We start from the raw sequence: 57,671 nt of genomic DNA, 5'->3' as shown, positions 1-57,671 counted from the left end.
CCGTCGAATTGCGGGCGAAGGCGTAGACAAGATTCTCGGTTCCGCGGTGTGTCATGGTTTCCAGTCTGGCACACAAAACGACCCCGTGCCGGAGCGGTAAAACACCATCCCCCACCCCCGTGGCGCATTCACTGCGCCCGTGGTGTCTTTTCCCGCTTTTCCCCGTGTTCACTTCGGCCGGGCAAAGCTGTCAGCTGCTCCGGAAAGCTGTGAAAAAGCCCTGCACACAGCCGCACCCGGCAGACAGGACTTCTGCCGGGTGCGGGTGGTGGCGGTGTGGAAAAAGTGTCACATGTTTTTGTCGCGGCCCCGGCAGGCCGCCCCCACGGCCGCCGGGGTATGGACTAGCTGTCTTTGTGCTCCTTGTGACCCTTGTGGTCTTTTTTGTGTTTTTTGTCCTTCTTGGTCTTGCTGCGGTGCTTGACCTTGTCGCGTTCGAGTTCGGCGGCAGCATCGGGCACATAGCGGAAATCGCTGCGCGGGGGACGTTCATAATCGCCCACGGAATCGGGGCGGGCCGGGATTTCGGGGACCGGCTTGTCGATTTTCTCGTAGGGCACCGTCGACAGCAGATGGCTGATGACATTGATGCGCGAGCGCTTTTTGTCCTCGCTTTCCACCGTGTACCAGGGGGCGGAGGGAATGTCGGTGTGGATGAACATCTCGTCTTTGGCCCGGGAGTAGTCCTCCCACCGGGTGATCGACTGCAGATCCATCGGCGAAAGTTTCCACCGGCGCAGCGGATCCTCACGCCGCGAGGTGAACCTTCTGACCTGCTCCTCGTCGGAGACGGAGAACCAGTACTTGCGCAGCATGATGCCGTCCTCGACCAGCAGGCGCTCGAAAATGGGGGCCTGGTGGAGGAAACGGCGGTACTCCTGCGAGGTGCAAAAACCCATCACCCGCTCCACCCCGGCCCGGTTGTACCAGGAGCGGTCGAAGATGACGATCTCACCGGCGGTGGGAAGCCGCTCGATGTAGCGCTGGAAATACCACTGCCCCTGTTCCCGGGAGTTCGGGGCGGGAAGAGCCTCGATGCGGCAGGTGCGGGGGTTCATGTACTGGGTGATGCGCTTGATCGCCGACCCCTTGCCGGCCGCGTCCCGGCCTTCCATGACAATGACCAGCCGGGCGCCGGTTTCGACCACCCACTGCTGCATGTCAACCAGCTCGGCCTGCAGGCGTTTGAGCTCTTTCTCGTAAGCCTTCTTGTTCAGCTTCGGCGGCTTGGTGACTTTGGAGTCTTTATTGTCCTTTTTTCCCATGCAAAAAACACTACCCAACCGCCGGGCGGGACAAACCACCTGTGCCTGACGCAGATAGCCGGAAGCGACCCGGCGCGGGCAGACAACAACCCACCCTGTGACGCGTGACACTTAAGTTGCACCCCGAAATAGGGTAGTGAATCCCCGTTTTCTGTGAACACCCTCACACAGATCACGTCCCGGTTCAGGCAGGTGACCACCAAAGTTACCGGCCCGGCCCATGCCCGGACTACACCACCAACCCACAATCAATTCACGTCGAACAGTCATTGCAGCCGCCCCACCTGAAAGCCACCTGCGCCTTCCCGCCGCGGACACCCCCTGGACCACGCCCCAACCGTGCGGCGGATTCACAGCCAAACCCCTCATGCCTCACGTAATTGCCCCCAAGACTTCCGGCGTTTCCTCCTCGTCGCAGACCCGTCACCTTCGACAACGCTCAGCAGGAAACCCCTGCGCAACTGTTATTTAAAGGGCGAAAGCGCTATTGTTTGAGGTGTCGGCACTCCCGTCTGCCGGGGATGTGTCGGCCAGGCCATGGCCGAGTCCGCCGTGCGCGGACATGTGTGGAAGGATTTCAGGCAACCCATTATGAGCAAGCACCGGCTCGTCAGCATGCACAAGCACAGGCGTCCCACCTCGCGTGTCAGAGTCACTCTCGCGAGCATGACCGCTGTGGCGTTGAGCATGTCAGCGGCATCGACCGGCTCCGCCGGGGCCGCCCCGTTGCATACCACCACTGACCACCAGCCCCCGGAGCAGGCCAATCCGCTCCACCCGGGTCTGATCGGCACAGTGGCCGCAGTGGTTGGTTTCGCGGCCATTGTCACGGTGATCGCCGACCACGCCGAGCAGTACCAGGCTGCCGCAGCCGACAATCAGCCGGTGCCCCCGCAGCAGACACTTACCGCCAGTAAAGACACCGACACCAATCCCTACGACTACCTGTCCCGGGATGCCGCGGGCATCGCCGACAACGCCGTTCCGGTGGCGGGATTGGAAGGCCCGTCGGTGGATCGGGCACGCGAAATCATGCTGCGCACCCTCAACACCTACCGCTCAACCCAGAATCTTCCGGAGCTTCAGGTCGACCCCTACCTGCAGCAGTCCGCCGACAGTGGGGCGCAGCGCCTGGGCCGCGCCATTGCCGCCAAGGGCGTCAATGCGGTGCGCCAGGCGAAGCTGAACAAAGAAGCCGACCTGGCCTACGACACCTCGATTCTGCGGGACTGGCTGGATACCGGTGAGATTGAACAGGCCGACTGGTACCAGGGCCGGGGCAAACATGCCGGGGCGGAAAACATCTGGTGGTCCAACAACGCCAATGCGCCCATGGCAGCCAACGAGGCCTGGGTGCGGGATCATTCCGCAGCCGCCAACCTGCTTGATCCGGACATGAAATACGTCGGTATCGGTGTCTACCGTGACACCTCCACCGGCCAGTGGTTCTTCGTCGAGCGTTTCGTCGGCTAACCGGCGGCAGCGGCCGACTTTCGGTTTTTCTTCCCCCACACACTTTTTGCCACCGGCCCGGTGGTTGTCCCGCATCTGTCAGGCGGGACAACCACCGGGCCGGTCGGCTATGCCAGCCGAGAGTTGCCGCCCTCCACCGGCTAGCATGAGCGTTATGGCCAAGAGAAAGAAAACCCGCCTGCCCGCCGCCCTGTGTCTGATCCTGCCGGTTTTCTGGCTGGGACTTCTGGTGGCGATTTCCGGCATTGAAGCGCCCCTGAAATTCCTCGCCCCCGGCATCACCATTCCCCTGGGGCTGGGGATTGGCCGACTGGTGTTTACCGCACTCAATATCGTCGAGTTCGTCGTTGCCGCACTGCTGTTTGTCGCCGCCCGCAATGCCGCCGCCCCGAAGCCTTTCCGCACGGGCCTGTACACGGCCATCGGGCTGCTGGTGTTCAAAGCCATTCTCATCCGGCCATTTCTCAATGCCCGCACCAATGCGGTTATTGCCGGTACCGGGGAGACCGGTTCCATCTGGCACTGGTTCTACATGGGGGCTGACACAGCGCTGGGCCTGGTGCTGATTTTCCTTGTTGTTCGGGCAGCCCAACGCTGGATCGTCCCCTGAGGCAGGGCCTCCCACCGCCACCCACCACGTGGTGCACGCAGTCGACCCGGGCGTGCACCACTTTTTGTTTCCCTCTTCTTCCCCAGTGAACGGTTCCGGTTTTTTAAAAGCCGTGGCCCCTTGACCGCTGGGCCGGCGGGGAGAAAACACTGTTAGGAAAAGAAGGCGGCCACGCCGAACAGTGTCGGCAGCAGTCCCATGGGGAAGATGAACCGGCGATCGAAATTTCAGCGGGCCGTGGTGCCGTGGACTTTTCCGGTTTAGCCGCGGACCCGAGGATCACCAGTATCCCGGACTCCCGGAGTGCGGTGACAAACGGCTGCTGGTTCTTATCCGGCGCATGCGGTGCACATGCCCGCCGGACAGGCCGTATCCGACCACCCCAGCAACAGGTGTGCCGGGGTGGCGGGGGGAAGAAGCAGAAGGGGTTTTAGCCCTCCATTTTTTCGCCCAACTCCATCCACTCCATTTCCAGCTCCCCGCGCTCGTCGGCGATCGCGGCGAGCTGGGTGTTCAAATCGGCCAGTGCACCGGTGTCCATTTTTTCGCTGGCTTCCACCATCTGTTGGTGGATGGTGCGCTCCCTGGTGTCCAGTTTGGCGATTTTTCTTTCCAGCGACGCCATTTCCTTGCTGAGTTTGCGTTTTTCCGCCTGGCTCATGCCGTGGTCGGCGCCGTGGGTTTTCTTCTCGGCCCCGACAGAGGAAAGATCGACGTTTCTGTTGTCGTTGGCGCCGGCCGCCTGCCGTCTTTCCAGGTATTCCTCGATACCGCGCGGCAGGTTGGTCAGTTTTCCGTCGCCGAACAGCGCATAGGTGACGTCACAGATACGTTCGATGAGATACCTGTCGTGGGAGATCACCACCAGGGTGCCGGGCCAGGAGTCGAGCAGCGATTCCAGTTCCTGCAGGGTGTCGATGTCCAAATCGTTTGTCGGCTCATCAAGCAGCAGCAGGTTCGGTTCAGCCATCAGAACCCGGGTCAGCTGCAGCCGGCGTCGCTCCCCACCGGATAAATCCCCCACCGGGGTGCGTTGCCGTTTGGCGGAAAAACCCAGTCGTTCAGCCAGCTGGCTGGCGGAGATTTCTTTCTTCCCCAGCTGCACATAGGTGGCCACCGATTCGACCGCGTCCAGCAGCCGCTGGTCGGGGTCAAGATCGTCGAGTTCCTGTTTCAGCCACCCCAGACGCACGGTGCGCCCTTCAATGCGTTTACCGGTATCCAGGTCTTTTTCCCCGGCGATCGCCCGCAGCAGCGTGGTTTTTCCCGAACCATTGACACCGACCAGGCCGATGCGTTCCCCGGGACCCAACCGCCAGGTCAAATCATCAACCAGGACCCGGCCGTCGGGTGTGGAGATCGTGGCGTCTTCGAGTTCAACAACCACTTTGCCCTGACGTTTTTTCGAAAAAGCCAGCAGCTCGACCGAGTCCCGGGGCGGGGGCACATCACCGATGAGTGCTTCCGCGGCTTCGATGCGGTAGCGGGGTTTACTGGTTCTGGCCGGGGCACCGCGGCGCAGCCAGGCCAGTTCTTTGCGGGCCAGGTTTTGGCGCCGCTGTTCGGCGGCATCGGCCTGGCGGGCACGTTCGGCGCGGGCGAATGTCCAGTCGTTGTAGCCGCCCTCGTACACATCGACTGTGCCGTCGTGGACTTCCCAGGTGTGGGTGGCCACTGTGTCAAGAAACCAGCGGTCGTGGGTGACGACAACCACCGCCAGATTGCGGTTGAGCAGATGGTCGGCCAGCCACCGCACACCTTCCACATCCAGGTGGTTGGTCGGCTCATCAAGAACCACCAGGTCGAGTTCTTTGACCAGGGCGGCGGCCAGGTTGACTCGTCGCCGTTCCCCGCCGGAGAGTTCACCGACCTTTGTTTCCAGCCCCAGATCAACAATGCCCAGCCCGCCGAGAACTTCACGGACTTTCGCATTCGAGGCCCACTGGTAGATTTCCAGATCCAGCGGTCCGATCACCGCATCGGCGACCGTGTCATCCGGGTTCAGTTCCGCCCGCTGGGTGACCACCGCCATGCGCAGCCCACTGTTGAGCGACACCCGGCCGGAATCGGGTGGTTCGATGCCGGTGAGTACTTCCAGCAGCGTTGTTTTGCCGCCGCCGTTCAGCCCCACCACACCGATACGGTCACCGGACTGAACGCCCAGGCTGACCCGGTCGAGCAGGGTTTTCAAACCGAAGCTTTTGCTGACATTTTCCAGGTTGACGAGGTTGGCCACCCCACCATCCTAGAAACCGTGCCCACCGGGCCCCAAGCCCGGCCCCGTGGTTTCGGCAGACGGAAACCACCGGCAGGTGGAAAACCCGCATCACCTGCACCCCCGGTGGATGCCACCACCGGCCGGGGGATGCGGTGGGAGTGGTCAGCGCCCCGGCAGCGGGCTGTTGACGGCAATGACCCCGGGGGCCGGGCCGGTGGCTGTGACAGCGGTCGAGGCTTTACCCGAGTCGATGATTTCTTCGGCGACATCCTCGGCCTGTTGGGCGTTACGGCACAAAAACACGCATGTCGGACCCGATCCGGACACCATGCCCGCCACCGCCCCCGCCCGGGTGCCGGCCGCCAGTGTGGAGTGCAGTTTCGGCATGAGGCTCAGTGCCGCAGCCGAAAGATCATTGCGCAGGACACCCGCCAGCTGCAGGGGATCGCCGCTGGCCAAAGCGCGGGCAACACCCTGCGGGTCGGCCGGTGTGGATGGTCCGCGGCCCTCGGCGACCAGCTGATCGAAACGGGCGAAGACTTCCGGGGTGGATAAACCGGTGCGCTGCAGGGCCACCACCCAGTGGTAGGTGCCCCGGCACAGCATGGGCGTCAATTTCTCCCCGCGGCCGGTTCCCAGCCGGGTTTTACCCAGATAGGAAAAAGGAACGTCGCTGCCAAGTTCCAGACAGATACGCAGCACCGTCGCCTCATCCAGGGGGCCACCGCGATCACGCAGCAGTGCTTCCGCACCGGCGACCGCGGCAGCGGCATCGGCGGAACCACCGGCCATGCCACCGGCGGTGGGTATGCCTTTGACGATCGAGACTTCAAACACCGGAAACGATGTGACCCCACGGCGACGGTATTCCGCGACCACCAGATCAATGGCTTTCCACGCCAGGTTTGTGCTGTCGGTGGGCACATGGCGGGCTCCCAAACCGGTCACCGACAGGCTGTGCACGGCCGTGGCCGGATCAGCCGGTGCGGGATGGTCGCGCGGATCGTGGGCGGTGACCCGGACCCGGTCGGATAAATCCAGGGTCTGGAAAACACTGTTCAGCTCGTGGTAGCCGTCACTGCGGGCTGCGCCCACGCCCAGCAGCAGATTGATTTTCGCGTGGGCATCAAGCTCGACGACACTAAACCGTCCGGCACCGGGAAACATCGACTCGGCCATGAACTGTCACGATCCTTTCGCCCGGTGGTATCGCACCACCCGGGATGCGGTGGGTGGGATGGTTTTTACTGCTCCTGCTGCCGGTCATAGCGGGCCAGCCGGACGAAATCGTCCACTGCCAGTATCTCCCCCCGGGCGGAGGGCGAGATACCGGCACCGACCAAAGCCTCTTCGGCAGCGGCAGCAGAGCCGTAGAACTGTTTCAGGGCCGCCCGAAGGGTTTTGCGGCGCTGCGCGAAAGCAGCATCAACCAGGCGGAAGACATGTTGCCTGGTCGTCTCATCCTGCGGCCACGGGCAGCTGCCGGGGGCGAAACGCTCGATTTTCACCAGTGCCGAATCCACATTGGGAACCGGGTGGAAAACGGTGCGCGGCACCAGACCCACCCGGCTGACAGAGCCGAAAAACGAGGCTTTCACACTGGGAACCCCATAGACTTTCGACCCCGGTGCGGCAGCCAGCCGGTCAGCCACTTCCTTTTGCACCATCACCAGCACCCGGGTGAGGCTGGGGAATTCGGTGAGCATGTGGATGATGATCGGAACCGCCACATTGTAGGGAAGATTGGCCACCAGCGCCCGCGGCAGCGGGCAGCCGGCCGCGGTGAGCCGGTCACGGTCAAAAGTCATCGCATCGGCGTTGAACACGGTCAGTTTCTCTGCCAGTCCCGCCGCGTGGGTGGCAATAGTCGTTTCAAGAAGCGCCAGCATCGACGGGTCAATTTCGACGGCCGTGACGCTGCGGGCGGTATCCAAAAGACCAAGGGTCAGCGACCCCAGACCGGGTCCGACCTCGAGAACATCATCGCTGGCCCCGATCCCGGATGCGGCCACAATTTTTCGCACCGTATTCGGGTCGTGGAGAAAATTCTGCCCGAACTTCTTGGTCGGGGTGGCACCGGTGGCGGCTAAAATCGCCAGGATTTCTTTCGGTCCCAGATACTCCGCTTGAGGCTTGGTCATGACAACTCGGTTGTTCCCGTCGCTGGTTGGGTCGGTGGGGCGCAACAGAAAAAAACACGGCAGCGCCCGCATCCATGGCATACCGGCGGGAAGGTGAAAACAACAGACAACCAACAACCGGACCGGTGCCAGTTCATTCTATAAGGGGCACCGCTGCTGCCGTGGCCCCGGCACCGGTGGGGCGCCCCAGGCTGGCAGGCGCCCGGTCCCCGGTTGGGGTCCGGGCACACCCAACCCCACACTCAGTGGGGTGGATACGGGGCCTTTGTCCGGGTTTGCTCAGCCTCCGGGCGGGTCAGCGCCAGCCGAGTTTGCGGGTGCAGGCGGGCCAGGCACCCCAGCCCTGCCCGGCCAGAACTTTTTCGGCGATTTCGATTTGTTCTTCCCGGGAGGCCTGCCAGGCCTGCGGGGCATATTTCCCGCCGCCGAAAGCCAGCCAGGTGCTGGGGGTGAACTGCAGCCCGCCGGAAAAACCGTTGCCGGTGTTGATCGCCCAGTTCCCGGAGGCTTCGCACTGGGCGAGAATATCCCACCGGCTGCCCCCGGGTACCGGGGCGGCGGCGGGTTTGGTGCCGCGGGTAATGGTGGCGGGAACCGCCGGGGTGATCACCGTGTCCTCGATCACCGCGTCGGAGACCACCGCACCGTTTTCGGTGACGGTCTGCCGCACGGTGGTGCGGGTTCCCGGTCTCGGCGGGACGGTCACCTGTTCAGTGCCTTCGGCCATCTCCGGATCCTCGATGACCACCGGCTCAACCTCGAACACGCTGGTGGAGGTTTCGGTGGACACGGTCCGGCGGGTGATGGTGATGGTCTGCCCGTCGGTGACAGCCTCATCCACGCCCGGTTCAACGATATCTGCATCCCCCAGGCTGATACCCGCATCAGCCAGCACCCCGGCAACGGTGGTGGCCGCGGCCGTGACCTCGATCGGGGTGGTGCCGTCAATGACGGTGACATCTTTCGGGGTGGTGACTTTCAGACTCATTCCGGCCACCGGAAGCTCCGCGTCTTCCGGCTGGGACAACGAGTCGGCGGCATCGGCCAGATTGAGTTTTTTCACCAACTCCCCCACTGTCAGGGCCGTGGTGTCGAGGGTGCGTTGATCCCCGTCAACGGTCACCGACACCTGGCGGATGGAGCGGACGGTGATTGTCTGACCGTCAGTGATCCGGGTATCGGCCGGCGGGCTGACCAGATCGGACACCCCGTGATCGATATCCAGCTTGTCGAGCAGGTCACCGACAGTGCCGTTGAGAGCCGAAGCCTCGATGATCCGGCCGTTGGCGTCGATCTCGACATCTTTTTTCTGGGTCACCCCCAGTCCCCCGCCCACCAGCAGGGTCACCAGCATTCCCGAGGTGGCGATCCTCAAAGGCTTCGAAGTGGTCTGGTTCAACCGGCCGAAACCGGAGCGGCGTGAAGTGGCCATGGAAATAAACTGTCCCGTCCTTGGATGGGTTGTGTCAACACAACGCGACAACGCGGTCACCGGCAGCAGTGCGGGAGAAAAACGAGCGTTCCCCCTTATAAAAAGGGGACTTGTTCTGCTCCGTCATTGGGCTGCGCCGGTACCGCGGGCGGTAGCGTCGTTGGCGTTATCGAATTGAGACTACAGCGGCCGCACCCCGCACGTCGATACGACACTGCATCACAGCAATCACACACGACACACCAACACCGGCAGGAAGCACGGGTTCATTTTTTTCACCCCATCCGGAGGTGATCTTTCGGCCTGTTTCCTGCCGCCGCGGCAGTTCGGGCACGACCGGACAGGATTCGCCGACCCTACGGGTGCACAGATCCTCCCCCGGCAGGTGGCGGGGTCAAAACGCAACCGATACCGCATGCCGAGCCGGGGGCGGGAGCAGATGACGGAAAGAAAAACCCGGTTGACCACCCGGGGGTTTGCCCGAAATTTCAACAACCACCACAACCCTGGGAGAGGGCTGTGATGGTTGCCGAAACCGTGTGAAGGTCTTTTTTATCTGATCCGGAAAAAAGAATCCGTCTTTGTTCGCGGAAACGCCTTTATCCCGGCTACCTGCCGCAGCGGGCGTTGTATTCGGCCATGGCCTGCTGTGCCTGCTGCTGGGCCTGCTGCTGGGCATTCCCGCCCGCCCCCGGCAGTGTCAGGGCGAAGGCGAAAGCCGGTCCGCGGTGACAGTCAGCCGGAACAGCAACCGGGGCCGGAGCAGGAGCCGGTGCCGGTGCAGGCGCAGGTGCCGGAGCTGGCGCGGGTGCAGGTGCCTGGCGGACCGGTTCCTGCCTTGCCGCCGGCGCTGGGGCGGGAACCTGCTCGGTCACCGACACCACCTTGGTGACAGTGGTCGATTTCTCAATCACCGGGACAGGAGCGGGTGCGGGAGCCGGCGCAGGAGCGGGGGCCGGTGCCGGTGCCGGTGCCGGTGCAGATGGTTCCGCGCGGGCCGGTTCCGGGGCTTGCGACACGCTCGACTGTTCACTCGAGTGTTGCGTGGAGGTGGCGGTGGTATCCGCCGGAGTGGAAAAAACAGTGGTGGGAACGTGGGTGACAACTTCCTGGGTCACCGTGGTCACCGACGAAGAGCTGGCGGATGCAGCCATGCTGGCTGATGCTTCGGTGGCACTGTGGGTACCCCAGTACATTCCACCGGCAACCAACACGGCTGCTGCGGCGGCCCCCAGGCCCGCTTTCAACGGAACCGGCATAGATTTTTTGATGCGGCCATTTCGGCCCATCCTGTGTCGTCCCACGGGTTTCTCCTTACACGCTGTCTGTCCGCTGCGGCCGGTTGGCCCTGCGCATTACATCCGATCGACCCGCCTGTGCGGGGGTTGAAAAATCGGGTGTGGCATTGGCATTGGCACGGCACTCAGGGACAGCTGCCGTCCAGCTCCCCCCAACGGACCGGGGAGACCGTGGGGAATACATCCGCCACGCCACCCACATGATCCGTGCGTCATCGATCATTTTTTCGTACCGGCAGAGATATCCGTGGTCCGCCCTTCGACGTGAAACCACGGACCCTTGCCCGGCCCGACGCCCCCACCGCGCACACGGAGGGTAGCACTGTTGTCCGGCTTATCCGCTAGGCCAACCCGGTGCAGCTCCCACAGCACCAGTGAACAAGAACACACGTCCCTGGTGCACGGTATGAGGCGTCAGATCCAACAACTGAAATACTAAGGGACCGGACCCGCAGTGTCGAAGGTTTTGGGTGCAAAAAGGCAGGTGAAAGGTTGTTTCTCCACCCAAAGCGATCCCCATACCCCCTTATAGGAAGCACTTTTCGCCCACCACGGCACCTATTGCAGGCGGTCAGGATCCCCACCCCCGCCCCACCCCCACCGGCGGGCGCGCCCACCGCCCGGCGCAACGGGAATATTTTGGCTGCACACACTGTATAACCAGTGCCGCCAGGAGGGGTGCAGCCACAGGGGCGACACCAATTCCGAGAGGGTATCATCGTTAGCTGGCGGCATGATTTTCCCCACACCGGAGCTATGGGGCCGGCGGTATCGCCCGGCCCTTGCTTGGCCGGCCGGCACCACCGGCCGGAAAACCTGTCAGGCAGGTTCCGCCAGGCCGAAGACCCGGTCGAAGGTGGCCCCGACCTCATCGGCCAGATCCGCGACCCTCATTCCCCTGGCTTCGGCGATGCACAGGTAGGTATGACCGATCAGCGACGGTTCGTTTTTCCGCCCCCGGAACGGCTCCGGGGTCATGTAGGGCGCATCAGTTTCCACCAGCAGCTGGCCTGCCGGGGCCAGTGCTGCGGCCTGCCGGAGATGCCCGTTGTTTTTGAAGGTCACATTCCCGGTGAAGCTGAGCACGTAGCCGCGGTCGATGGCTTCACGGGCCACCTCGACAGGCGAGGAAAAACAGTGCAGCATCACCTCTTTCGGCTGCGGGGCATCAGCAAGAATCCGCAACAGGTCGGCGTCTGCTTCCCGGTTGTGGATCATCAGTGCTTTCCCGGTTTCCACCGCCAGATCAATATGCCAGCGCAGCGCGGCTTCCTGCATGTCCAGCGGGGCACAGCTGTCTGATTTCCCGATCCAGTAGGTGTCCAGCCCGGTCTCCCCGATAGCCACCACCCGGGGATCGGCGGCCAGCGCGGCCAGGCGTGTTTTCGTCTCTTGCGACAGCTCTGCCGCGCGGGTCGGGTGAATCGCCACAGCCGCATAGACCCGCGGATTGTCCCGGGCCACCGCCACGGCGGCGGCACATTCGTCCAGTCCATCACCGACGGTGCAGATTTTTTCCACTCCGGCATCGGCCGCCCGGTCAACGAAACCGGCTGCAGTCTCCGGTTCCCATCCACCACAGGACGCCAGGTGGGTGTGGGCATCGACCAGTCCCGGAATCCGGTCGGCGGGACAAGGCTGCGGACGGTTTTTCTTGCTCTTGGACATGCCGCCCATCCTAACGGGTTGCCACCGACCCTTTTGCCGGCCCGCTCCCCCACCGGCGGATGGCTGTTCTGACCGGTTGGCGACCTGTCGCCTTCCGCTTGCCGGTCACCGGCATGTGGGGCACATCCCGGACCAACAGCATCAAAATTGATACGCGGTGGCGGTGTTTATGCAGAACAGCCGGGCGAAAACCATTCTGGACCACAGTCCACCATGTTTCCGCACCCGGCAGTTGCTAGAATGGTCGACTATGACAGCCCCAGGAATGCACCCCCGCAAATCGGGCCCGAAACCGGCTTTCAGCCTTGAAGACGTCATAAATGCGGCTATTGATCTGGGGGTGGCGGAGTTTTCCATCACCTCCGTGGCACGGGTCTTGGGCGTGAAACCACCGAGTGTGTACCGGGTCGTCGAATCCCGCGATGACCTTCTCATGCTGTGTTTCAAACGCGCCGCTTCCACCATGGTCCTTCCCGATTCATCACTGAACTGGGTGGAGATGATCCGCTGGTACCACCAGCAGCTGTGGAAAGTCACCGGTGAGTTTCCGGGTATTGCCCGCGCTATTTTGGCGTCTCCGGGAAGCCATGTCGTTTTCCAGGATTACCTGCTGGAATTTAGCCGGAAGATGAAAGCATCCGGGATGCCGCACAACGAGAAAGCCGTCTATTTCGGTATTGATCTGATCGGCAAAATTGTCCTGGTTTCCCGGCTGGTGCAGGAAACCGCCTCCGACAAGCGCGCCATGGACAAGGCAACCCAGCAGCTGGCGAAACTGGCTACCTCCCCGGAGCAGACGGTTCCCACCCTGGATCCGGCGAAAAACGAGGAAATGATGAACGAGCAGATCGAGTTCGTCATCTCCGGTCTGAAAGCCATGACCGGCGACAAGTAACTTCCCGTCTTTTCCTTACCCCCACAGCATCACCCCGGCGCAAGCGCCGGGGTGTCATCGTATGGTCCGTCGGCGGTTTTTTTAAAAGGCCTTCTTCCTTGTGCGCCGGTTGTCTCTGTTTTTTTAGGGTGTGTGCCTGCCCGGGTCGGCAAAACTTGTTGCCGGTGTTTTTGTGCACCCCACACAGGCCATGGGGTGTGGCATGGCTGAGGCCTTCCCGGCGCAGTGTGACCGAGCCGGGAAGGCCGTCGGGACAACAGGGTGGTGGTTTTTTGCCGGATGATGGTCAGTCGCGGACCACGGGCGCCCATTCGGGGCCGGTTTCCGCCAGTTCCGGATCCAGTTTCGCAATCAGCGGCTTCGGTTTGGTCAGGACTGTGCCGGGCACCATCGGGGTGCGCTGCCAGGTGGCCTGCTGGTTGTCGTAGTCGCCCATGATCACCGGGTAGCTTCTGCCTTGCTCCGGCAGACCGTGGCCGACCGGTTCAACCGGCATGTCGTCTGTGACTTCCACGATCGTCGGGCTGGCGGCCCAGATGCCGTCGCGGCCGAGAGTCTCGTGGACTTTCTGCGCAATATGCGGCAGGTAGGGGGTCAACAGCGTGTTGCAGTCGCTGACCACCTGCAGGGCGGTCCACAACACGGTGGCCAGCCGCTCCCGCTGGGAGTCGTCTTTGGCCAGCTTCCACGGCTCCTGGGCGGCGATGTAGGCGTTGGCTTCACCAACCACATGCATCGCATGGGTGATACCGGCTTTAAACCGTGAATGCGCCAGGTTCTCGCCGACAATGCCGTAGGCGTCTTCGGCGAGCTTCAGGATTTTTTCGTCGTCGGCTTCCAGCTCACCGGGCTGGGGTACTTCACCGAAGTTTTTGTACGCCATCGACACGGTCCGGTTGACCAGGTTGCCCCAGCCGTTGGCCAGCTCGTTGTTGACGCGGCGGACAAATTCGTCCCAGGTGAAGTCGGTATCGGTGTTTTCCGGCCCGGCCACGGCGATGAAGTAGCGCAGCGGATCGGGTCCGAATTCTTTCAGGAAGTCCTTGACGTAGATGACGATCCCCTTCGACGAGGAGAACTTCGAACCCGACATGGTCAGGTATTCCGAGGACACCACCTCGGTGGGAAGCCGCAGGCAACCGAACTGGCCCTCACTGCCGCCCCGGTCACCCCGCCCGGCGTAGCCGAGCAGTTCGGCCGGCCAAATCTGGGAGTGGAAGGTGATGTTGTCTTTGCCCATGAAGTAGTAGGACACAGCCTCCGGGTCGGTCCAGAAGTCCTTCCAGGCATCCGGGTTGCCGGTGCGCCACGCCCACTCGATCGAGGAGGACAAATAGCCCACGACCGCATCAAACCAGACGTAGAGCTTTTTCGCGTCATTGTCGGCCCAGCCCTCGATCGGCACCGGAACACCCCAGTCGATGTCACGGGTCATCGCCCGGGGACGCAAGTCCTTGAGAAGATTCAGGGAGAACTTCAGTACATTCGGCCGCCAGTCGCTGCGGGTGGACAGCCACTGCTGCAAAGCGTTGGCCAGCGCGGGAAGATCGAGCAGAAAATGCTCGGTTTCGATGAACTTCGGGGTTTCGCCGTTGATTTTGGATACCGGGTCGATCAGGTCGGACGGATCGAGTTGGTTGCCGCAGTTGTCGCATTGGTCGCCGCGCGCCCCGTCGGCTTTGCAGATCGGGCAGGTGCCCTCAATGTAGCGGTCGGGAAGGGTACGGCCCGACGACGGCGAAATGGCGCCCATCGTGGTTTCTTTTTTCATGTACCCGTTGTCGTAGAGGCCGCGGAACAGTTCCTGGACGGTGGCGTAGTGGTTGCGGGTGGTCGTCCGGGTGAACAGGTCATAGGACAGGCCCAGTCCCGCCAGGTCCTCGACGATCTGCCGGTTGTAGCGGTCGGCCAGTTCCTGGACGCTCACGCCTTCTTTTTCGGCCTGCACCAGAAGCGGGGTGCCGTGCTCATCGGTGCCTGAGATCATCAGCACATTCTCGCCGCGCATTCGCATGAACCGGGCGAACACGTCGGAGGGGACACCGAAACCCGCCACGTGTCCGATGTGGCGGGGTCCGTTGGCATAGGGCCAGGCAACGGCAGTGAGCACATTCTTTGACATGCCCTCAAGCATAAACGTCCCCCGTCCCGGCGGCGTCCACCGGCCAGTGGGTGTCCACCACACGCGGCGGTGGCGCCGCCGGATCTGTGCGGCGGCGCTGCCCGGCGGCCGCATTTGCCGCGGCTGCCTGCGCGCCATCTGTGCCTGCCGGCCGAGTGGGGCGGGCTGAGCTTTTTTCTGCGGCAGGGACTTTAAAAAAGAAAAAACCCGCCCCCGCCCCGCCCCGTTGTGGCGGGGCGGGCGGGGGCGGGAAGAAGACGGTGCCACCCCGGGTGTGTTTGTTCGGGGCGGCTTGTCCTGGGGCTTGCGCCGGAATTTATTTCCCGGCTATTTCTTCAGCTGGTGGCCGTGGCCGGGGTGGGTCAGCTTGTGCAGACCTTTTTTCAGCCCCTCAATCTGCTGCTGGCGGGCGACGTGCTCCTGGTGGACACGGGCCTCGCGGGCCAGTTTCATGGCGAAACGCTGCTGGGCCTTGTGGTCCAGATACAGCGGGTCGTTGGACAGATCCTTGACGATTGCCACCATGAGCACCACCAGAATGAACAGGAAGGGGCTGGCGGCGATAATCGTGACGTTCTGCAGGTTCGACAGGGTGGATGCACCACCGGTGAACAGCAGCACCAGGCCGATGGCGGCGGTACCGACACCCCAGGAGGCGGTGATGAAACGGTTGGCGGTCAAGGCACCGTTTTGGGCCATCGATCCCATCACCGTCGACGCCGAGTCGGCGGAGGTGATGAAGAAGGTGGCCAGAAGGATCATGGCGATCACGGCCGCGGCAGCGCCACCGGGCAGCTTGTAGAGCAGGTCGAACAGCTGGCGCTTGGCGTCGCCGTCACCGTAGATCGACGAGCCGATCTCCTCGAAGTAGATGGCGGTTCCGCCGAAGATCGAGAACCACACCAGCGACACGGCGGAGGGAACCAGCACGATGGCGATGACGAATTCACGGATCGTGCGGCCGCGGGAAATCCGCGCCAGGAACATGCCGACGAAGGGGCTCCAGGAAATCCACCAGGCCCAGTAGAAGATGGTCCAGCCGGACAGCCAGCCGGCGGCTTCGCCGTTGTTGGAGTCGGCGGTGCGGGCGGTCATCTGGAAGAAATCAGACAGGTAGTTGCCGAACGCGGTGGGCACCATGTTCAGGATGAACACCGACGGCCCGAGCACGAAGACGAACACGGCCAAAAGACCGGCCAGCACCATGTTCAGGTTGGAGATGTACTGGATGCCCTTGGACACGCCGGTAACGGCCGAGATGACGAAGCAGACCGTCAGCACGGACACGATCACCAAAAGCCACAGGTTGTTCGGGTTCGACAGGCCCGGCTCGAAAGTGTCGGCCTGCAGATCGATCCAGCCGACCTTGGCCAGGCCGGCCCGGATCTGGGTGGCACCGATGCCCAGCGAGCAGGCGGTACCGAAGATGGTGGCGACAATTGCCAGCACGTCGATGATTTTGCCGACCACGCCGTTGGCGCCTTTTTCACCGATCAACGGCACGAAACAGCTCGACAGCAGCTGTTTGCGGCCCATGCGGAAAGTCGAGTAGGCGATACCCAGACCAACCACGGCGTACATGCACCACGGGTGCAGGGTCCAGTGGAACAGGGTGGTGGCCATCGCGCCACCAACGGATTCGGTGCCGATGCCGGGAACACCGGAACGGAAGTGGCTCAACGGCTCGGAGACACCGTAGAACATCAAACCGATGCCCATACCGGCGGCGAACATCATCGCGAACCAGCTGACGGTGGAAAACTCCGGGGCCTCATCGTCGCGGCCCAGCCGGATGGTGCCGAAACGGGAGAAAGCGACCGCCAGCATGAAGAACACGAAAGCGGTGCCGAAGAAGGTGAACGCCCAGCCGAGCTTGTCGATGACGCTGCCCAGGGCGTTGGTGGCGAAGTCAGAGAAATCGGCCGGGGCGAAAAGACCCCACACCACAATGGCGATGACCACAGCCATGGCCGTGCCAACGACTCCCCAGCTGATCGGCAGGTCGGATTTTTCACCGACCAGTTCGATCGGTTCCTCGCCGCCGGCGGTGCCGGCGACAACATCCTGGTTCGACAGCATGGTCGCCAGGGTTTCGGTGGCGGTCACGTCGGGGTTTTCGAAAACATGCACCGGATCATCGGTGTTCGGTGGGGTGGATTCGGCGCTGCCGTCCATGGCCACCTGGTAGCCGGCATCGGGGGATACGGTCTTCTCGTCAGCCTCGGACAGACGGTCGTCCGCGACCGAGGCGAACCCGTCCCCGGTACCGCCGGGCGGTGAATCTGGTCTCATATTGTCGGAATTGGTCATACTCTAAAAATCCTTTGAGACAGTCACATAAGCAACCTGGCCCGGCGCCAAGCGGGCGGGCAAACGGCAATCGCACCCTTATACGGTTGCGCAGCCACCCCTCAGCCAGCAGGAACACCCCTTAGGTCACGTCTTGATAACGATTCAGTTGTTGGCCTCAATAACGGCGGCGTACAGCCGGTTTTTCTTCACCCCGGTCATCGCCGCCACCTGCCCACAGGCGGCTTTAAGTTTCATCCCGGCGGCCACCAGTTGCCGAACTTCACCGATGAGCTCCCCCGGGTCGGGTTCGGCGGCCTGCCCGGGCGCGATCACCAGGGTGATCTCCCCGCGCAGCCCGTCGGCGCAGATATCGGCCAGCTCCCCCAGGCTGCCGCGAATGATTTCCTCGTGGATTTTCGTCATCTCCCGGGCCACGGCCGCCTGCCGGTCGGCGCCGAAGACCTCGGCCGCATCGGCAAGTGTCTGCCCGATCCGGTGCGGGGAGTCGAATAACACGGTCACAGCCGTATCGGAGTCGAGGTTTTTCAGCCAGGTTTTCCGCTGCCCCGATTTGCGCGGCGCGAAACCGGCGAAGGTAAACGCCCCGGCGGCAATTCCGCAGGCGGCCAGGGCCGTTGTTGCCGCCGACGGACCGGGGATCACGGTGACCGGAACACCCACACTGTGGGCCAGTTTCACGATCGGGAAGCCGGGATCGGCCACCACCGGCATCCCGGCGTCGGTGACCACCAGCACCAGGCTGTGTGCGGCCTGCTCCACCAGCTCCTCGGCCCGGCTGGTTTCGTTGTGTTCGAAATGGGACACCACTCTGGCGGTGATCTCCACGTGCAACCGCTCGGCCAACTGCCGGGTGCGTCTGGTGTCTTCGGCGGCAATGACATCGGCTCTTGCCAGCGCCGCGGCCAGCCGCGGGGAGGCATCCCAGATATTGCCCAGCGGGGTTCCCGCCAACACCACTCCCCTCTCCGGAAGCGGACAGGCGGCAAGAACAGCCGGGGGAAAAAGCGGCCCATGGGTGCTCTCCGCGGCGGAGTCCGGATCCGGGGAACCGGGGTGCCCCGGATCGTTCCCGGAAAGGCCGGCGGTCTGCTCGGGGATACTGGATTCTGGGGTGGTGTCGGGGCGTGCCATGCTTAAAGTGTGGCACACACCCTAAACTCTTTTAGCGTGACTGCCGCAGCAACAACAACACCCCCGGCCCCGGACCGTGCCACCACCGCCACCGGCGGCAGATTCAAGCGCCCGGCACGCAACTGGCTGTGGCGGCCCGGGCCACCACCCGCCTGGAGCAGATGGGATGCGGTGGCCTTTATCGTCATCACCGCCCTGGCGGTGGCCACCCGGTTTGTGGCCCTGGCCAGGACCACGGACAAACACACCCCCATCTTCGACGAGAAGCACTATGTGCCGCAGGCCTACAACATGGTCAAGTCGTGGATCGGCCCGGTGACCGGCGGTACCGAACTCAACCCCGGCTACGGGCTGGTGGTGCATCCGCCGCTGGGCAAACAGCTGATCGCCTATTCGGAGCTGATCTTCGGCTACACACCCCTGGGATGGCGGGGAGCCTGCGCGGTGGCGGGGTCGCTGACCATCGTGCTGATCATGCTCATCGCCCGGCGGCTGACCGGTTCCACGGCCGGGATGGTCATCGCCGGTGTCATCGCCACCTGCGACGGGGTGCTGCTGGTCGGCAGCCGGTTCGGCATGCTGGATATTTTCCTGGTTGTCGCCGTCACCGCCGCCGTGTATTTCCTGCTCGTCGACCGTGACGATGTGAACCAGCGGCTGCAGGAAGCGCAGATGGCCGGAATCCTCGACTGCTACGGGCCGGGCGGCCCGCGGCTGGGGGTGCGCTGGTGGCGGCTGGCCGCCGGGGTGTGTCTGGGGCTTGCCCTGTCGGTGAAATGGTCCGGCCTGTACTACATGGCGGTCTTCGGCATCGTCATCGTCGCCGCCGACGCCGCCGCCCGCGCCCGCCACGGAATCGACCGGCCGCTGGTGGGTGCGGTCATCAAAGACGGATTCGCGTCTTTTGCCGCCCTGGTCATTGTTCCGGTGCTGCTGTACTTCTGGTCCTTCCGCGCCTGGTTCGCCCAGGAGACATCGGTGTACCGGCACAGTTTTTCCACCGGGAAAATCCCGGAGGACTCCTGGCTGCGCATGCTGCCGGAGGGCCTGGCGTCGTTTATCGACTACCACTCGGATGTGCTGAAGTTCCACGGCTCAATCACCTCATCGTCCGGGCACAGCCACCCGTGGGACTCCAAGCCGTGGGCGTGGCTGGCCTCTGTCAGGCCGGTGCTGTATTCCTCCCACACCGACATTGACTGCGGCACCGAGAAATGCCGCACCATGATCTACCTGTTCGGCACGCCCGCCATCTGGTGGGTGACGGTACCGGTGGTGCTGTGGGCCATCTGGTCGGTGATCATCCGCCACGACAACCGGTTCCTCATCCCGCTGGCCGGGTTTGCGGCCAGTTTCCTGCCCTGGCTGATTGTCTACGACCGGCAGATGTATTTCTTCTACGCCGAGCCGATGGTGCCGTTCACCATCCTCATGATCACCCTGGTGTGCCTGCAGGTGCTGGCCGCCGACACCCCCCGGCCGGGTGCGGGCGCCCGCCAGCTGACGGTGCCGCGTGTGGCGGTGATCGCCTACCTGTCGCTGGTGGTGTGGATGTTTGTCTATTTCGCCCCGATTCTCTACGGCATACAGATCACCGACACCCACTACAACTGGCTGATGTGGATGCCGTCCTGGCACTGAGCCGCAGTCGGCTGCACACCACAGTCCGGCCCTTTTAAAACACCACGGGGGCCGTGTCTTCCACTCCGGAGTGGAAGACACGGCCCCCGTGGTGTCATTGAGGGTGCCCGCAGAGGATGCGGCCTGATTTACCGGCCGGAAGGTGCGGTGCCCTAGCTGAACGAGAAAATCTCGTGGCCGTTCTCGCTTACCGTCACCGACGGGGCGTCGCCCGAGCGCACAGTGACGGTGATCTGCTGGCCATCGTCTTTTCCGGTGCAGGTGTAGGTGTAGACGGTGTTGTCGATGTCGACATCGGCGACCACTGCATCGGTCAGCCACGGCCGGTTGCGGCGCAGGGCGATCAGTTCCCGGTAGATATCCAGCATCCATGTCTGCCCCGGGTCAATGTCGTCCGGGGTGGCCGGATACATCGGCCGCACCTGATCATCGCCGCCGAGTTTTTCTTCCTTTTCCGCCTCCCAGCCGAGTTCGTCCCCGTAGTAGACGATCGGATGCCCGGAGACCGTGAACAGGATCGCTGCGGCAACCACCGCTTTTTTCAGCCCCACGAAAGTCGCGATGCGGGTGGTGTCGTGGTTGCCGATGAAGGTGACCGGTGTAAAAGCTTCGGTGAAACCGTTGTGCCGCTGCAGGGTCCACTGCAGCTCGTAGAAGTTGTTTTCCTTCAGCGACGACCAGACGGCTTTCCACAGCTCGTATTCGGTGACCGAATCAATGCCCGATGCGCTGACGTAACCGGCGTAGTCGCCGTGGATCATCTCCCCGAAGATGATGGCCTCCGGGTGGGCTGCGCGGACCCTTTCGACCACCGGCGGCCAAAACTCGGCGGGAACCGAATAGACGGCATCCAGCCGCCAGCCGGTGGCTCCTTTATCCAGCCAGTGGCACATCACCTCCACCACCAGGTCTTCGACGGCCTTGCTCTGGTGGTTGAATTCCACCAGTCCGGGATGGCCCTCGAAATTGGCCGGCTGCGGTGGATCGTGGTCGAAATCGATGGCGAACATCCCGGCGTTGTCACCGTCGGGCCCCTGCCCGAGAGCTTCCAGGAACAGGGGGTGCTGGTTGCCGACGTGGTTGAACACCCCGTCCAGAATCAGCCCCAGGCCACGGTCCCGGCATCCGGACACCAGGGCATCGAAATCGCCGTCATCGCCCAGTCTGGGATCGATGGTGAAAAAATCCACGGTGTCATAGCCGTGGGACGTGGAGGCGAAAATCGGCCCCAGCACAACGGTGTCGGCGCCCAGCCGGACAACGTAGTCCAGCCAGTTGCCGATATGGCGCAGCCGGTGGGACAGTTCACGTTCAGTCTCATCGGCCGGGCGCACCGGCGCCCCGGTGAACCCGAGGGGATAGATCTGCCAGCCGATGGGTGTGCGGGTGTTGGCCACTGCTGAAAACACGCGCCTTTCGAAACAAATTCTGGGGATACCCCACTGGGGTCGGATACGTCGGAAGGCCACCCTGACACCGCGGCAGCGACGGCAATCGCCCCGCGGGAAGGCGGTTTTTCCTTCTCCGGTTTTTTCTCCCCCACAGTCTAGTCGGCCGCGGCCGGGGGCGGCACCGGATCAGCCGGCCCCGCGGGCACGGTACACCATCGTGGCCCGCCCACCAGCGCAAAAAAGTCGCGCACCGGACGCACTGCAGCACCGGTGGGTGGGTTACTTTTCACGGGGCGGGGCGGGCGGTGGCACCGCGCCAGAAACGGTGCACCGCCGACAGTCCGTTGGCGTCGGCCAGCCACGCCCAGCCGAGCAGCACACAGCAGCTGACCAACAGCAGCAGCCCGAATACATCGGTTGCGCTGGCAAACCCGAGAACCACGTCCCGGGCGGTGAAACCGATGCTGAAAGCCGTAAACGGCCCGATCACCAGCAGCATGCCAGCCCCCAGCCGGGGTTGCCAGGCGGCAAAAAACATGCCCACCGCCAATGCCAGGCGGACAGCGGCCGCATCCACCATCAGCGGGGAGCTGAACCCAGTGGCACCGCTGCCGTCAGGCACTATCTGCCCGGATTCCGGCGCACCCGGCGGGGCGACAATCCCGGTGGTGCCGCTCAACAGCACCACCGCCCACACGGCACACAGCACACCGGCGGCCACCAGAGCCGCCCGGGACACCATGGAAGCCAGCGCCCGGCGGGAGGACAACCGGCGCTGCTGCGATTCCAGCCCGGCCAAAATCGCCTGCGACAAATCCGGCGGGGCGACAAGCTGTTGTGTGGACTGGTCGGAGGAAAAAGTCAGCTGTCTTTTCAAGGCGGCCGCCCGGTCATAGAACCGGCGGCAGTCGGCACAGGCCGACACGTGCGCGTCGACCACATCATCGTCAACGCCCGTCTGTTCCCCGTCCAGCCGTGCCGAGAGTGCTTTTTGCACCGCCACGCAGTCAATCACGCTGTCCCACCGCCCCGTCGATACTGGCCCGGCCCGGCCCGAAGACAACGATGGTCACCAACGCCGCCCACAGCACCACCACGTATTCACTTCCGCCGGTGGCCACAAACAGTCCCCCGCTGCGGGTCACGAACCAGAAAGCCCCCACCATGATCACCGCCAGCACGCCGGCGGCAATGGTGGTCACCAGACCGATGATCAGCAAAATACCGCCGACCAGCTCACAAATGGCGGTCAACCAGGCGGCCAGCGCCGGTTGCGGGATCTGCTGGGAAAGAAAATAAGCGGTGGTCTGCCCGGGTCCCGCCACAAACAGTTTCTGGTAACCGTGTGCGGCGAAAACAAAGCCGATGACACATCGGAAAACAAAAAGCGCACCGTCACGCACGACCGGTTTGTCCATGCCGGTAACCATACCCGGCACCCTCCCCGGCTAACCACCGGCCGGTGGCCCGGGCAGGTGACACGGGGGAGGGTTTTGTTCTCAACGGGCCAAATCGGGCAGGATGTCGCCGCGGCGGTCAAACCAGCGCAGCGTATCCCTGATGCCGTCGTCCACACTGTGGGTGGCCCGCCAGCCGAGTTCTTTTTCCGCCCGGCCGGTCTGGGCGTAGGCGCCCGCCACATCACCCGGCCGCGGCGGGCCGACTTCCACCGCAATCTCGTGGCCGACCACCCTGTTGTAGGCCTCGACCAATTCGAACACGGTGGTTCCGGTGCCGGTTCCCAGGTTGATCGCCCGGTGGGTGCAGTCACCGTCGGGTCCGGTGACAACCGAGTCGAAGTTGTCGATGGCGGCCACATGCGCGGCAGCCAAATCCCACACGTGAATGTAGTCCCGCACCCCGGAACCGTCCCGGGTGGGCCAGGTGTCGCCGGTGACGGTGAAAGGTTCCCCTTCCGCGTCACGGGTGAGGATCATGCCCAGCGCGTGGGAGGGTTTTTCCAGTGCCAGCCCGGTGCGCATTTTCGGATCCGCGCCAATCGGGTTGAAATAGCGCAACGAAATAAGCCGCAGATCGGTGCCGTCGCAGATATCGGCCAGCATGCCCTCCACATGGGCTTTGGTGCGGGCATAGGGGCTGGAGGGGTCAATCGGTGAATTCTCGTCGACGGTGAAATCCTCGGCCACCCCGTAGATCGACGCGGAGGAAGAAAACAGCATGCGGGTGATCCCGTTGCGCAGCAGCGACTCCACCAGCTTCAGGGTGCCGACCACATTGTTGTTGTAGTAGCGGATGGGTTCGGCCACCGACTCGGGCACCACAATGGAGGCGGCACAGTGCACCACCGCAGAAATACCGGGGTTGTCGGCCACAATGCGGTCGATTAGCTGTCCGTCGGCGATATCGCCCACATACAGTTTCCGGTCCGTGCAGAATTCCTCCCGTCCGGTCGACAGATTATCCAGCACCACCACCTGGTAGCCGGCGTCAATCAACGCCGATCCGACGGTGGAACCGATGAAACCGGCGCCGCCGGTGATCAAAATAGTCTTCGGTTCGGTGGGCATGAACGTCTCCTTGGCGGTAGCAAAAATTCAGAAAAAAACCGTGGGCCGATGCCGCGTGACACCGATCGCCGCGGTCACTCCGGACGCCATCCAGACTAGCTGCACGGTGCGCACAATCGCCGGGACACACCCCGGTGGCGGCGGAAACAGGGGATTTCCGGTCTGGATGACGCAATCCCTGTCCGTGGCCGGTGCCGGTTCAGCGGGGCGGGTGATCCGGTGGATACCGCCCGCCGCGCTAGAGCGCATCCGGGACTTTTCACTGGGTTCATGGCCGCCATGGCTGCACCCCGGACAGTGGTGTTCCACAGCTCCCCCGGTGTGCGATCCAGCCCGGAGCAACCTGCCCGACCCCGTGAATCTGCGGTAGCGGCAACAATCAACGGGTTGCCCGGATGCCGGGGCACGCCGACAGCCGAAACTGCTGAACCACGGTTTGGCCGGTGTCACAACCTGAACCATCTCCCCAGAAAGAAATGCCGTTCAGCTGGCGGGTGATGGTAAACCCGACAACTCAACTACGACTCCCGCCCTGTTCAGACTGTGGGGCGTGACACAAAAATAGTCATGGTCGACAGGCCTTATTTCTTCAGCCAACGGCGGCAGATCGCCCAGTGGGACCGGCCGGTAGCCGCATGCCAGGGACACCCCGCGTGATGCCATGTTTTCCTGGTGCGCACCGGTATAGGCCCGTTGTGCCCCCAGGTGATCGAAGGCGACAATCAGCACTGCCCGGCGCATCAGTTTCCCGAAACCCCGGCCCTGGTAGCGCAGATCAAGCATGGAAGCGGTTGAAATGGTGCGCGTCCGGGCGAACTTCAGCGCGCGAATATCCTGCTTGCCGATGATGTGCCCGCGGTAGCGGACAAGCAGCGGTACATCCCAGATATCCGGGTTGAGTTCGTCAACACACGAGGCGATCCGTTCCAGGCTTTTGTGCGCCTGTCCTTCCGGATCAGTGGCGAAGGCGCGAAACCACGGAAAAAAATACGGTACATCGGGATCGTCCCACAACTGCAGGGACGACATGAAGGAAAGGTAGTCATCCCCATCTGCCGGGGTGTAGGCAGCCAGTTCCAGCTCACCTGCATGAATACGGACGCGGCGCAGAAACTCTTCGTCACGCACGGTTACTCCTTGCCATCACGCCGCCGGATACCCACCCCAGTTACGGCCACCATTTTGGTGCGGTTGCCCATCCACGATACCGGTTGACGAAATCAAAAAGCACCGAAGACAATGCGCGTTGTCTTCGGTGCTTGACTGGTGGAGCTAACGGGAATCGAACCCGTGACCTCCTCGATGCGAACGAGGCGCGCTACCAACTGCGCTATAGCCCCAAGGGGTATGTGATTGTGGCGCAGAAATCTCATCTGCAACCCCGTACATGTTACTCCCGCGGCAGGCAATGAACAAAACGCCCGCTCCCGGCGGTGGGATCCGGGGCGGGCGGTGGCGGTTGTTTTTTCTGCCGCTACATGGCGCGGCGGGGGCGGGACCAGTTTTTCAGGTCAATGACCCGGTCGCGGTCGGTGTCGGAGCCGTGTGCGTGACTGGCATGCCGGGTGGTGGGGGCGGGCATCCGCCCGACGGGAAGGGAAGCGAAATCGGGGCTTTCATCATCGATTTCGACCACGATGGCCCCCGGCCGGCGCAGCCGCTGAGGGATGCCCAGCTCGGCATCGGAATAGTTTTTCACCCCCAGGCGTGCCCGGCGCAGCTGCCGGATACGGCGCTGGCGGCGGGAGTTTTCCTCCCGGGCGACCCGCCGGAGAGCCAGCAGGTAGATCACCATCAGCACGCCGGTGACCAGAGGAATCATCCAGGCTGTACCGCCGAACATGAATCCGCTGATCACTCCGCCGGCGAAAAGCGAGGCGATGACCAGCAGCACGTTTTTGCGCCTGCGGTAGCGGGCCAGCTGAAGTTTTTTGTCCGTTTCCGGATCCCAACCGCCGCGGCCGGCCCGGCGGGCCGCGAATTCGCGGTCCTCATCGGTGACCACAACCTCGGTGGGTTTGAAACCGAATTCGGTCGACAGATGGGTCACCGTTCCGGCGGTGTCGGCCGGGGAATCAGCATCATCGTCCCCGGTCTGGCTGTCGGTGTCGTCGCTGTCGTGTGCGGCATCGTCGGCGGCAGCAGGCACAGCATCATCGGCCGGCTGGTAGTCGGCCTCCGGGTGGAAAAGATCCGCCGGGGAGGAAAACGATTCGTCGTAGCGGTAGCGGGTGCCGTCCTCGTTGAAATCCGCCTCGGTAAACCGCGGGGTGGTGTCTTCCTGCTCATCATCGTCGGCGCTGCCGGTATCGGCGTCACTGCTGTCGTTTGCGGATGCCCCGGGATCGGCCGCATCATCGCGCGGGCTGCCGGGGCCGCTTGCCGTGTCCCGGCCGGACAGGCGGGTGAAAAGACCCATGATTTTGCGTCCCGCTGATTCGTGCCCGCTGCCGCTGTTGCCGCTGCCGGTGGTGTCATCGCCGCCGGTGGCGGCAGCACCCGTGTCAGCTGCCGTATCGTCGGATGATTCACCGGCGAAAGCGCCGGTGGCAGCGGTATCGGTGGCGGTGGCGGTGTCACCGGTCTGTGTGACCGTCGCGGTGGCGGTGGCGCTGCTGTCGGCGTGGGCCAGGTAGGGTTCGGCGTCGACGTATTCGGCGTCCGGGTCGTCGTCGTAGTGGACGTGGACGTCACCGGCGGAAAACTTCGGTTTCCGGCGCGTGGTGGCCAGGGCGGTTCCCCCCTGGTGCACCACCCGGGTGTCGTCCAATCCGTCACCGGCACGACTGACCGGCTTGTGTCCGCGCAGCACCAGCGGGGCGAGCACGAACAGCCACAAAACGACAATGAGACCGACGACGATCGTTCCGGTTCCGGTCATGGTGGCGGGCACCCTTTCTTGAAAGCAAACACAGTGCGGCAGGTGGTATCCCCCGCCTGCTGGAATCAGCTCCCCCGCAACGGATGAGCCGTCGGAAAGGCCCGGTGGCCGTGTCCGGCCGCAGTCAGCAGGCGGTAAAAACCTGCGGGGGAAAAGTTTTTCGGGCAGTTATCTTCCCCCCAACTCTAATCGCCCAGGGCGGTGGCCCGGGTAAGGCGCGCCGCGGGGAGCGCCGCCGGTTCGGCAGACAGTTTTTGTTCTTACTTTTACGGTGCGCTGTCCACAATCAGTCCGGCCTGCTCCAGAAAACCCACGCAGCCGCCGTGCAGTTCGTCTTCGGTCAACGCCATGAGATGGTGGTCCCGCCACCGGCCGTTGATGTTGATGTCAGAGAGCAAAAACCCTTCCTCGCGGAAGCCGTTGCGGCGCAGCACCGCCCCGGAGGCCGGATTGTCCGGCAGATAGGTGGCGGTGACCCGGTGCAGCCCCACACGGGTGAAAGCATGGTCCGTGCCCAGGGCGGTGGCAACAGTGGCCACATGCCGGCCGGTGAATTCGGCGGCCACCCAGTAGCCGATCCAGCATTCGCTGATCGATCCGTGGCTGATCGAACCCAGTGTCAGTTCACCGGCCCGGTCACCGTTGACGACAATGACAAACGGTACCGTCACCCCGTCGCGGGCGCTGTCACGCAGCAAACGGCAGTGCTCCCGCCAGGCCGCCGGGGTGTGGGCCCTGAGCCAGCCCTGCGGGACGGTGGGTTCCACCGGGCGCAGGCGGGCTTCCTGTTTGACTCTGGTTGCCCGCCACCAGTCGCCGTCATCACCGGTGATCGGCCGCAGCATAATCTCATCGTTGTGGCAGGTGGTGACAGGTCCTGCGGTCTCCGGCCAGCCGGGGTGGTCGCGGCGCCGGCCGCGGGCAAAAATCGAGTCGAAAACAAACGGCATGGGAGCGGAAAAATCCGTCACCTCCTCGCTGAAAAACAACAACGGTGGAAAAAACAACACTGCCGTGCCGGGCACACGCCCGCGCCCCTACGGGTCCACCCACCGGCAGCGGCTGCCGTCTGCTGCCCCGGGCACCGGGGAAAAAGACATCACGGGCCGGCTGCGGGACCGGGGGAAAGCTCAGCCGGACTGGTTGGCAAACAGGACGTCGACAATATCGCCCGGCCGCACCGAGGTGACGTCCTCCGGGATGCGGATCAAAGCATTGGCCTCGCCCATGCCGGCCAGCAGATGCGCCGGGGCGCCACTGACCCCGCCGAGGGATTCCACCAGATAGTCCTGGGTGTCGGCATCCCGCATGAGCCTGGCCCGCAGATAACCGCGGCGGCCGGGACGGCTGGTCACCGGGGTCAGCGTGCGTGCCCGCACACAACGGCGGGTGACGTTGCGTTTGCCCAGTGCCATGCGGATCATGGGGCGGACGAACACCTCGAAAATGACCAGGCAGCTCACCGGGTTACTGGGCAGCAGAAACACCGGCACCCGTTCCGTGCCGATCAAACCGATGCCCTGCACCGATCCCGGGTGCATGGCGACACGGGTGGTGTCGATGTCGCCGAGTTGTTTGAGCACCCCCTGGATTTCGGTGGACCCGGATCCGCCGACAGCCCCGGAGATCACAATGATTTCACTGGTCATCGCCTGTGCTTCGAGGGTTTCTTTGAGCTTTCGCGGTTCCCCGTCGGCGATCCCGACCCGGTGTACTTCAGCCCCCGCCTCTTTCGCGGCCGCAGCCAGCGAATAGGAGTTGACATCCAGCACCTGCCCCAGCCCCGGGGTGCGGTCAATATCAATCAGTTCCCGGCCCACGGAGACAATCGACACCCTGGGTTTCGGGTAGACGAGCACCTTTGATTTGCCGACCGCGGCCAACAGACCGATCTGGGCGGCACCGAGCACGCTTCCCGGGGAGACAGCCACATCACCGGGCTGGATGTCATCGCCGATCCGGCGGATGAATTCGCCTGTTTTCACCGGCCGCAGCGGGGTGACCCGGTCGGCACCTTTATCCGACCATTCCAGCGGCAGCACCGCATCAGCCATGGTGGGAAGCGGCGCGCCGGTAGCCACCCTGACCGCCTGTTTCGGCTGCAGGCGCAGCGGCTCCCGGGACCCGGCGGCAACCTGTCCGACAACGGGCAGCGACACTGTCGCCGGATCCACCGGCTGCGCTTCAGGACCCTGCCCCAGCGGCGGTTTGCCGCCCACATCAACGCTTCTGACCGCATAGCCGTCAATGGCCGCCTGGGTGAACACGGGCATGGGCCGGGCGGCGGAGACTTCCTCGGCACACATCAGTCCCAGTGCTTCGGTGATGGCAATCCTGACCGGCCCGGGGGTGACCACCGCCCGACCCACCAGAGCCATCTGCTTGTCGACACTGCGCATAAGTTGGGCCATCGCCTTCTTTCAGTTGCCTACGGTCCCGTCCACCCGGGGCACACGTGATTGTCTCCGGGGTGATTTATCCATTCTATAAGGTGCGGACCCGTAAAACCCCGCTTGCGCATCCCCGGCGCGTACAGCCGCCGCAGACAGGGGCAACCACCGTCCGGCGCACCGGCCCCGGGCACAACCGGTTGCCCGCAACGGCACAGCCCGGGGTGGCCTTTGGGGAGGCTGACGTGTCAGCCACCGGGCAGGCCGGGGTGCGGGCCACAGGCCCCGGGCAGCCGCTGCTGCCGGACTGTCCCGGCTCAGTCGTCTTGTTTCAGGCGTTGGGTGAGATAGCGGCGCAGGCCTTTGGCGTAGGCGGGGTGTGCCAGCGCGAAATCAACGCAGGCCCGGATGAACCCGCCCGGGTTGCCCAGATCATGGCGGCGGCCGTCGTGGATGACGATATGCACCGGGTGGCCCTGTTCAATCAGCAGCTCAATGGCATCGGTGAGCTGTAACTCGCCGCCTTTGCCGGGGGTGATCTGTTTCAGCGCGGTGAAAATCTGCCGGTCGAGCAGGTAACGCCCGGCGGCCACAAATGTCGACGGGGCATCCTCGGCGGCGGGTTTTTCCACCATGCCGCTGATTTTTTTCACCGCCGGATCCCCGGTGTCGGAGTCGGCGATATCGAACACCCCGTAGTTGGAGACCTCATCGCGGGGAACGTCGAAAGCACACAGCACGCTGCCGCCGAGACGGTTGCGTACGGCAGCCATTTTCTCCATCACACCGGCCGGCAGCACCAGATCATCGGGCAGCATGACCGCCACCGCATCCTCGTCGTCGTCGAGGCACTGTTCGGCCAGACCAACCGCATGTCCCAGCCCCAGCGGCTCGTCCTGGATAACCTCCACCGGCTCAATCAGATGCTGGGCGTGGCGGACTTTGTCCAGCAGCGTGGTTTTGCCTTTGGATTCCAGGTTTTCTTCCAGCTGCCGGTCCGCGGCGAAATAGCCGAGCACCCCTTTTTTCCTCTGCGAGGTGATCACCGCCAGGCGGGAGGCCCCCAATGCGGCGGCTTCCTCGGCGATCAGTTCAATCCCGGGGGTGTCGACCACCGGCAGCAGTTCCTTGGGAACGGTTTTGGTTGCCGGAAGGAACCGGGTGCCCAGTCCCGCCGCGGGGACAATGACTGTTTTGACCTTGTGGGTGTGCTCGTTGATGGGTTTCGCCATAGCTAGTTAGCCTACCGAACCGACTGCCGGCATTTGCCGCAGCTGGGCCGTGCCGTGTCACCGGCCGGGTTCCTGCCCGCCCCGTCTAGTCTGGGGGCTGTGGATATCCAACAGGACAAAAACCGGCTGCGCCGGATGGTGCTGGCCGCCCGGGCCGAGCGGGAGAAAACCGGTTGCACGCACATCCACCGGGCGGTGGCCCGGCAGCTGGGCCTGGTGCTGGCGCGGCTCCAGCCAACCGGGATCGCGGCCTACGCCCCGCTGCCCGGCGAACCGGGCGCCGGTTTCCTGCTTGATACTGTGCTGGACTACACCCGCAGCCGGGGCGGCAGGCTGTGGCTTCCGGTCTGCGGCCCGAAACACTCACTGACCTGGGGTACTGTCACCGGTGTCGAGCAGCTTGCCAGGGGGGCTTTCGGTATCCCGGAGCCTGCCGGGCACACCGTGTCCACCGCAGTCATGTCCGCCGATATCCAGGTCATGGTCATCCCGGCGCTGGCCTGCGGCCGGGACGGCAGCAGGCTGGGCCGCGGGGCCGGCTACTACGACCGGGCGCTGGCGGGACGTAACCGCTCCCGGATCACTGTGGTGGCTGTCACCGGCCCCGGGGAACTTGTTGATGCTGTTGCTGCAGGCCCGCTGGACCAGCCGGTGGATATGGTTGTCACCGACTGCGGCATCACCGTCACCGCACCAGTGCATCCGGCCCCCTGACAGCCCGCCGCGGGTGGCGTGTTTTTTCACGCCTGCCCCGCCCCGCAAAAACGGTCGGTGGTGTGCACAAGATAACAGTGCCGGCCCCATGGCCTGTCCCCCTAACCGGGTGGGTTTTCTGGTGCCCGCAGCCGGTCGGGGAACCGGCCGGGTGATACCGGTGGACCAAGACCATCATGAAGTCGTTGTTGTCGAATCCGGATCCGGACACCGCATTCGGCCGGTTCATTATTGCCGCCACCACCCCGGGGATTGTCCGCAGCCGCCGGATCCGTTCCGCGCTGGCCGCGCTGCTGCTGGTCATTGCCGCTGTCACCGGGATCAGTTCGGCTGTCACCCACGATCCGCTGGTGGTGACCGCCGTCCGGCAGATACCACCCGGGCACACAATTCCCGCCGATGGGTTGAAGCTCACCCCCGTACCGTCATCGGTGGTGCCCGACGGGGCGCTGACCACGGTGGATCAGGTGGCCGGAAGCATTGCCGCCACCACGCTTGCGCCCCGGGAAATAGTGACCGCCCACCATCTGGTCGGCCCGGAGGCCATGGCCGGGATCAGTGACAGCTCGTGGGCATCCCCGGCGCTGGTTCCGGTGTCGGTGGCTGACAGCAGGCTTGCTTCTTTGGTCCACCACGGCGATACGGTCACTGTGGTGGCAGGCTCCGGGGCGCCGCGGCCCGGGGCAGTGATTGCCCAGCGGGTGCGGGTGATGACGGTGGTGGCCGCAGACGGTGAGGTCTCCGGCGGCGGGGCCAGTGTGCTGGTGGCCTGTGACACCGACACCGCCCGGCAGATCGCAGCCGCCACCGCCGACGGCCCGGTCGGGCTTGTCATCACCGGCGCCCGGGCCACCCCGGCTGCGACCGCCTCCCCCTGACGGGAAATAAGCCAGCTTGAAAAAACCCGCCGGGCACAAAACTCCCGGCGGGACCGGTACAACCCGATGCTGCCGTGACCGGCTCTACAGCCCTGTCCCCCAGTGCGGTGGCAGCTGTTGTTTCCAGAATTCCTCGTCGAAACCACCGCGGTTGTCCGCCCCGCCGGAATCGCGCCTGGTAGAGGCCACCGGCTGGTCGGCGGTGGGATCATAATCCGGGCAGTCGGGGGCGCGCACCACCCGGCGGCGCCGTCCGGTCCGCCCCAGCCGGTGCCCCGGCTGCGGGGCGGGATTGTCGTGGGTCACGGTTTGCGCCACACCTTTCTTCACACACACGGCGACAAGGCAACAACGAGCGTGGACACCACACCGGCAGCCCGGATGTCCGGGTATCGGGGGAATGCTTTTGTCACAGCGAGCACCCGCACCCCGCGGTGGTGTGTCCACCGGTTGATATGGATCTACCAGCTCTGCAGCTGGTCGATGACATGGTGGACCAGCGGGGTCAGGGCCGCCATGCCGTCACGGATGGCCAGGCGGGATGACGCCAGGTTGACCACCACCGTCGAACCGGATACCCCGGCGATACCGCGGGATGTGCCGGCATCCAGCGCCCCGCAGTTCAGACCGGACGACCGCAGCGCCTGGGCGATGCCGGGCACAATCTTGTCGAGGACCGCCCGGGTGGCGTCCGGGGTTTTATCCCGCGGGCCGACCCCGGTGCCGCCGACGGTGATCACCAGATCGGCCCCGCCGACAACAGCGGTTTCAATGGCTTTGCGGATCTCCCGCTTTTTCGTCGGTACCCGCACCACCGCATCCACGGTGAAACGATCCTCGGTGAGAAGCTCGGTCACCAGCCGGTCGGTGTCATCGGCCGGATCCGGATCCCCGTCGCCGACCAGCACCACCAGTGCCCGGCGCGGCAGCGCCCGGGAGCCTCTGGCGGACTGCTGGGCTTTTTCCTGGGCTTTGAGGAAATCGGGATCTGGTTCGTCGAAATCCTGGCCCAGCTGGTGGGTGGCTGTGTCAATGTCCATGGCGGATCTAACCGGTGCTTTCGTCTGGCGGGGACGCGGGGGATAAAAATGTTCTCACCAAAAAACGGTAACAGATGATCCCGGCACCGCGGACCCCATTGGCCGGAAACGTCACCGGAAACACACCGGTGCGCAACCGGTGGTTCACCTGCGGCGGCCGCCCACCGGCTGCACCACCCGGCGGCAGAGCCGAAAATGTGTCGTCCCCGCAGCATCAGGGGGATTGCTTTGCCCGCCGGTTCCGGCCCGGGTGGGTCACCGTCATCCGGGCACGGCATGGGGGATGAAAAAAAGGCGAACACGTGGTGAGCGTCTTCCCCCCGCACCTGGGTGCTGTGGGCGTCGAAAAAACCCGGCCCCCGTTGCCGGGCGTTGCCGGGGTCGGGGGTCCGGGTTTTTTAACGGGGACACTGTTGTTTCTAGCGCAGCCGCTGAAGTTCTTCTTCCAGGCGGCGGTGCAGTTCCTGTTTCTGCTGCTGCTCCAGCTGGCTTTGATCGGGTTCACGCTGGGTGGCGGCCTCTGATTCAGCGCGGTCGGTCAAGGTGACCTCAACGTCCCGGGTTTGCCCGGAATCGGGGTTGACGACTTTCAGGGTGACGGTTTCCCCGAACTCGTGGGTGCGGATCGACGCGATCAGGGCGTCAGTGGAATCGATCAGGCGGTTGTTGACCCCGGTGATCAAATCCCCTTTGGTGATGCCGGCCCGCCCGGCCGGGCCGGTGGGATCGGCGTCGGCGACCAGTGCCCCGCGGAGAGTGGAACGCGGATCCAGTGACACTTTGATCATCGGCTGCACCACTTCGCCGGTGTCGGTGAGTTGCTGGGCGATACGCCGGGCATAGTTCGACGGGATGGCAAAACCCAATCCGATCGAACCCGCCTGCCCGCGGGCCGCCGCATTGGAGGCGATCACCGAGTTCATGCCGATGAGGTTTCCTTCCATATCTACCAGCGGCCCGCCGGAGTTGCCGGGGTTGATGGCCGCATCGGTTTGGATGGCATCAATCAGCGACGACTGTCCCCCGGAGCTTCCGGCCCGCACCGGGCGGTTCAGGGCCGAGACAATTCCGGTGGTGACCGTGGCCGACAAACCCAGCGGGGAGCCGATGGCCACCACCTGCTGGCCGACCGCCAGTTCATCGGAGTTGCCGAACTTGATCACCGGAAGATTCGCGGCGTCTTTCAGTTTGATCACCGCAATATCTGTTTCCGCATCCCCGGCAATGAGATCCGCGTCGAAGGTGGTTCCGTCGTTGAGGGTCACGGTGATGGTGCCGCCGCGTTTGGCGTCACTGATGACATGGTTGTTGGTCAGCACCATCCCGTCGGAGGAAATGATCGACCCGGAACCTTCATCCATGCCCTGCGGGGTGACCACCCGAATGGAGACAACCGACGGCAGCACGGTGGCGGCCACGGTTTCCACGGCATTGGCATCCCCGGCGGTGATCACCGCTTTGTCCCGGCTGGCGGCAGCCGTGGTGCTGAGCGAACTGTGTGCTGTCGCGGCAGTATCCGGTGTGGTCAACCGGTGCACGGCCACCCCGGTGACCGATCCTGCGGCCACCGCCCCTACCAGCATCAGTGCCAGGGCGGTCCCCAACCCCACTTGGGCGCGGTTTTTCTTCCGCGGTGCCGCAACCGTCGTTGCGGCAACCTCACCCGGCTGCCGCCAGGCGTGGGTGGCGGAGGCCGCCCCGGCCGCCGGTGCGGCAGGTGGGGTGGCCTGGTCGGTGACCCGGCCGAATTCGGCGGTGGCGGCAGCAGGATCATCACTACTGTCAGCCGGGAGACCACCAGCCGGGGCCGCCGGATCATCGGCCGGATGCCGCGGATAACCACCACTGGTTGGGCTGGCCGCCGGGGCTGACCAGTCGCCGGTGGAGGAACTGTCACCGTAGGCTGGACCGCCACTGACCGGAAGGGCGTTGTCGTTGTCCCGGCCTTGGTGGTGTGCGGTGGGGGAATAATCCCGCCCGCCACCTGCCTGCTGGCCGTCATCAAAGGGGCCGACGGTCTCCCGGTCATCCCAGCGGGGGCCGAAACCGGCGGAGGCGTGTCCGTTCTCGACAGCCGGTGGTTCACCCTCATACGGCGGCTGCTGCGGATGAGAAGTGCCGAAATAATCCTGCCCGGACGCGCAATCGTGCGGGCTGCCGGCGGTAGCCGGGTCATCCCCCTGCGGCGCACCACCACCGGTGGATGCGGGGTGCGGGCGGTTGGTGTCGTCGGAATCGAATGTGTTCGTCATGGTCTACAGTCTGCCGGGGTGCCGTGTGGATGGACTGCGCCCCACCGTAAGGGATTCTGGGGTGTTTCTGCCAGTTTCCTGTCAACGGCTGATCTGCCCCGCGCACACCCCGGATCCGGGGCTTCCGGGCGGCAACGGTGAAAAAACAGCCAGTCTGTTCAGCTGTCGGTCCTCGCCCCGTAGGAGACCACGACGACACGCCAGCCGTCGGCTGTGCGGGCAGCGGCGATTTCGACCTGTTTCACGTCGGGCTTCATCCATCGGGCGTCTTTTTGGGCGATACGGGCGAAAGCCGTGCCCACCCGGTTGCCGACGATGGTCAGCTCTTCGGTTTCCAGATAGGGTGCGCCGGGCAAAGCCACCTTATCCTGTCTCACGGGTGTTCCCGGCGGGTGGGCGAGAACATAGCGGGCACCGAAACTGTCGTCATCTTTTTTGTTTTCGATCGAGTAGAGCAGGTCAAGGCCAACGGCGTGGCGCCGGTTGTTCATCGCGTCAATCACCTGCAGCACAACCTTGTCCGCATCAAAGACACCGGTGGTGGCACCGCCGGGGTTGGTGGTACCGCCGGGTGTGGTGGCACCACCGGGGTTGGTGGTACCGCCGGGCGTGGTGGTACCGCCGGGTGTGGTGACGGGCAGGTGTTGTTTTGGCCCGGAACCTGCCCCGCTGGACAGGTCATCTGATGAGCCGCCTTCCTGCCCACCGGCAGTCCCGCCTTTAAGAGCCTGAATGGTGGCAATAATGGTCAGCACCGTGGCGACCGTGCTCAGCAGGGCCTGGATATCCCCCAGCCCGACAACCACCGCATTGACATGCCGGCCCTGCGCCGGAGCATCAGCAGTCTTCGGTGTCGCCGGCAGCGGCTCGGCGGTGGCCGGGACAACCGATCCCAGGCCCATCGACACCGCAACAGTTGTTGCCAGCAGGGTTTTTTTCATTCTCATCCCCCGGTATCCCTTCGTCGGTCACGCCGGTGGCTCCACCCCGGCGGCGGCATGGTCGGCCACCGGGGATGTGCCACCGGGGTGTGGGTTGGTCAAAAAAATCTCACACCGCTTTTAAAAAAAACCAGAGCCGCGGCGATTGCAGGCAGAATACACACACTCCCCCGGCCCCGGGGCAACCGCACCGGCAACACGGCCTGCACACCACGGACCACACAGCTGGACCCGCACCCGGGGCACCCTGCCGGGTGCGGCTGTGGGCCGCGGTTTAAAAAAACAATATCGGTGACCTGCTAGCTGCTCTGCGAGGAGTCGCCGCCCTGCAGGGAACGGGTGACCTGGACGATGGTCAAGATGGTGGCCACCATGCTCAGCATGGTCTGAATGTCGTAGAGAGTGACCACGGCGACCTGGGCGACAGGCGTGGCCGCCGGTTGGGCGGTAGCCGGTGCGGCGGTGCCCCCGAGAAAAAGCGACACGCTTAAAGCGGCGGCAACAAGGGTTTTCTTCATGATCATCCCGTCTTCGACAATGCTGGGTAAAGGTCGGTTGCATCCTCCAGCCGACCAGCGGGCACACCCGGTGCGGTGTGCTTTTCCGGGCAGTCTACCCACCGGTTGAAGCCGTGGCCAGCAATGGGGCGGGAAGAAACAGCGTCTGCCGGCCGGGATGGCAATTCCCGGGCCGGGCCGGTGACGGTGGATTCGACAGACGGTGGCGTGTGGTTTTTTGTCAGGCCCGGGTGTTCTCACCGGCGCGGCGTTGCGGCCGCTCGAGCTGCTGAATGCAGGGGCAGCCGGGCAACGTGACCACCATCATGGCGCCGCCGTCGGCTGACTCACCGACTGTGATGGTGCCGTTGTGGCGGACAATAACCTGGTGGACGATGGCCAATCCCAGGCCGGAGCCGGGCATGGACCGGGCCTGGATGGACCGGTAGAACCGTTCGAAGACTTTTTCCCGGTCCTCTTTCGGGATACCGGGTCCGGCGTCGGAGACCGTGACCTCCATCTGGTCCAAAGCGATGCGGGTCATCTCTATTTTGACGGTCCCGTTGGGCGGGGACCATTTCGCGGCGTTGTCCATCAGGTTCAGCATCGCCCGGCCCAGGCCGAAATCGTCTCCCAGCAGAAACCACGGTTCGCTGCGGAAAGTGAATTCCACGTCCGAGCGCCTGCGGCGGACTTTCTCCAGGGCGTTTTCCAGTACCTCCACCAGGTCCACTTCGCCGAAGTTTTCCCGCTGCTTGCCGTCTTCCCGGGCCAGGTCCACCAGATCGCCGATCAACCGGGACAACTCCTCGATCTGGGCGACCACATCGCGTTCCAGATCAGCCCGGTCCTCGGCCGAAATATTGGCCCCTTCTTTCCCGGCGACCATCATCAACAGCTCAATATTGGTGCGCAGCGATGTCAGCGGTGTTTTCAACTCGTGCCCGGCATCGGCCACCAGTTCGGTTTGCCGTCGCCGGGAGGCGGCCAGGGCCTCGAGCATGGCATTGAAGGAGCGGGCCAGCTGCGCCAGCTCGTCGTTTCCGACCACCTCGATCGGTTTCAATTCATCGGTGCGGGCAACATAGTCGACGGCCTGCCGCAGCCGGGAGACCGGCCGCAGCCCCGTGGTGGCCACCACCAGGCCGGTGGCCACGGCCACCATCACGCCGATGAGACCCATCACCAAAAGCACCAGTCCGAGGTTCTGGATCAGTTTGTGGGTCTCGGCCATGTCCTGGGCCAAAATGACCACCGCGTCAGCGGAGTTGCGTTTGGCCAAAATCCGCTCATCCCCGGAGTTTCTGGTGGTGGTCACCGTCTGGCCCTGCAGCACGGTGACTTCCTTCAGCAGCGGAATATTGTCGCCGATCGGGGTGACCGATCCGGGCGGGAAATAGGCCACCCGGATATCGGGGTTGTAGACCCGGAATGACTCAATCTGCTGCACCGGGTTGAACACGAACGACGGGTCGGTCGTTGTACTCAGAAGCGAGGTGGCTTTCTCATCGAGGGAGTCATCCACCGATTTCGACAGCGATGTGGACACAGTCCAGTAGGCGACCAGTGTCATCATGACAACGGCGACAGCCACCATGCAGGCGGTCACCATCACCAGCCGCCATCTCAGCGAGGTGCGTCTGATCTCCTGGCCGGTGCTTTCCGGCCGTGCACCGGGGTGTTTTTCGCCGTCTGCGGCACCGGTGACGGCACCGTTTGCGGGACGGCGAAGAATCACGGGGCGGTCTCCCGGAGAACGTAACCGACACCGCGGACGGTGTGGATGAGACGGGATTCACCGTCGGCTTCCGTTTTGCGCCGCAGGTAGCCGATGTAGACCTCCAGAGCGTTGCCGGAAGTCGGGAAATCGTAGCCCCACACCTCTTCCAGAATCGACGAGCGCGACAGCACCCGCCGCGGATTGGCCATCAACAGCTCCAGCAGGGCGAATTCGGTCCTGGTCAACGAAATCGACCGCTCACCGCGGGTGACATCCCGGGTGTCGGGGTTGAGTTTGAGATCCTGGAACACCAGCTCCGCCGAGGACTGGGAATTGACGGCTTCGGCCGCGGCACGCCGCAGCAGCGACCGCACGCGGGCAAGAAGCTCTTCCAGGGCGAAAGGCTTCGGCAGGTAATCGTCGGCGCCGGCATCCAGCCCGGCGACGCGTTCACTGACACCGTCACGGGCGGTGAGCACCAGAATCGGGCGGTCATCGCCGCCGGAACGCAAGGTTCGGCAGACCTCCAGCCCGTCGATCTTCGGCATCATCACGTCGAGGATCACCAGTTCGGGCTGTTCTTTTTCAATCAGATCAAGAGCCTGCTCGCCGTCTTCGGCCAGGACCACGTCGTAGCCGTTGAAGCTCAGCGACCGGCGCAGTGATTCACGCACAGCCTGTTCGTCATCTACCACAAGAATTTTCATGCCCCCATTGTGCACGCCGAGTCTGCCAATTTCCTGAGAACTCACCGGCGGGCCGATGAAAAAACGCTGCCGGGAGCCTTCCGGCCACCCAGCCTGAGAAGGGTTTTTCCGACACCTTCCCCACAACCGCCACATCCGCGGTGTTTGCTGTGGGCGCACAAACCGCAGTCCGGGCCAACCTGCCCGGGGCAGTACATCTAGCCGCACATATCGCCACCGGCACCAGCGTGGGGTGGCAAAAGGTGGCGTCTGCCCCAGCCCGGTGCTGGAGCCGCGGGCACCGTGGCGGCAGTCCGGAAAACAAGAGTGCTGCCCGGGAAAAGAGCAGATAAAAAAACCCGGATGGGATCGATCCTTGGTCTTTGTCTGCCTCAGGTGCGCCGGCACACGGCCGGGGCGGCGGGGAGAAAAAGACAGCGGGACAATGCCTTCCGGGTACACCAAAACGCATCCGCGGCTGATATCTGTCAGCCGCAGATGCGTTGTGCTGGTGTATGAAAGTGTGCGCGGCCTCAACCCAGCTGCGTATCCGACCGTCGGGACCGTCCCATTTCAGGCGACGGTGCCGACGGGAAAAACGGAGCAAAAAAAGGTGGTTTCCGCGGACGAGCCGTGGCGCCGTGCAGGCGCCAGTGGACTAGAACTGCTCGACGTCAACCAGACCCAGCTGCGCGGCCTTGACCAGGCGGCGGGGGATCCGGTGGCTGACACCGTCGATCTTGACTTCCTGGAGGGCGACGTTGTCAGCCTTCCACTGGGACCGGCGGCTATGCGTATTCGCACGCGACATGCGGCGCTTCGGGACTGCCATGGGGTTTCTCCTTTAAAAGTGGTGCGGGTAGGCGGTTACGGCACGGGTGAAAACTGTGCCCGTCAAACCAAGCTGACTGCTTAGTTGGCGGCGGCTTTCTTCGCGCGGCGGGCGCGGTTGCCGTAGCGGCGCTGGAACTTCTCGACGCGGCCGGCGGTGTCCATGACACGCTGGGCGCCGGTCCAGAACGGGTGGGACTCGCTGGTGACGTCAACGACGATCAGCGGGTACTCATTTCCGTCCTCCCACTCCACGGTGCGCTGGCTGGTGGCGGTGGAACGGGTGAGGAATTTGTGGCCCGTGCCCGCGTCCTGGAAGACCACGGGGTGGTAGTCCGGGTGGATATCCTTCTTCATCTTCATCCCTTTTCATCAGGTGCTTTGTGTGTTTCTCGGCGTGCTAGCGCGCTGGGGGATTCCCAATATGCTGCAAGCGGCGCCCGGAGGGGCGGAAAGATTACTTCTCCGGCAGTGCGTGACTGACAGCCTGGACCGTAGCCACCGTTGCGGTGTCAGCAATTTTTCCCACGCGTCCGCCACCCGTTAGAAGAAAACAACGGGCTGCGGCTTGTCCGAAAAACTGCCGACCACAAGGTTGTTACGGTACTGCGTCACACCTGTCGGCGGAATCTTTCCTCCACCGGGTGCTGTGGCATTGTCCGCTGCCCGGGTCCCGGCGCCCTGGTTCAACAAACCGGGGTGATACCGGGGAAGAGATAATCTCCCCATCGGCGGTCATACGAGGATCCGTAGCTTTGTGCGCGCGGCCCGCCTGTACAAGTTCCGGCACGTATCAATGAACCGGGGTGGGCGCGGCCACACCATTGCATCGCTGAATCCTACAGCGTCAACAACCGAAAACCTAAAAGCCGGGCAGCACACAGCGCACGAGGCGCCGGGTGGCACTCGGCCTTCCGGATTCGACCGTCCAAGCCTAGGACTTGGGAGGCCAAAAAGCAAAGCGGGGTCACCATCCACCCCACTTCCGGCCACTTCAGCACCATCCGACAACACCAGCAGTCACCAGAAACATCTTGTCCTTATAAATTATCCCCTCCCCCACCGGTTGCCATCACCTCCGGGACCGCCCGACACGCCCCTTGCATGCCAGCCCCGGTAGAGTTGTTCGCCCGGGGCACCGGCCACCCTGGGCGGGCGTGAAAATACCCGCCCCACCCGTTTCGGCCACCGCACGATTATGCAAATGCCGCCAAAACCGGTATGCTGGCCACTTGCTGTTGTCGAAAGCATTCGTATACGCCCCACCAGCTGGCTAAACAATCGCAGCACACCGACCAGATTTTTGATCCGCACTTGTCAGGTGCGTTGATCTTTTTGTGTCAAGGTCCGCCCGTCAAGCGTGACCGCCCCAGTCTTCTTCGGAAGACATGGTCGGATGCCGCGGTTTTTGTTTTGCAGTTTCAGTTGAGTTACGGGCGGCAAGGAGAAAGTAAACCTATGTCGGCTATTTGCCAGGTCACGGGACGCAAGCCGAGTTTCGGCAAGTCCGTCTCGCACTCGCACCGGCGCACCAACCGCCGTTGGAACCCCAATATTCAGCGCCGCCGGTTCTACCTCCCCTCGGAGGGAAGGACCATCACTTTGAACGTGTCCACCAAGGGTCTGAAGGTTATCGACCGCGACGGCATTGAAGCCGTTGTCGCTCGGATCCGCGCCCGCGGAGAGAAGGTGTAACCAAATAACATGGCACGCAATGACATTCGCCCCATCATCAAGCTGAAGTCCACTGCGGGAACCGGCTACACCTACGTCACCCGCAAGAACAAGCGCAATAACCCCGATCGCATCACACTGAAGAAGTACGATCCGGTCGCCCGCAAGCACGTCGAATTCCGCGAGGAGCGTTAATTCATGGCCAAGAAGTCCAAAATCGCCAAGAACGAGCAGCGCAAGGAAATCGTCGCCCGCTACGCTGAGCGCCGTCAGGAACTGAAGCGCATCATCAAAAACCCGGAGACCTCCGATGAGGATCGTCTGGATGCCCAGTACGAACTGAACCGTCAGCCCCGTGACGCTTCGCCGGTGCGTGTCCGCAACCGCGATGCCCACGACGGCCGTCCGCGCGGCTACCTGCGCAAGTTCGGTCTGTCCCGTGTCCGCGTCCGCGAGATGGCTCACCGCGGTGAGCTTCCCGGCGTCCGTAAGTCCAGCTGGTAAGCGAGGAGTATTCCAATTATGAAGCGCACCCCCAATCGCAAGGCGCGGATGGAACAGTCCCGCCGCCCGAAGAAGAACCCCCTCAAGGTGAAGGGCATCGAGAAGGTCGACTACAAAGACACCGAAACTCTTCGCCAGTTCATCTCCGACCGGTACAAGATCCGCTCCCGTCGGGTCACCGGTCTGACCCCGCAGCAGCAGCGCGAGGTCGCCACCGCGGTCAAGAACGCCCGTGAAATGGCGCTCCTGCCGTTCACCGCCCGCTAAGCGAAAGACCACACAGTCTTTTTAACCAGCGAGCCGGCACACGGTTTCACCGCGTGCTCTCGACGCACGTCAGCGTTGAGGCCTGGTGCGGGTACCTGACACAAGGTCCCCCATAAACCAAGCCACGCTGCTAAACAGCATAAAACGGCCCAGCCACAGGACATGTTCCACCGGCTGGGCCGTTTTGCTGTGTCCGCGACAGACACACAACTGTGTATTGCTGGCGGCTGGGTCAATCACGCTGGCCCCATCCCCGCACTATGTCACCAAAGTTACAAAACCTGCGCACTTTGCCGTACGCGGCTTGTCACACGCACATGCCATAATTCCCGCACCCGACTTAAGTTGTTGTTTCCTTCACCGCTGGCCTGTCACGGGGCCGGATATCCGACACGGCCGATACTTGCCCCGGGTTGTGCATCCGGATGCGAGAGACTCAATGTCGTTGTCGTCACGCATAGCGACCCCGCTCTTTCTCGTCTTTGCCAACCACGACCGGGTAGCTGCCGACAGTGCCCCGAGGCACGTTCGTGGCGTCTGCCCCGCGCTTCTGGTCAACGACTCCGTGGTGGAGGACTGTGGGCTGGAAGTGCTGCCCCACCATGCTGTGTCCCCACTCGGGCCAGCAACACATGGCGAAGATCGATCACACCAGCGTGAGAATGAAGCTGGCGGCCCATGCCACGAATTCAAGCCGGTATTTCAACGAGTGGATGCGCGCCAATCGGAGACACCAGCCGACCTTCAGGAGCAGCTCACGAACCATGCGAACAGCTCAACGCCCCTCGAGGACCGGTTCGGCGCCTTCACGGGTGTCAACCACCGGGATGAAGGATGACGGGCCAGCGATGAACAACGCGGTGGAGGGGAGAGCCACGCAGCTGGCGGCAGCCATCCAAAAGCAGCACGAGGGGTGGGAGGTCACGGCGAAGCACTCAGGAAATCCGCGGCGGTGATCATTCAGCCACTGCGAGCAATGGCCGAGATTCTTATGCCGGTTCACCAGCTGGGGAAAGGATCATTGAGCGTGGGGCGGCAGCGCCGAGCAGCTGACCGAAGCCATCGAGAGGCGCTTTTGGTCCATCGATCCAAAAACGGCGCAACAAGACAGTGAGCCGGGGTCTGTGAGCGCGTGAAGCAGTCCTTCATCAAAACGGGTGATGATGTCCTGGTTGCGCCCGGCACAGAGCCTGAATACCCGGAGACTGCACCCGCGGACACGGCCCGAGAAGTTGAACGGCGGGACACTCGTCGGGAAGATCAAACGCGTCCAGGATGTAGCCGGTGGTCTGTAAACGGCCGGGTCCATGCTCCGCATCAGGGTGGTGATTCGGCACATGCGGGCACGGGCGTGCTCTCGGATGGACGCTGGGCTCGATCGGCCTGATGCTAGTGGCCATCAGTGCCGAGGCAGCGGTCGGTGCCGTGCACGGCTAAGAATTTGTCCCCGTGGGATTCGTTCAAAGGGCGTCATCGATCCCTGTGCGGGGAGGCTCGTCGCCATGGTTGGAAAAAGGTGTCCACTCCGTCCCGTCCCGGCGGTGCGGGGATGCGCGAGCGCCGGGGCACCGCCCTGCGCCCAGCGGGCATAGGTCCTTCCAACAACGCCATACGGACACCCATCGGCACCCTCGTTGAACCCACCTGCTGCGGGGATCACCGGGGTTTCCAGTGTTATGGCATTTATGGGCCATCCCCCACCGTTGACATCAAAGATGGGCCGTCGACAACAGGTGCTCGATTATGTCTCCACCGGTGGAAGTATCGGCCCTGGGTCACGTCCTAGGAGACAGTCCCGCTTTTTTGAGCTTCTGTGATGTTGTTGGCGTGATGCCAGGCAGGCTGCGGTGTCGTTGTTGTGTCTCGGTGCCGGCGGATTCGGACTGACACGCCACCTTCGTTGTTGTCCACTGCACCCCCTGCTGCCCGGAGTCGCACCACCCGGTGGGAGACAACAGTGGGTGCTGCGAAGACCTCATTGATCTCGTGACGCATCTGTGTGCACAGCGTCACCGGTGCAGGTGTGGCATTATTTTGGAAAGTTGTTCTCTTCATCAGACGAGAACTATGCCGGTTCGCTTTCATTTTTTAGTGCACCTTCCGACCATTGAGTTTTTCTGAAAGGTTTGACCATGCTGCACGAGTCGCTCAACGAGCTGCACCACCAGGCACGGCGGTGTGACCGGCAGGCTACTCTCGCCGGGGTGGCTGCCGAGGCGCAGGAACTGCTGCGCAACGCCATCGACCATTCCGCGCCCCCGGCTGAACTGTCGCAATGGTTGGCCGGTGTGGTCACCGGTCTTTTGCATTCACCGGCCGCCCGGGAGATGACCGGTGGGGCACAGATGATTGTTTCCGGACCGTTCGGCCGGGGCAACGGTCTTCCCACCTCCCCCATTTACTGGTTCACCGTCACCGACGATGCCACCGGCCTGCAGACAGTAAAAACCGGCAACACCACCCTCGCCGGCATATTCACCGACACCGGCTACACCGTCGGTGATCAAAGTGACGGCTACGGTCCGGCTGACAGGACAACCTGGAAAGCGCGCATCACATCGTCGGTGTCTGCCCGCGACGGTAAAACCATGGGCTGGTTCGTCGACGCCGGAAACTGGATGGCGCCGTTGGTGATGGAGCTGGATAAAACCGGTGCTCCCCTGTTCGAGCAGGTTCTGGCCACCCGCCCGCCGATGCTGAAGAAAACAGCCGGTCTTCCGGCCCGTGATTCAGTGGTCGATATCAGGGGCCATCTGATCACACCGGTCGCCGATCTTGCCCGGTGGGCTGCTTTTTCCGCCGGGTCAGGGGTCACCCCCACCCTGGACCGGCTGTCCGCGGCACAGGCGGCCGGGGTTCTCACCGCCGATGAAACCGATTATCTCCGCCAGGCCTGGGCTGCCGCCCTGTCACTGGTGTTTGAGCGGTGGTTCGAGGGGCTGGATGACGGGCCGCAGGACTACCAGATGGTTCCGCAGGTCCAGCGCTCCATCTACGGGGCGGCCTGCCGCAGCCTGTCGGAGGTCATCGCTTCCGTACAGACCCGTCTCGACAGCCGGTGACACCTTAATATCCCACCGGTTACCCCCTTATTTCCTGTCAGGCGGTAGAATTTATTACCGAGACACAGTAGCCGTTCCGTTTCGTCACTGAACCGGGGCGATTGTGCTCATCCGGCAGGAGTGTCCACCCGAATACCGGTGCCGGAGCCGCGTCCTTTTCCAAGAACCTTCCAGGTTGCTTGCAGCCACGTGGGCGGCCCCACCCGGTTAGTGCTATTGAAAGGCCTTCTAGGTATGGCAGGAGCTGTGGGGCGTCCCCGCAAGAACAGCCCGCGTCGCCGCGGCAACACCGCACGCGAGGAAATTCTCGACGCCGCAGCGGAGCTTTTCACCAAACGCGGATTCGCGACCACTTCCACGCACCAGATTGCGGAAGCCGTCGGTATCCGGCAGGCATCCCTCTACTACCACTTCCCGTCGAAGACGGAGATTTTCCTGACCCTTCTGTCGGGAACGGTCGAACCCGCCCGCAAACTGGCCGAACGGCTGGCTGAGGTGGATGCCTCCGCACAGGAGAGGCTGTGGGCCCTGGTGGCCGCCGAGTCCCGGCTGTTGTACACCACCCGGTGGAATGTGGGCAGGCTCTACCAGCTGCCGATTGCCGCCAGTGCCGAATTCGCCGATTTCCGGGAAGCCCGCGACGATTTGTCGCAGACCTTCCGTGATCTTGCCGCCATTATTGTCGGCGACGGCGACCCACGGCTGGATCTTCCCTTCCACCTGGCCCAGTCGGTCACCGACATGCGCCCGAACAACGGGCAAGCCCCCTACACCGGCAAGGGGATCCCCGAGATCGCGGTGGTGCTGGCTGATGCGGCCCTGAAGGTTCTCGACGCCGAGCTGCCCAAAGACCGGGTGCCGAAAACCCTCGATATTCTCTCCGGCCTGGAAGACTCCTGAGCACAACTGTTTTTTCCGCAGACACCCAGATTGTTTTTCTTCGTCCCCCCATAACCGGGATTTGGACCACACGGTGCCACAGCCCGGTTTTTTCGTCGCGGCCAATTGAAAAGATCCCCTGGCAGAAAACAGGTTCTTCCCTTTGCCGGACAGGTGTTCATGGTTGAAAAAACACCGGCGCCGCACGAGCTGTGGGCGGGTAGTGTTGCAGGTGTTGGTTTGCAGTGTATCTCCCGGAGGATTTTCCCGATGAGTCAAAGGTTTTCCGCAGCTGTTCTGGCCGTGGTGGCTGTTCCTGTTCTCCTGGCCGGCTGCGGCCGCGAAGAGGGGGTATCCGCCCGGAACACAGTCACCGTCACCGAAGTGGTTGACGCGGAAACCGGACAGGATGATGCCGGTACCACCCCGGAGCCGGAGACTGTCACTGTTACCGAAGAGCCGCAGGCTCACCCGATGACGCTGGAAGACATCTACAACGCGAAAGTCCCGGCAATGTGCATGCATGAGGCGGGGACCCTGGTCAACGGGGAACTGCTCGGCATCCCCGAGGGCCATGGAATGCAGCAGCTGGATACAACCGTGCCCTATGCCATCGGAGACTTCACAGGCGACGGGGTGGACGATATTGTGGTGCAGTTCGTCTGCAATGCCGGTGGTGTCAGCTGGCCCAACCAGATCGTGGCCTACAGCGACAATGAACCGTTGGGGTTGCTTGACGTCCATAGCGCGGGCATCAACCCTGCCCGTGGCCCGCAAACAGGACTGGAGATCACCGGCGCCGGCACCATCCGGGTCACCGGCGGAGCCATCACCTCACAGGATCCGGCCTGCTGCCCCACCGGCGATTACATGGCGGAATTCGCCTACGGGAACGGACAGTTCACCGTCCTGGCCACCAGCGGCAACTACAGCTGAGCTGATTCCGAAAAGAAACCTCCCGGGCGGCGGTGACTCCGCCGCCCAATGAAGCTGTCAGCTGAGACGATCGGCTCTGTCGACGATGCGGAAAGCATGGGCGATCAGCGGGGCGTCCACCATGTCGCCGTCGAGTTTGAAAGCACCCGGGTGGTGTTTGGTTTCGGCGACCACCCGCCGTGCCCAGTCGAGTGTTTTTGCATCCGGCATGTAGGCCTGCCGGACGACCGGCACCTGGTTGGGGTGGATGACACAGGTGGCGTAAAACCCGCTTCTGCCGGCATCGGCTGCTTCATCGAAGTTGCCCTGCCAGTCATCGAATTCGGCTTTCGCCGCATCAATGGATGCTTTGCCGTGGGCCCCGGCGGCCAGGTGCATCATGGTTCGCGACCAGGCCACCACCGGCCGGTAGGGACCTGGACGGGGTTTGTCCCAGCCTTCATCGGGCTGGATTCGCGAGACTGTTCCGCCGAGGAATCCGATCAGATCCTCCGCCCCGAAGTAGAGGGCCACCACATCGGGGTGGGCGGCGAATGTTTCGGCCGCAAGCACCGCTTCCGGGGTTTCGATCAGGGCGATGATCTTCAGCCCCTCCACCTCGCGGGGGATTTCGTGGCGCAGTTTCGGAACAATGACATAGCGGTAGTCGGTTTGTCTGACAGCGGCGACATCCCCGGCAAACCCGGGATCATGCGGGCCGATGACCCGGACAATGGTTTTTTCCGGATCCAGTTTCGAGTCGATGATGGTCTGGCGGGCAACATCGCGGTCCAGGTTTCCCGCCCCGTCTTCCAGATCCAGGATCACGCTGTCGGCGCGTTCTACTGCTTTGGGGATGCGTTCGGGCCGGTTGACCGGGGCGAACAGCCAGGCGGGTCCGGGTGGCAGGGATGGTCCGGGGCGGGTGGTTGTCACGGCTTTTTTATAAACTCCTGGCTTGTATTGTTCTGCTGCCACTCAGTCTGTGCCGCAGCCTTTTCGTTTCGTTCAACTCTAGCTGCGGTGACCGCGGGTGCGGGGCGGAAAGGAGTTAAAAAATCCCCCGCATCTGACCTGTCCCGGTTTCCCTGAGTCCTGTCTGCCGGTCGGCCGGTGGCGGCGGCGACGCCCCAAGGCGAAAGTTTTTTCCGGCAGTAGCCGTTAAAAGACGGCAAAGCCCCCGCCTGCCGGTGGCCCTGTCAGGAGTGCCTGGGGCTTTGCGGTGTGCGGGGGCCGGAAGAGCAGACACCTTCCGGCCGGTTGTTTCTTTTTCCGGCCGGAAGGTGATGTTTCGTCTTCTAGTGGTAGAAGTGGCGGGCGCCGGTCAGATACATGGTCACACCGGCTTTCTTGGCGGCTTCGATGACTTCTTCATCGCGGATGGAACCACCGGGCTGGACCACGGCAGTGACCCCTGCTTCGGCCAGAACCTCGAAACCGTCGGCGAAGGGGAAGAATGCATCGGAGGCGGCCACAGAACCTGCGGCGCGTTCCTCGCCGGCGCGCTGGACGGCCAGACGTGCCGAATCAACCCGGTTGACCTGGCCCATGCCGACACCAACGGTGGCGCCGTCTTTGGCCAGCAAAATGGCATTCGATTTCACCGCGCGCACGGTGCGCCAGGCGAATTTCAGGTCGGCGAGTGTTTTGCCGTCGGCGGGTTTGCCGGCCACCAGTTCCCATTCGCTGGGGTCATCGCCGTCGGCGTCGATGGCGTCGCGTTCCATTACCAGCAGCCCGCCGGAGATTTGTTTGGTGTCCAGCCCGGTGCGGTTGGGTTCCTCGGCGATGAGGATGCGGATGTTTTTCTTCTTCGACAGGATCTCCACCGCGCCGTCTTCGTAGGAGGGGGCGATGATCACTTCGGTGAAGATGTCGGCGACCTGTTCGGCCATCTCGACGGTGACTTCCCTGTTGGCGGCGATCACCCCGCCGAAGGCACTGACCGGATCACAGGCGTGGGCCTTGTTGTGGGCGTCGGCGATGGAGACGTCACTGACGGCGATACCGCAGGGGTTGGCGTGTTTGATCACCGCGACACACGGCTTGTCGTGGTCCCAGGCGCTGCGCCAGGCCGCATCGGAGTCGGTGTAGTTGTTGTAGCTCATCTCTTTGCCGTGCAGCTGCTCTGCCTGGGCCAGGCCCGCTTCAGCCGGATCCAGGTACAGGGCCGCGGCCTGGTGCGGGTTTTCGCCGTAGCGCAGATCATGCGATTTCGACCAGACCTGCCCCATCCAGTCCGGCAGAACTGTGTCGGTGTCGGCCAGCTGCCCGGTCATCCAGCCGGCCACCGCCACATCGTAGGCGGCGGTGTGGCGGAAGGCCTCGGCGGCAAGCTCCCGGCGTTCAGTCAGGCTGAAGCCGCCTTCGGCGGCGGCGCTGACCACCGAGGGGTAGCGGGCCGGGTCGACGACCACTGCCACCGACGGGTGGTTTTTCGCTGCGGCGCGCACCATCGACGGGCCGCCGATATCGATCTGTTCGACACAGTCATCGAAGTCGGCACCCGAGGCCACGGTGTCCGAGAACGGGTACAGGTTGACCACCACCAGCTGGAAAGCATCCACCCCCAGCTCGGCCAGCTGTTCGGTGTGTTCGGGGCGACGGGTGTCGGCCAGGATTCCGGCGTGCACCTTCGGGTGCAGGGTTTTCACCCGCCCGTCCAGGCATTCCGGGAATCCGGTCAGCTCTTCCACGGGGGTGACATCGACACCTGCCTGCCGGATTGTCGCCGCGGTCGATCCGGTGGAGACGATTTCCACCCCGGCGCGGGCAAGCCCCTGCGCCAATTCTTCCAGGCCGGTTTTGTCGTAGACACTGATCAGTGCCCTTTTGATTGCCTTCGTATCGTCACTCATGGTTGTTAGCGTAATCGCCTTTCACTTAATTGGAGACGCCAAAGGACAATCCTTCGGCTGTCATCGTGCCGCAGCGGCGGGCGGCACAGCTGGCAGGTGTGTTCTTTTTTCTTTTCATGCGCCGGTCAATCACCGGCCCACGAAACACCAAGTATTGACCATTGGCGCCCATTTTTCACGGCCCCCGCCGCACCGGTTCGCGGCCACTGCCCCCGCAGGGAGACCATCGCAGGCGGTGTGTCCTGCGGGCCGGGGTACCGCACGGCCCGGGGCCGGTGGGTTCCGGCTCCCCTAACCGGTGATGGTCGGGTGCATCGGGTCTGCGGCTTGGAGCACCGTCACGATCAGGGCGCGTTCTTCCACTTTGATCCGCTCGTGGAGTACCTCTTGGCTATCACCCGGCAGCACCGGTACAGCCACCTGGGCGACGATCCGGCCGGTGTCGACACCTTCGTCGATTTCATGGACAGTGCAGCCGGTGACGGTCACCCCGTAGGCCAGGGCGTCGGCGACCGCGTGTGCGCCGGGAAAAGACGGCAGCAGCGCCGGATGGGTGTTGAGGATCGACCCGTGGAATCTGTCGATGAATTCCGGACCCAGAATTTTCATGAACCCGGCACTGACCACCAGGTCGGGTTCCACCGCCGCCACGGTTTCGGCGAGGCGACGGTTCCACTCGGCGCGGTCCGCCCCGGGGGCAAGCCCCACCACAAAGCAGGGCAGTCCCTGCCCGGCGGCCCAGTCGGCGGCCGGGCAGTGTCTGTCACACACCACTGCACCGACGGTGTAGCTGTCACCTGCCCCGGCGGCAATGGCTTTGAGCAGACTGCCCTGGCCGCTGGCCAGGACGACGATTGTTCTTGCCCGTGTGTCGGGGGTGGTGGCTAACTCGGTGGTGTTCACGGCCCACATCCTATATGGGTTGGCCCTCGCGCACGGGAACAACCGTTTCCGGCCCTTCCACCGGCCCCGGCCAGTCGGCTGTGTCAGCCGCGCGGCTTACCCGGGTATTCCCGGGTGGTCCCCTCGGGGGCAGCGCTGTCACCGTCCGTGTGTGCGGCAGCGGTCCCGGTGGCCGGGTGGCTTTCGGCCTCCGGGCGGGTGTTGCCATCTGCCGGATCAGCGGTGCGGTGGTCATCTGCACTGTCGGCGTTGTCCGGGACGGTGGTGACACTGTCGCTATCGGTGGCGGTTGCCGGGCTGTCGGCGGGATTGCCGTCACCGTCTGCCGCACCGGTGTCTTCTGTCCGCTCCGCGGCGGCATTACCGGCGCCCCCGGCAGGATCACCGCCATCACCGGCAGGCTCACCGTTGGCGGGTTCACCGTCGGCAGGCATGTGGTCGCTGCCGGCCGGTTCTTCGTCAGTGCCCGCAGGTTCTTCGTCAGTGCCCGCAGGTTCTTCGTCAGTGCCCGCAGGGTCCCCGCCGCTGGGGCCGGCGGATTCACCGCCGGCAGAAACGTCAGCGTCGGTAGTGACGGACTGATCGTCACCCTCGGCGTTTGCGGATTCGTCGTCGCCGTCGGTACCGGCGGAACCGTCATCACCGTCGGTGCCGGCGGACTCACCGTCACCGTCGTCATCGGCGATGACGGCGTCTTCTTCCGTGGCTTGCCGGTGTGCCGCTTCTTCGGGGGCGGGCTCTGCCAGGTCGGCCGCCTCATCGGGGTTGTTTCTGCGGTGCAGCGCCCAGGCCGCCCGGCCCACACCGATGACCGTCCAGCTCACGGCGGCCATCCACACCAGGGCCAGCCCTGCGGACAGCCACAACAGCGGCCCCGCGGTGCCGTAGACACCCAGCACCCCGCGGCTCATGGTGACGGCCACCAGAGCAAAGAGTCCGGCGAACACCCCGGAGACATACAGCCCGGACACATCGCCCTGTGTGGCCCGCAGATGTTTGAACACCGCGGCTCCCGCGCACACCGCGGGAATCAGCAGCAGCAGCTGGAACCAGACGGGCGCTTCAGCGGGCAGGGCCGCCAGAAGCGGCAGCGGGGGAAGCGGCACCAGCACCACATCGAACAACGACACTTCCGCCCCGCCGATACCGACCCCGGACCCGAGCAGTACAGCGGCGGTTGCCACCACCGCATTCGGCAGGTACAGGATGCTCAGCAGCACCAGGCCCACCACGGCCCACGGCCCGTTGAAGCGTTCGGAAAGCTCCACCAACTGGGGGATATGCCACAGCAGTGACACGGCGAACACGGCTGTTGCGGCCACTGCCAGATAGCGCAGGAAGTCGGCGGCCACGGTGGCTGCGGACACCAGATGCACCGGCACCCCGGCCCGGGTACACAGCGCTTTCCACAACCGTGGCCCCATGCCGAGCACCAAACCGGTGCCGTGCACCAGGGCGGTGGAGGCCACAGCCCCCGGCACAGAGGCCACCGTCACCGGAAATACCGGCGAGGCATCCCAGACCATAAACAGCGCCACCCCGGTCAGGAGCAACGGCACCAGCGGTACCAGCACCACCAGCAGCACCACATCGGCGATGGCGGCCCGGACCCTGATGACTTTGTGGACCTGCCGGGCCACCAGAGCAATCACCAGCACCGCCGGCAGCATCGGCAGCGCGGACAAGGTGATCCGGCTGGTGCCCACCGGCGCCAGGTTGGCGGCCAGCCACAGCTGCCCGACGGTGGCGGGAAGGGTGACAAACCCCGATTCCATAAATAACAGCAGTCCCAGCGACACCAGCAGTATCAGTGAGACAAGGATCACATTCGGTGCCAGGAAGGCGGGGGCCACATGCCACAGACGGGCAAGGGCGCCCCGCGGCGGGGCCGGGGCCGCCGCGGGGGCGGGAGGAACCGGCTGCGGGCGCTGGCGAACGCGGCCCGCCGCCGGTCGGCGGCGCCCGGCGGGCGCGGAAGACGTCCCCAAACGTGCTTGTGGTGATGACTTTTTGCTCACCCACACCACCATGCCAGATCGCCCGGGCAAAGCCGTGGCGACTGGCCGCGGCGCCGGCCAAGGTGCGCCGCTTTTTCCCGCCATCCCGCCGCAGGGGCGCCCACCAGCACATGAAACCCGCGCCACACCCACCCCCGCGGCCGCTTCCCGGGCGGGGTCACGGAGGGGAAAACAGGGTCACATTCCGGTTGCGGTGGCCTGCATTACCAACTAGGGTGGCAACCCGTAACATCACAAACTGGTTACAGTTTGGGTGCGAAACTAATTCAGCAGGTAACGATTCTCCGGGGTCGATAGACATACTCCCCGGAAAATACCGTGAAATTACCTGTCCACAGGACGCAGAAGATAACTGTCACAGGTTTTTCCTCCCGCGCCGCGGACAGGCGTTCACGCCGGAGATAACCGGTACCGGCATCAACAGCCTGCCAGCACTCACCGTGATGTTCGAGGACTCATTCATCAGGTGACTGGATCGACGGCGAAGGGATACGGCCCCCATGACCAACACTGCTCAGCGGACAACCACCACAGGCGCGCACCGCAAGCGCACGACACCGGTGAGGAACCGGGTCGCCCTGGTGGCCGTGGCTACCGGTGCCGTCACCGGTGCAGGGGCCGGCGGTGCAGCCGCCGCCACCGCCCAGTCCGCCCCCGAGCACGCCGTCGCCGCACCCGAACTGGAGCTGGCCGGACAGTCCACTCCCTTCGAAGCCGCCGTCGCCCAGTTCGCCAACGACAACAACGTTCCCCAGATTCTCAACATCCCGGAGTTCAAGCCCGAGGAATCCCTGGTCGACCAGCTGCACAAGGCCATCGACTACCACGCCCAGAAAGTCACCGAGGACATGCAGGCCCGCATGCCGCAGGCAGTCAAACCCGCCCAGGGTGTGCTCACCAGCGGCTACGGCTACCGCTGGGGGTCGGTCCACAACGGTGTGGATATCGCCAACAGCCTCGGCACCCCGATCGTGGCCGCCGAAGACGGCACCGTCATTGATGCCGGACCGGCCTCCGGATTCGGCCAGTGGGTGCGGATTCTCCACGACGACGGCACCATCACCGTCTACGGGCACATGGAAACCATCGATGTGGCTGTCGGCCAGCAGGTGACTGCGGGACAGAAAATCGCCGGGATGGGTTCGCGCGGCTTCTCCACCGGTGTGCACCTGCACTTTGAGGTCCACCCGGTCGGTGGCGGCGCCATCGACCCGATCCCGTGGCTGGCAGAGCGCGGCATCACCCTGTAACACACTCTTTTTCCATCTCCCGGGCAACTGCTGCCCGGGAGATTTTTTGACCCACCATGCACCATCCCCCGCCGGAGGCGGCGCGCCTTCGGCGCCACCGCCCGGGGGGGCAGCCACGGTACGAAAAAAACAGCGCAGACACGCTGTGGGGCCACAGCACGCCCCGGCGGGCCCCACCGTGGGGCAGCAGGGTTCCACCGCTGCCAGAACGCCGTGCACAGCCACTGCGACGGCCACCGGCTGTGCCCGCCCCCGCCGCCAAGCTGCAGACGGTGACGGGGGCGCCCCGGCCGGTGCGGCAAACCGGTGGGGTGGCGGCAGGACGCGCAGGGCAGGTGCGGCGGGAAGGCGTGTCCTAGAGCTTTTCCATCCGGATGCCGGGAATGAGCACAATTTTGACGGTGCCTTTGGAGCGGAAGTCGATCATTGCCGCCCTGTGCCCGGCCACGGTCTCGATGGAGGTGACCGTGCCCATCCCGTACTGCTCGTGGTTGACCAGGTCACCCACCGCCAGATCCAGGGCCGGGCCTTTCGGCGCCTGCGGCAGTCCGGGGCGCACCGGTTTACCGGCTGCCGGGGAGCTGGTGGACCCACCCCGGCCGGGGCCGGCCGTCGGCTTCGACCAGCCGAATCCGGCGCCGGACAGCCCCCATGCATCCGCAGCCGGTTGGGTGCGCTGCCAGTCGATCAGGTCGGCCGGGATATCGGAGAGGAAACGTGATTCGGGGTTGCGGGTGGCCGCCCCCCAGGAGGCGCGCTGCACCGCCCGGGTGACGTAGAGACGCTGCCTGGCCCGGGTGATGGCCACATAGGCCAGGCGGCGTTCTTCCTCCAGCTGCGCCGGATCGCCCAGGGACCGGCTGTGCGGGAACTGCCCGTCTTCCCAGCCGATGACGAACACCACCGGAAATTCCAGTCCTTTGGCGGTGTGCAGGGTCATCAGGGTGACCTCCCCCCTGTCGTCGCCGGGAATCTGGTCGGCGTCGGAAGACAGCGAGATTTTTTCCAGGAAAGCCTGCAGGCTGCCCGGTTCGGCCATGCCTTCGGTGGCGGCGGGGTCAGTGTCATCGCCGCCGATTGCCCCGTAGGCGGCGGTCTGCGCGCTTTCGGAGGTGAATTCGCGGGCCACCGACACCAGTTCGTCGAGGTTTTCCAGCCGCGCCTGATCCTGCGGGTCGTTGGAGCCTTCCAGCTGCTCCCGGTAGCCGGTCTGGGTGAGGATTTCTTCCACGATCTCCCCCAGATCCACCTGCCCGGTGCCGGGATCGATGGCCCCGGCGGCGCACTGCCGCAGATGATCCATCAGAGCGGCGAAACGGCCCACCGCTTTTTGTGCCCGCGGCCCCAGCGCATCGATGCGGCCCGCTGCCGCATCACCGATGGCGGCGCCGAAACCCGTGCCGGTGGACTGGGCGTGGTTGGTCAGCTGTGACAGCGCTTTGTCGCCGATGCCGCGGCGCGGGGTGTTGATGATCCGGGTCAGCGACACCGTGTCGTCGGGGTTGTCGATGGCTTTCAGGTAGGCGACGATGTCCCGGATTTCCTTCCGGTCGTAGAACCTGGTGCCGCCGACGACTTTGTAGGGGATGCCGGTGCGCATGAACACCTCCTCCACCGCCCGGGAGGACGCATTGGTGCGGTACATCACGCACACGTCCCGCCAGGCGCCGCCCGTATCGATCAGCCGGTCGATTTCCCGGGCCACGAAGCGGGCTTCGTCGTGTTCGTCGTCAGCGACCCAGCCGACGATTTTGTCCCCCTCGCCGGAGGCGGTCCACAGTTTTTTCTTCCGCCGTCCCGGATTGTGGGCGATCACCGCGTTGGCGGCGGACAAAATAGTCTGCGTGGAACGGTAGTTCTGTTCCAGCATCACCGTCTGTGCCTGCGGGAAGTCCTGCTCGAATTCCTCGATGTTGCGGATCGTCGCCCCGCGGAACGCATAGATCGACTGGTCGGCGTCGCCGACCACGCACAGTTCACTGGAGTCCACCCCGCTGCCGTCACCGCCGGTGACCAGGGCACGCACCATGGCGTACTGCGCGTGGTTGGTGTCCTGGTATTCGTCGATGAGCACATGGCGGAAACGGCGCCGGTAATGCTCGGCGATATCCGGGTGCCCGGTGAATATGCGGTGGACCTCCATGATCAGGTCATCGAAGTCGCAGGCGTTGGCCGCCCGCAGCCGCCGCTGGTATTCGGCGTACACCGCGGCGACCACCGGGGTGTCACTGTCGGCGCCGTGGCCCGCCTGGCGGGCGGCTTCCGCCGGGTCGACGAGCTCGTTTTTCCAGTTCGATATCCGTCCCGCCACCAGCCGGGCGGTGAGTTTTTTGGTGTCGATTCCCATGTCCTTGGCGATCATGGTCACCAGGCGGCGGGAATCATCGGCGTCGTAGATGGTGAAGTTGGTGTTCAGTCCCTCCACCAGTCCGGTATGCGCCCGCAGAATCCGCACACAGGTCGAGTGGAAGGTCGACACCCACATGCTGTCGGCGGCGGGACCGACCAGCTCGCGGACCCGCTCCCGCATTTCCGCGGCCGCTTTGTTGGTGAAGGTGATCGCCAGCACCTGCCAGGGGGCCACCCCCCGCATCGCCAGCAGGTAGGCGATTCTTCTGGTCAGCACCGCTGTTTTGCCCGACCCGGCGCCGGCGACAACCAGCAGCGGGCTGCCCTGGTGCACCACAGCCTGCCGCTGCTGCGGGTTCAGTCCCTCCAGCAGGGGGTGGTCTGCACCGGATACCGGCTGCTCCGCCCCGCCGGCAGGGGATATCGGTTCCTCGCCGGGGCTGGGGGAATAGGGAGAACGAAGACCCTGTGGGCGGGGGCGGCCGGGGTCTGCGGAAGCGGAAAACGGGGAAGCCTGGTGGTGATTGTCTGCAGCCATAATGGCCCCAGACTATCCGACAGCCCGGCACCGGGTTCGCTGTCCATCCGTGTTCGGAGCGGATACCGGCATGCGGCGTGGCACAATACCCATCATGACCGACACACCCGCCCCTTTTTCAGTCCGGACGCCCTCCGGCAGCGACGATCCGCTGACGGATGCGGAAATCCAGCGCTACCGGGAAGAGATCGACCGTCTTGACGAGATCATCATTGATGCGGTGATCCGCCGCGCCGAGGTCTCCGGCGCGATCGGCAAAACCCGCA

The 57,671-nt window shown here is 63.9% G+C and carries 49 protein-coding genes and 1 tRNA gene (2 of these 50 cut by a window edge); 15 read left to right on the top strand and 35 right to left on the bottom strand.

Going from position 1 to position 57,671, the window contains the following annotated elements:
* Positions 1-55, bottom strand: partial view of an enoyl-CoA hydratase/isomerase family protein gene (locus JZY06_RS09000; protein WP_207279220.1) — the 5' portion only. The gene continues 995 nt to the left of window position 1, outside the view; the window shows 55 of its 1,050 coding nt (coding positions 1-55); its start codon is at positions 53-55; its stop codon lies off the left edge, out of view.
* Between the two features lie 289 nt (positions 56-344).
* On the bottom strand, positions 345-1,265 hold the full coding sequence (gene ppk2, locus JZY06_RS08995; protein WP_207279219.1) for a polyphosphate kinase 2: 921 nt from the start codon (positions 1,263-1,265) through the stop codon (positions 345-347).
* Between the two features lie 537 nt (positions 1,266-1,802).
* Between ppk2 and JZY06_RS08990 the strand changes: the two genes are divergently transcribed.
* The gene (locus JZY06_RS08990; RefSeq protein WP_207279218.1) at positions 1,803-2,738 is read left to right on the top strand and encodes a CAP domain-containing protein; all 936 of its coding nucleotides are present in this window, start codon (positions 1,803-1,805) and stop codon (positions 2,736-2,738) included.
* Positions 2,739-2,892: 154 nt separating this feature from the next.
* Entirely contained in the window at positions 2,893-3,348 is a 456-nt protein-coding gene (locus tag JZY06_RS08985; RefSeq protein ID WP_207279217.1) for a hypothetical protein, read from the top strand.
* A 430-nt stretch (positions 3,349-3,778) separates the two neighbouring features.
* Here the strand turns inward: JZY06_RS08985 and JZY06_RS08980 are convergent, their stop codons facing one another.
* From JZY06_RS08980 to JZY06_RS08955, 6 genes are all read right to left on the bottom strand, one after another.
* Positions 3,779-5,584 carry an ABC-F family ATP-binding cassette domain-containing protein gene (locus JZY06_RS08980; RefSeq protein WP_207279216.1) on the bottom strand — a complete coding sequence of 602 codons (1,806 nt, stop codon included), beginning with the start codon at positions 5,582-5,584 and terminating at the stop codon, positions 3,779-3,781.
* A 144-nt stretch (positions 5,585-5,728) separates the two neighbouring features.
* Complete coding sequence (locus tag JZY06_RS08975; RefSeq protein WP_242516880.1) at positions 5,729-6,745, bottom strand: 4-(cytidine 5'-diphospho)-2-C-methyl-D-erythritol kinase; 1,017 nt, start codon at positions 6,743-6,745, stop codon at positions 5,729-5,731.
* A 65-nt stretch (positions 6,746-6,810) separates the two neighbouring features.
* Entirely contained in the window at positions 6,811-7,707 is an 897-nt protein-coding gene (gene rsmA / locus JZY06_RS08970) for a 16S rRNA (adenine(1518)-N(6)/adenine(1519)-N(6))-dimethyltransferase RsmA (protein WP_207279215.1), read from the bottom strand.
* Between the two features lie 295 nt (positions 7,708-8,002).
* Entirely contained in the window at positions 8,003-9,139 is a 1,137-nt protein-coding gene (locus JZY06_RS12335; protein ID WP_207279214.1) for a resuscitation-promoting factor, read from the bottom strand.
* Positions 9,140-9,747: 608 nt separating this feature from the next.
* A complete protein-coding gene (locus JZY06_RS08960; RefSeq protein ID WP_207279213.1) occupies positions 9,748-10,443 on the bottom strand; it encodes a hypothetical protein in 696 nt (231 codons plus the stop codon).
* Positions 10,444-11,256: 813 nt separating this feature from the next.
* A complete protein-coding gene (locus tag JZY06_RS08955; RefSeq protein ID WP_207279212.1) occupies positions 11,257-12,105 on the bottom strand; it encodes a TatD family hydrolase in 849 nt (282 codons plus the stop codon).
* A 250-nt stretch (positions 12,106-12,355) separates the two neighbouring features.
* Here JZY06_RS08955 and JZY06_RS08950 point away from each other — a divergent pair, with 250 nt between their 5' ends.
* Complete coding sequence (locus JZY06_RS08950; protein ID WP_207279211.1) at positions 12,356-13,000, top strand: TetR/AcrR family transcriptional regulator; 645 nt, start codon at positions 12,356-12,358, stop codon at positions 12,998-13,000.
* Positions 13,001-13,286: 286 nt separating this feature from the next.
* Here the strand turns inward: JZY06_RS08950 and metG are convergent, their stop codons facing one another.
* From metG to rsmI, 3 genes are all read right to left on the bottom strand, one after another.
* Complete coding sequence (gene metG / locus JZY06_RS08945) at positions 13,287-15,122, bottom strand: methionine--tRNA ligase (protein ID WP_207279210.1); 1,836 nt, start codon at positions 15,120-15,122, stop codon at positions 13,287-13,289.
* Between the two features lie 327 nt (positions 15,123-15,449).
* Positions 15,450-17,297, bottom strand: a complete 1,848-nt coding sequence (locus JZY06_RS08940; protein WP_377769048.1) for a BCCT family transporter — start codon at positions 17,295-17,297, stop codon at positions 15,450-15,452.
* A gap of 279 nt (positions 17,298-17,576) precedes the next feature.
* Positions 17,577-18,584, bottom strand: coding sequence for a 16S rRNA (cytidine(1402)-2'-O)-methyltransferase (gene rsmI, locus JZY06_RS08935; RefSeq protein WP_330617231.1), 1,008 nt, complete (start codon positions 18,582-18,584; stop codon positions 17,577-17,579).
* A gap of 18 nt (positions 18,585-18,602) precedes the next feature.
* Between rsmI and JZY06_RS08930 the strand changes: the two genes are divergently transcribed.
* The gene (locus JZY06_RS08930) at positions 18,603-20,207 is read left to right on the top strand and encodes a dolichyl-phosphate-mannose--protein mannosyltransferase (RefSeq protein WP_207279209.1); all 1,605 of its coding nucleotides are present in this window, start codon (positions 18,603-18,605) and stop codon (positions 20,205-20,207) included.
* A 152-nt stretch (positions 20,208-20,359) separates the two neighbouring features.
* Here JZY06_RS08930 and JZY06_RS08925 read toward each other — a convergent pair whose 3' ends face one another.
* The 10 genes from JZY06_RS08925 to JZY06_RS08880 all read right to left on the bottom strand — a co-directional run bounded on the left by JZY06_RS08925 (position 20,360) and on the right by JZY06_RS08880 (position 30,629).
* Positions 20,360-21,604 carry an alpha-amylase family protein gene (locus tag JZY06_RS08925; RefSeq protein ID WP_207279208.1) on the bottom strand — a complete coding sequence of 415 codons (1,245 nt, stop codon included), beginning with the start codon at positions 21,602-21,604 and terminating at the stop codon, positions 20,360-20,362.
* Positions 21,605-21,884: 280 nt separating this feature from the next.
* Positions 21,885-22,595 (bottom strand): zf-HC2 domain-containing protein, encoded by a 711-nt coding sequence (locus tag JZY06_RS08920; protein WP_207279207.1) that lies wholly within the window; start codon positions 22,593-22,595, stop codon positions 21,885-21,887.
* Positions 22,596-22,605: 10 nt separating this feature from the next.
* Positions 22,606-23,016 (bottom strand): DoxX family protein, encoded by a 411-nt coding sequence (locus JZY06_RS08915; RefSeq protein ID WP_207279206.1) that lies wholly within the window; start codon positions 23,014-23,016, stop codon positions 22,606-22,608.
* Between the two features lie 81 nt (positions 23,017-23,097).
* Entirely contained in the window at positions 23,098-24,126 is a 1,029-nt protein-coding gene (gene galE / locus JZY06_RS08910; protein ID WP_207279205.1) for a UDP-glucose 4-epimerase GalE, read from the bottom strand.
* A gap of 483 nt (positions 24,127-24,609) precedes the next feature.
* Positions 24,610-25,254, bottom strand: coding sequence for a GNAT family N-acetyltransferase (locus JZY06_RS08905; protein ID WP_207279204.1), 645 nt, complete (start codon positions 25,252-25,254; stop codon positions 24,610-24,612).
* 136 nt (positions 25,255-25,390) lie between these two features.
* A tRNA-Ala gene (locus tag JZY06_RS08900) sits at positions 25,391-25,466 on the bottom strand.
* A 134-nt stretch (positions 25,467-25,600) separates the two neighbouring features.
* Positions 25,601-27,007: a divisome protein SepX/GlpR gene (sepX, locus tag JZY06_RS08895; RefSeq protein WP_207279203.1), complete on the bottom strand. Its 1,407-nt coding sequence runs from the start codon at positions 27,005-27,007 to the stop codon at positions 25,601-25,603.
* A 266-nt stretch (positions 27,008-27,273) separates the two neighbouring features.
* Positions 27,274-27,957 (bottom strand): GNAT family N-acetyltransferase, encoded by a 684-nt coding sequence (locus tag JZY06_RS08890; RefSeq protein ID WP_207279202.1) that lies wholly within the window; start codon positions 27,955-27,957, stop codon positions 27,274-27,276.
* A 180-nt stretch (positions 27,958-28,137) separates the two neighbouring features.
* Positions 28,138-29,406 (bottom strand): molybdotransferase-like divisome protein Glp, encoded by a 1,269-nt coding sequence (gene glp / locus JZY06_RS08885; RefSeq protein WP_207279457.1) that lies wholly within the window; start codon positions 29,404-29,406, stop codon positions 28,138-28,140.
* A gap of 308 nt (positions 29,407-29,714) precedes the next feature.
* Entirely contained in the window at positions 29,715-30,629 is a 915-nt protein-coding gene (locus JZY06_RS08880; protein WP_207279201.1) for a UTP--glucose-1-phosphate uridylyltransferase, read from the bottom strand.
* A 99-nt stretch (positions 30,630-30,728) separates the two neighbouring features.
* Here JZY06_RS08880 and JZY06_RS08875 point away from each other — a divergent pair, with 99 nt between their 5' ends.
* Positions 30,729-31,343, top strand: coding sequence for a 5-formyltetrahydrofolate cyclo-ligase (locus JZY06_RS08875; protein ID WP_207279200.1), 615 nt, complete (start codon positions 30,729-30,731; stop codon positions 31,341-31,343).
* A gap of 176 nt (positions 31,344-31,519) precedes the next feature.
* Positions 31,520-32,221 (top strand): SAF domain-containing protein, encoded by a 702-nt coding sequence (locus tag JZY06_RS08870; RefSeq protein ID WP_207279199.1) that lies wholly within the window; start codon positions 31,520-31,522, stop codon positions 32,219-32,221.
* An 84-nt stretch (positions 32,222-32,305) separates the two neighbouring features.
* On the opposite strand, the gene JZY06_RS08865 is transcribed toward JZY06_RS08870, so the two are convergent.
* The 9 genes from JZY06_RS08865 to JZY06_RS08825 all read right to left on the bottom strand — a co-directional run bounded on the left by JZY06_RS08865 (position 32,306) and on the right by JZY06_RS08825 (position 40,545).
* Positions 32,306-32,527, bottom strand: a complete 222-nt coding sequence (locus JZY06_RS08865) for a hypothetical protein (protein ID WP_207279198.1) — start codon at positions 32,525-32,527, stop codon at positions 32,306-32,308.
* Positions 32,528-32,682: 155 nt separating this feature from the next.
* Positions 32,683-33,261, bottom strand: coding sequence for a MogA/MoaB family molybdenum cofactor biosynthesis protein (locus JZY06_RS08860; RefSeq protein WP_207279197.1), 579 nt, complete (start codon positions 33,259-33,261; stop codon positions 32,683-32,685).
* Between the two features lie 419 nt (positions 33,262-33,680).
* Positions 33,681-35,513 carry a trypsin-like peptidase domain-containing protein gene (locus tag JZY06_RS12330; RefSeq protein ID WP_242516878.1) on the bottom strand — a complete coding sequence of 611 codons (1,833 nt, stop codon included), beginning with the start codon at positions 35,511-35,513 and terminating at the stop codon, positions 33,681-33,683.
* A gap of 158 nt (positions 35,514-35,671) precedes the next feature.
* Positions 35,672-36,460 (bottom strand): hypothetical protein, encoded by a 789-nt coding sequence (locus tag JZY06_RS08850; RefSeq protein WP_207279196.1) that lies wholly within the window; start codon positions 36,458-36,460, stop codon positions 35,672-35,674.
* 293 nt (positions 36,461-36,753) lie between these two features.
* Positions 36,754-36,972, bottom strand: a complete 219-nt coding sequence (locus JZY06_RS08845) for a hypothetical protein (protein WP_207279195.1) — start codon at positions 36,970-36,972, stop codon at positions 36,754-36,756.
* Between the two features lie 220 nt (positions 36,973-37,192).
* Positions 37,193-38,689 (bottom strand): HAMP domain-containing sensor histidine kinase, encoded by a 1,497-nt coding sequence (locus JZY06_RS12580; RefSeq protein WP_330617228.1) that lies wholly within the window; start codon positions 38,687-38,689, stop codon positions 37,193-37,195.
* Positions 38,686-39,378, bottom strand: coding sequence for a response regulator transcription factor (locus tag JZY06_RS08835; RefSeq protein WP_207279194.1), 693 nt, complete (start codon positions 39,376-39,378; stop codon positions 38,686-38,688). The genes JZY06_RS12580 and JZY06_RS08835 overlap by 4 nt, the downstream gene beginning before the upstream one ends.
* Positions 39,379-40,015: 637 nt before the next feature.
* Positions 40,016-40,189, bottom strand: a complete 174-nt coding sequence (gene rpmF / locus JZY06_RS08830) for a 50S ribosomal protein L32 (RefSeq protein ID WP_207279193.1) — start codon at positions 40,187-40,189, stop codon at positions 40,016-40,018.
* 80 nt (positions 40,190-40,269) lie between these two features.
* Positions 40,270-40,545 carry a type B 50S ribosomal protein L31 gene (locus JZY06_RS08825; protein WP_207279454.1) on the bottom strand — a complete coding sequence of 92 codons (276 nt, stop codon included), beginning with the start codon at positions 40,543-40,545 and terminating at the stop codon, positions 40,270-40,272.
* Positions 40,546-41,646: 1,101 nt separating this feature from the next.
* On the opposite strand from JZY06_RS08825, the gene rpmB reads away from it, so the two are divergent.
* The 7 genes from rpmB to JZY06_RS08790 all read left to right on the top strand — a co-directional run bounded on the left by rpmB (position 41,647) and on the right by JZY06_RS08790 (position 47,510).
* The gene (gene rpmB, locus JZY06_RS08820; RefSeq protein WP_207279192.1) at positions 41,647-41,883 is read left to right on the top strand and encodes a 50S ribosomal protein L28; all 237 of its coding nucleotides are present in this window, start codon (positions 41,647-41,649) and stop codon (positions 41,881-41,883) included.
* Positions 41,884-41,892: 9 nt separating this feature from the next.
* Entirely contained in the window at positions 41,893-42,057 is a 165-nt protein-coding gene (gene rpmG / locus JZY06_RS08815; RefSeq protein WP_012359793.1) for a 50S ribosomal protein L33, read from the top strand.
* Between the two features lie 3 nt (positions 42,058-42,060).
* Complete coding sequence (gene rpsN / locus JZY06_RS08810) at positions 42,061-42,366, top strand: 30S ribosomal protein S14 (RefSeq protein WP_207279191.1); 306 nt, start codon at positions 42,061-42,063, stop codon at positions 42,364-42,366.
* 18 nt (positions 42,367-42,384) lie between these two features.
* Positions 42,385-42,633: a 30S ribosomal protein S18 gene (rpsR, locus tag JZY06_RS08805; protein ID WP_207279190.1), complete on the top strand. Its 249-nt coding sequence runs from the start codon at positions 42,385-42,387 to the stop codon at positions 42,631-42,633.
* A 2,132-nt stretch (positions 42,634-44,765) separates the two neighbouring features.
* A complete protein-coding gene (locus tag JZY06_RS08800; protein WP_207279189.1) occupies positions 44,766-45,695 on the top strand; it encodes a putative nucleotidyltransferase substrate binding domain-containing protein in 930 nt (309 codons plus the stop codon).
* Positions 45,696-45,929: 234 nt separating this feature from the next.
* Positions 45,930-46,595 (top strand): TetR/AcrR family transcriptional regulator, encoded by a 666-nt coding sequence (locus JZY06_RS08795; protein WP_207279188.1) that lies wholly within the window; start codon positions 45,930-45,932, stop codon positions 46,593-46,595.
* Positions 46,596-46,844: 249 nt separating this feature from the next.
* The gene (locus JZY06_RS08790) at positions 46,845-47,510 is read left to right on the top strand and encodes a hypothetical protein (RefSeq protein WP_207279187.1); all 666 of its coding nucleotides are present in this window, start codon (positions 46,845-46,847) and stop codon (positions 47,508-47,510) included.
* Positions 47,511-47,567: 57 nt separating this feature from the next.
* Here JZY06_RS08790 and JZY06_RS08785 read toward each other — a convergent pair whose 3' ends face one another.
* From JZY06_RS08785 to JZY06_RS08770, 4 genes are all read right to left on the bottom strand, one after another.
* Entirely contained in the window at positions 47,568-48,425 is an 858-nt protein-coding gene (locus tag JZY06_RS08785) for an HpcH/HpaI aldolase/citrate lyase family protein (protein WP_330617225.1), read from the bottom strand.
* Between the two features lie 362 nt (positions 48,426-48,787).
* Entirely contained in the window at positions 48,788-50,347 is a 1,560-nt protein-coding gene (purH, locus tag JZY06_RS08780) for a bifunctional phosphoribosylaminoimidazolecarboxamide formyltransferase/IMP cyclohydrolase (RefSeq protein WP_207279186.1), read from the bottom strand.
* 291 nt (positions 50,348-50,638) lie between these two features.
* On the bottom strand, positions 50,639-51,250 hold the full coding sequence (purN, locus tag JZY06_RS08775; RefSeq protein ID WP_330617224.1) for a phosphoribosylglycinamide formyltransferase: 612 nt from the start codon (positions 51,248-51,250) through the stop codon (positions 50,639-50,641).
* Between the two features lie 83 nt (positions 51,251-51,333).
* A complete protein-coding gene (locus JZY06_RS08770; protein WP_207279184.1) occupies positions 51,334-53,103 on the bottom strand; it encodes a cell division protein PerM in 1,770 nt (589 codons plus the stop codon).
* 665 nt (positions 53,104-53,768) lie between these two features.
* Between JZY06_RS08770 and JZY06_RS08765 the strand changes: the two genes are divergently transcribed.
* Positions 53,769-54,518, top strand: a complete 750-nt coding sequence (locus tag JZY06_RS08765; RefSeq protein ID WP_207279183.1) for a M23 family metallopeptidase — start codon at positions 53,769-53,771, stop codon at positions 54,516-54,518.
* A 355-nt stretch (positions 54,519-54,873) separates the two neighbouring features.
* Here the strand turns inward: JZY06_RS08765 and JZY06_RS08760 are convergent, their stop codons facing one another.
* Positions 54,874-57,405: a UvrD-helicase domain-containing protein gene (locus JZY06_RS08760; protein ID WP_207279182.1), complete on the bottom strand. Its 2,532-nt coding sequence runs from the start codon at positions 57,403-57,405 to the stop codon at positions 54,874-54,876.
* A gap of 94 nt (positions 57,406-57,499) precedes the next feature.
* Here JZY06_RS08760 and JZY06_RS08755 point away from each other — a divergent pair, with 94 nt between their 5' ends.
* Positions 57,500-57,671, top strand: partial view of a chorismate mutase gene (locus JZY06_RS08755; protein ID WP_207279181.1) — the 5' portion only. The gene runs 131 nt beyond the window's last position; only the first 172 of its 303 coding nucleotides appear in the window; the start codon lies at positions 57,500-57,502; its stop codon lies off the right edge, out of view.

Origin of the sequence: Corynebacterium mendelii, assembly GCF_017307055.1 — a bacterium.
In the GTDB taxonomy this organism is placed as follows: domain Bacteria; phylum Actinomycetota; class Actinomycetes; order Mycobacteriales; family Mycobacteriaceae; genus Corynebacterium; species Corynebacterium mendelii.
The sequence above is the reverse complement of the archived record's forward strand: the minus strand, read 5'-3'. Positions and strand labels throughout refer to the sequence as shown.

What these genes read in the sequence shown, in the direction of transcription:
- purH (WP_207279186.1), bottom strand. Translation starts at nt 50,347, where the DNA reads ATGAGTGACGATACGAAGGCAATCAAAAGGGCACTGATCAGTGTCTAC.
- JZY06_RS08940 (WP_377769048.1), bottom strand. Translation starts at nt 17,297, where the DNA reads ATGGACGGCAGCGCCGAATCCACCCCACCGAACACCGATGATCCGGTG.
- metG (WP_207279210.1), bottom strand. Translation starts at nt 15,122, where the DNA reads ATGTCAAAGAATGTGCTCACTGCCGTTGCCTGGCCCTATGCCAACGGA.
- JZY06_RS08955 (WP_207279212.1), bottom strand. Translation starts at nt 12,105, where the DNA reads ATGTCCAAGAGCAAGAAAAACCGTCCGCAGCCTTGTCCCGCCGACCGG.
- ppk2 (WP_207279219.1), bottom strand. Translation starts at nt 1,265, where the DNA reads ATGGGAAAAAAGGACAATAAAGACTCCAAAGTCACCAAGCCGCCGAAG.
- rsmA (WP_207279215.1), bottom strand. Translation starts at nt 7,707, where the DNA reads ATGACCAAGCCTCAAGCGGAGTATCTGGGACCGAAAGAAATCCTGGCG.
- rpsN (WP_207279191.1), top strand. Translation starts at nt 42,061, where the DNA reads ATGGCCAAGAAGTCCAAAATCGCCAAGAACGAGCAGCGCAAGGAAATC.
- JZY06_RS08850 (WP_207279196.1), bottom strand. Translation starts at nt 36,460, where the DNA reads ATGAGAATGAAAAAAACCCTGCTGGCAACAACTGTTGCGGTGTCGATG.
- JZY06_RS08790 (WP_207279187.1), top strand. Translation starts at nt 46,845, where the DNA reads ATGAGTCAAAGGTTTTCCGCAGCTGTTCTGGCCGTGGTGGCTGTTCCT.
- JZY06_RS08845 (WP_207279195.1), bottom strand. Translation starts at nt 36,972, where the DNA reads ATGAAGAAAACCCTTGTTGCCGCCGCTTTAAGCGTGTCGCTTTTTCTC.
- JZY06_RS08825 (WP_207279454.1), bottom strand. Translation starts at nt 40,545, where the DNA reads ATGAAGAAGGATATCCACCCGGACTACCACCCCGTGGTCTTCCAGGAC.
- JZY06_RS08795 (WP_207279188.1), top strand. Translation starts at nt 45,930, where the DNA reads ATGGCAGGAGCTGTGGGGCGTCCCCGCAAGAACAGCCCGCGTCGCCGC.
- sepX (WP_207279203.1), bottom strand. Translation starts at nt 27,007, where the DNA reads ATGACCGGAACCGGAACGATCGTCGTCGGTCTCATTGTCGTTTTGTGG.
- JZY06_RS08915 (WP_207279206.1), bottom strand. Translation starts at nt 23,016, where the DNA reads ATGGACAAACCGGTCGTGCGTGACGGTGCGCTTTTTGTTTTCCGATGT.
- JZY06_RS08765 (WP_207279183.1), top strand. Translation starts at nt 53,769, where the DNA reads ATGACCAACACTGCTCAGCGGACAACCACCACAGGCGCGCACCGCAAG.
- JZY06_RS08760 (WP_207279182.1), bottom strand. Translation starts at nt 57,405, where the DNA reads ATGGCTGCAGACAATCACCACCAGGCTTCCCCGTTTTCCGCTTCCGCA.
- JZY06_RS08835 (WP_207279194.1), bottom strand. Translation starts at nt 39,378, where the DNA reads ATGAAAATTCTTGTGGTAGATGACGAACAGGCTGTGCGTGAATCACTG.
- JZY06_RS08890 (WP_207279202.1), bottom strand. Translation starts at nt 27,957, where the DNA reads ATGCCGTTTGTTTTCGACTCGATTTTTGCCCGCGGCCGGCGCCGCGAC.
- JZY06_RS08990 (WP_207279218.1), top strand. Translation starts at nt 1,803, where the DNA reads ATGGCCGAGTCCGCCGTGCGCGGACATGTGTGGAAGGATTTCAGGCAA.
- JZY06_RS12335 (WP_207279214.1), bottom strand. Translation starts at nt 9,139, where the DNA reads ATGGCCACTTCACGCCGCTCCGGTTTCGGCCGGTTGAACCAGACCACT.
- JZY06_RS08975 (WP_242516880.1), bottom strand. Translation starts at nt 6,745, where the DNA reads ATGGCCGAGTCGATGTTTCCCGGTGCCGGACGGTTTAGTGTCGTCGAG.
- rpmB (WP_207279192.1), top strand. Translation starts at nt 41,647, where the DNA reads ATGTCGGCTATTTGCCAGGTCACGGGACGCAAGCCGAGTTTCGGCAAG.
- glp (WP_207279457.1), bottom strand. Translation starts at nt 29,406, where the DNA reads ATGCGCAGTGTCGACAAGCAGATGGCTCTGGTGGGTCGGGCGGTGGTC.
- rpsR (WP_207279190.1), top strand. Translation starts at nt 42,385, where the DNA reads ATGAAGCGCACCCCCAATCGCAAGGCGCGGATGGAACAGTCCCGCCGC.
- rpmG (WP_012359793.1), top strand. Translation starts at nt 41,893, where the DNA reads ATGGCACGCAATGACATTCGCCCCATCATCAAGCTGAAGTCCACTGCG.
- JZY06_RS08950 (WP_207279211.1), top strand. Translation starts at nt 12,356, where the DNA reads ATGACAGCCCCAGGAATGCACCCCCGCAAATCGGGCCCGAAACCGGCT.
- rpmF (WP_207279193.1), bottom strand. Translation starts at nt 40,189, where the DNA reads ATGGCAGTCCCGAAGCGCCGCATGTCGCGTGCGAATACGCATAGCCGC.
- JZY06_RS08800 (WP_207279189.1), top strand. Translation starts at nt 44,766, where the DNA reads ATGCTGCACGAGTCGCTCAACGAGCTGCACCACCAGGCACGGCGGTGT.
- JZY06_RS08860 (WP_207279197.1), bottom strand. Translation starts at nt 33,261, where the DNA reads ATGGACATTGACACAGCCACCCACCAGCTGGGCCAGGATTTCGACGAA.
- JZY06_RS08985 (WP_207279217.1), top strand. Translation starts at nt 2,893, where the DNA reads ATGGCCAAGAGAAAGAAAACCCGCCTGCCCGCCGCCCTGTGTCTGATC.
- galE (WP_207279205.1), bottom strand. Translation starts at nt 24,126, where the DNA reads ATGCCCACCGAACCGAAGACTATTTTGATCACCGGCGGCGCCGGTTTC.
- JZY06_RS12330 (WP_242516878.1), bottom strand. Translation starts at nt 35,513, where the DNA reads ATGACGAACACATTCGATTCCGACGACACCAACCGCCCGCACCCCGCA.
- JZY06_RS08870 (WP_207279199.1), top strand. Translation starts at nt 31,520, where the DNA reads ATGAAGTCGTTGTTGTCGAATCCGGATCCGGACACCGCATTCGGCCGG.
- JZY06_RS08880 (WP_207279201.1), bottom strand. Translation starts at nt 30,629, where the DNA reads ATGGCGAAACCCATCAACGAGCACACCCACAAGGTCAAAACAGTCATT.